Annotated in this window: 59 protein-coding genes (1 of these 59 running past the window's edge); 53 read left to right on the forward strand and 6 right to left on the reverse strand. The window is 42.5% G+C overall.

Annotated elements, in window-relative coordinates; all coding sequences use genetic code 11:
• Positions 1 to 81: 81 nt before the first annotated feature.
• Both bioA and TY87_RS10620 read right to left on the reverse strand, forming a co-directional pair.
• Complete coding sequence (gene bioA, locus TY87_RS10615) at positions 82 to 1,368, reverse strand: adenosylmethionine--8-amino-7-oxononanoate transaminase (RefSeq protein WP_100187068.1); 1,287 nt, start codon at positions 1,366 to 1,368, stop codon at positions 82 to 84.
• A gap of 77 nt (positions 1,369 to 1,445) precedes the next feature.
• A complete protein-coding gene (locus TY87_RS10620) occupies positions 1,446 to 2,192 on the reverse strand; it encodes a ComF family protein (protein ID WP_100187069.1) in 747 nt (248 codons plus the stop codon).
• A gap of 77 nt (positions 2,193 to 2,269) precedes the next feature.
• On the opposite strand from TY87_RS10620, the gene bioB reads away from it, so the two are divergent.
• The 40 genes from bioB (at position 2,270) to TY87_RS10825 (ending at position 42,346) form a co-directional block, all read left to right on the forward strand.
• Positions 2,270 to 3,325, forward strand: a complete 1,056-nt coding sequence (gene bioB, locus TY87_RS10625; RefSeq protein WP_072841337.1) for a biotin synthase BioB — start codon at positions 2,270 to 2,272, stop codon at positions 3,323 to 3,325.
• Complete coding sequence (gene bioF, locus TY87_RS10630) at positions 3,309 to 4,550, forward strand: 8-amino-7-oxononanoate synthase (protein WP_100187070.1); 1,242 nt, start codon at positions 3,309 to 3,311, stop codon at positions 4,548 to 4,550. Before bioB ends, bioF begins: the two co-directional genes overlap by 17 nt.
• 12 nt (positions 4,551 to 4,562) lie before the next feature.
• Positions 4,563 to 5,366, forward strand: a complete 804-nt coding sequence (locus TY87_RS10635) for an alpha/beta fold hydrolase (RefSeq protein ID WP_100187071.1) — start codon at positions 4,563 to 4,565, stop codon at positions 5,364 to 5,366.
• Positions 5,350 to 6,168, forward strand: a complete 819-nt coding sequence (gene bioC / locus TY87_RS10640) for a malonyl-ACP O-methyltransferase BioC (RefSeq protein WP_100187072.1) — start codon at positions 5,350 to 5,352, stop codon at positions 6,166 to 6,168. The genes TY87_RS10635 and bioC overlap by 17 nt, the downstream gene beginning before the upstream one ends.
• Before the next feature lie 3 nt (positions 6,169 to 6,171).
• Positions 6,172 to 6,849, forward strand: coding sequence for a dethiobiotin synthase (bioD, locus tag TY87_RS10645; RefSeq protein WP_100187073.1), 678 nt, complete (start codon positions 6,172 to 6,174; stop codon positions 6,847 to 6,849).
• A 106-nt stretch (positions 6,850 to 6,955) separates the two neighbouring features.
• Positions 6,956 to 7,426, forward strand: a complete 471-nt coding sequence (locus TY87_RS10650) for a helix-turn-helix domain-containing protein (protein WP_012071122.1) — start codon at positions 6,956 to 6,958, stop codon at positions 7,424 to 7,426.
• Positions 7,426 to 8,580, forward strand: coding sequence for a sensor histidine kinase (locus tag TY87_RS10655; RefSeq protein WP_100187074.1), 1,155 nt, complete (start codon positions 7,426 to 7,428; stop codon positions 8,578 to 8,580). The genes TY87_RS10650 and TY87_RS10655 overlap by 1 nt, the downstream gene beginning before the upstream one ends.
• A gap of 1 nt (position 8,581) precedes the next feature.
• Positions 8,582 to 9,928: a sigma-54-dependent transcriptional regulator gene (locus TY87_RS10660; RefSeq protein ID WP_100187075.1), complete on the forward strand. Its 1,347-nt coding sequence runs from the start codon at positions 8,582 to 8,584 to the stop codon at positions 9,926 to 9,928.
• An 88-nt stretch (positions 9,929 to 10,016) separates the two neighbouring features.
• Positions 10,017 to 10,379, forward strand: coding sequence for a flagellar hook-basal body complex protein FliE (gene fliE / locus TY87_RS10665; protein WP_100187076.1), 363 nt, complete (start codon positions 10,017 to 10,019; stop codon positions 10,377 to 10,379).
• Between the two features lie 27 nt (positions 10,380 to 10,406).
• On the forward strand, positions 10,407 to 12,083 hold the full coding sequence (gene fliF / locus TY87_RS10670; RefSeq protein ID WP_100187077.1) for a flagellar basal-body MS-ring/collar protein FliF: 1,677 nt from the start codon (positions 10,407 to 10,409) through the stop codon (positions 12,081 to 12,083).
• The gene (fliG, locus tag TY87_RS10675) at positions 12,080 to 13,093 is read left to right on the forward strand and encodes a flagellar motor switch protein FliG (RefSeq protein ID WP_072841251.1); all 1,014 of its coding nucleotides are present in this window, start codon (positions 12,080 to 12,082) and stop codon (positions 13,091 to 13,093) included. Before fliF ends, fliG begins: the two co-directional genes overlap by 4 nt.
• Before the next feature lie 7 nt (positions 13,094 to 13,100).
• Positions 13,101 to 13,907, forward strand: a complete 807-nt coding sequence (locus TY87_RS10680; protein ID WP_100187078.1) for a FliH/SctL family protein — start codon at positions 13,101 to 13,103, stop codon at positions 13,905 to 13,907.
• 5 nt (positions 13,908 to 13,912) lie between these two features.
• Positions 13,913 to 15,244: a flagellar protein export ATPase FliI gene (gene fliI / locus TY87_RS10685; RefSeq protein WP_072841253.1), complete on the forward strand. Its 1,332-nt coding sequence runs from the start codon at positions 13,913 to 13,915 to the stop codon at positions 15,242 to 15,244.
• Between the two features lie 53 nt (positions 15,245 to 15,297).
• Positions 15,298 to 15,732 carry a flagellar export protein FliJ gene (fliJ, locus tag TY87_RS10690; protein WP_100187079.1) on the forward strand — a complete coding sequence of 145 codons (435 nt, stop codon included), beginning with the start codon at positions 15,298 to 15,300 and terminating at the stop codon, positions 15,730 to 15,732.
• Between the two features lie 51 nt (positions 15,733 to 15,783).
• A complete protein-coding gene (locus TY87_RS10695; RefSeq protein WP_100187080.1) occupies positions 15,784 to 17,661 on the forward strand; it encodes a hypothetical protein in 1,878 nt (625 codons plus the stop codon).
• Positions 17,662 to 17,681: 20 nt separating this feature from the next.
• Positions 17,682 to 19,580: a hypothetical protein gene (locus TY87_RS10700; protein ID WP_100187081.1), complete on the forward strand. Its 1,899-nt coding sequence runs from the start codon at positions 17,682 to 17,684 to the stop codon at positions 19,578 to 19,580.
• Positions 19,581 to 19,610: 30 nt separating this feature from the next.
• Entirely contained in the window at positions 19,611 to 19,913 is a 303-nt protein-coding gene (locus TY87_RS10705) for an STAS domain-containing protein (protein WP_012071111.1), read from the forward strand.
• Positions 19,914 to 19,919: 6 nt separating this feature from the next.
• Positions 19,920 to 21,638 carry a fused response regulator/phosphatase gene (locus tag TY87_RS10710; RefSeq protein WP_072841258.1) on the forward strand — a complete coding sequence of 573 codons (1,719 nt, stop codon included), beginning with the start codon at positions 19,920 to 19,922 and terminating at the stop codon, positions 21,636 to 21,638.
• A 46-nt stretch (positions 21,639 to 21,684) separates the two neighbouring features.
• Positions 21,685 to 23,385: a flagellar hook-length control protein FliK gene (locus TY87_RS10715; RefSeq protein ID WP_100187082.1), complete on the forward strand. Its 1,701-nt coding sequence runs from the start codon at positions 21,685 to 21,687 to the stop codon at positions 23,383 to 23,385.
• 117 nt (positions 23,386 to 23,502) lie between these two features.
• Positions 23,503 to 24,015, forward strand: coding sequence for a flagellar basal body-associated FliL family protein (locus TY87_RS10720; protein WP_072841260.1), 513 nt, complete (start codon positions 23,503 to 23,505; stop codon positions 24,013 to 24,015).
• Between the two features lie 4 nt (positions 24,016 to 24,019).
• Complete coding sequence (gene fliM, locus TY87_RS10725; protein ID WP_072841261.1) at positions 24,020 to 24,994, forward strand: flagellar motor switch protein FliM; 975 nt, start codon at positions 24,020 to 24,022, stop codon at positions 24,992 to 24,994.
• A 1-nt stretch (position 24,995) separates the two neighbouring features.
• On the forward strand, positions 24,996 to 25,457 hold the full coding sequence (fliN, locus tag TY87_RS10730; RefSeq protein WP_072841262.1) for a flagellar motor switch protein FliN: 462 nt from the start codon (positions 24,996 to 24,998) through the stop codon (positions 25,455 to 25,457).
• Positions 25,458 to 25,463: 6 nt separating this feature from the next.
• Positions 25,464 to 25,886 carry a flagellar biosynthetic protein FliO gene (gene fliO, locus TY87_RS10735; RefSeq protein WP_232617107.1) on the forward strand — a complete coding sequence of 141 codons (423 nt, stop codon included), beginning with the start codon at positions 25,464 to 25,466 and terminating at the stop codon, positions 25,884 to 25,886.
• On the forward strand, positions 25,883 to 26,620 hold the full coding sequence (fliP, locus tag TY87_RS10740) for a flagellar type III secretion system pore protein FliP (RefSeq protein WP_072841263.1): 738 nt from the start codon (positions 25,883 to 25,885) through the stop codon (positions 26,618 to 26,620). The genes fliO and fliP overlap by 4 nt, the downstream gene beginning before the upstream one ends.
• 2 nt (positions 26,621 to 26,622) lie before the next feature.
• Positions 26,623 to 26,892 carry a flagellar biosynthesis protein FliQ gene (fliQ, locus tag TY87_RS10745; RefSeq protein WP_012071103.1) on the forward strand — a complete coding sequence of 90 codons (270 nt, stop codon included), beginning with the start codon at positions 26,623 to 26,625 and terminating at the stop codon, positions 26,890 to 26,892.
• Between the two features lie 26 nt (positions 26,893 to 26,918).
• Positions 26,919 to 27,674 carry a flagellar biosynthetic protein FliR gene (gene fliR, locus TY87_RS10750; protein WP_269777510.1) on the forward strand — a complete coding sequence of 252 codons (756 nt, stop codon included), beginning with the start codon at positions 26,919 to 26,921 and terminating at the stop codon, positions 27,672 to 27,674.
• Entirely contained in the window at positions 27,667 to 28,803 is a 1,137-nt protein-coding gene (gene flhB, locus TY87_RS10755; protein ID WP_072841265.1) for a flagellar biosynthesis protein FlhB, read from the forward strand. The genes fliR and flhB overlap by 8 nt, the downstream gene beginning before the upstream one ends.
• Before the next feature lie 37 nt (positions 28,804 to 28,840).
• On the forward strand, positions 28,841 to 30,958 hold the full coding sequence (flhA, locus tag TY87_RS10760; RefSeq protein ID WP_100187083.1) for a flagellar biosynthesis protein FlhA: 2,118 nt from the start codon (positions 28,841 to 28,843) through the stop codon (positions 30,956 to 30,958).
• Between the two features lie 101 nt (positions 30,959 to 31,059).
• Entirely contained in the window at positions 31,060 to 32,343 is a 1,284-nt protein-coding gene (gene flhF, locus TY87_RS10765) for a flagellar biosynthesis GTPase FlhF (RefSeq protein WP_100187084.1), read from the forward strand.
• A gap of 96 nt (positions 32,344 to 32,439) precedes the next feature.
• Entirely contained in the window at positions 32,440 to 33,177 is a 738-nt protein-coding gene (locus TY87_RS10770; RefSeq protein WP_072841268.1) for an RNA polymerase sigma factor FliA, read from the forward strand.
• A 54-nt stretch (positions 33,178 to 33,231) separates the two neighbouring features.
• A complete protein-coding gene (locus TY87_RS10775) occupies positions 33,232 to 33,612 on the forward strand; it encodes a chemotaxis response regulator CheY (RefSeq protein WP_012071097.1) in 381 nt (126 codons plus the stop codon).
• 9 nt (positions 33,613 to 33,621) lie between these two features.
• On the forward strand, positions 33,622 to 34,410 hold the full coding sequence (locus TY87_RS10780; protein WP_100187085.1) for a protein phosphatase CheZ: 789 nt from the start codon (positions 33,622 to 33,624) through the stop codon (positions 34,408 to 34,410).
• Between the two features lie 12 nt (positions 34,411 to 34,422).
• Positions 34,423 to 36,672 carry a chemotaxis protein CheA gene (locus tag TY87_RS10785; RefSeq protein WP_100187086.1) on the forward strand — a complete coding sequence of 750 codons (2,250 nt, stop codon included), beginning with the start codon at positions 34,423 to 34,425 and terminating at the stop codon, positions 36,670 to 36,672.
• A gap of 26 nt (positions 36,673 to 36,698) precedes the next feature.
• Entirely contained in the window at positions 36,699 to 37,763 is a 1,065-nt protein-coding gene (locus TY87_RS10790; RefSeq protein WP_100187087.1) for a protein-glutamate methylesterase/protein-glutamine glutaminase, read from the forward strand.
• Positions 37,763 to 38,500: a flagellar motor protein gene (locus TY87_RS10795; protein ID WP_072841271.1), complete on the forward strand. Its 738-nt coding sequence runs from the start codon at positions 37,763 to 37,765 to the stop codon at positions 38,498 to 38,500. The genes TY87_RS10790 and TY87_RS10795 overlap by 1 nt, the downstream gene beginning before the upstream one ends.
• Positions 38,493 to 39,311, forward strand: a complete 819-nt coding sequence (locus tag TY87_RS10800) for an OmpA family protein (RefSeq protein ID WP_072841272.1) — start codon at positions 38,493 to 38,495, stop codon at positions 39,309 to 39,311. Before TY87_RS10795 ends, TY87_RS10800 begins: the two co-directional genes overlap by 8 nt.
• Positions 39,312 to 39,380: 69 nt before the next feature.
• Positions 39,381 to 40,154: a ParA family protein gene (locus TY87_RS10805; RefSeq protein WP_072841273.1), complete on the forward strand. Its 774-nt coding sequence runs from the start codon at positions 39,381 to 39,383 to the stop codon at positions 40,152 to 40,154.
• A 9-nt stretch (positions 40,155 to 40,163) separates the two neighbouring features.
• A complete protein-coding gene (locus tag TY87_RS22745; protein WP_232617110.1) occupies positions 40,164 to 41,399 on the forward strand; it encodes a chemotaxis protein CheW in 1,236 nt (411 codons plus the stop codon).
• Between the two features lie 36 nt (positions 41,400 to 41,435).
• Positions 41,436 to 41,927 (forward strand): chemotaxis protein CheW, encoded by a 492-nt coding sequence (locus tag TY87_RS10820; protein ID WP_012071089.1) that lies wholly within the window; start codon positions 41,436 to 41,438, stop codon positions 41,925 to 41,927.
• Between the two features lie 14 nt (positions 41,928 to 41,941).
• Positions 41,942 to 42,346: a DUF2802 domain-containing protein gene (locus TY87_RS10825; RefSeq protein WP_072841274.1), complete on the forward strand. Its 405-nt coding sequence runs from the start codon at positions 41,942 to 41,944 to the stop codon at positions 42,344 to 42,346.
• Here TY87_RS10825 and TY87_RS10830 read toward each other — a convergent pair.
• Both TY87_RS10830 and fliK read right to left on the reverse strand, forming a co-directional pair.
• Complete coding sequence (locus TY87_RS10830; protein WP_100187088.1) at positions 42,337 to 42,585, reverse strand: EscU/YscU/HrcU family type III secretion system export apparatus switch protein; 249 nt, start codon at positions 42,583 to 42,585, stop codon at positions 42,337 to 42,339. The genes TY87_RS10825 and TY87_RS10830 overlap by 10 nt on opposite strands.
• Complete coding sequence (gene fliK / locus TY87_RS10835; protein ID WP_100187089.1) at positions 42,585 to 44,243, reverse strand: flagellar hook-length control protein FliK; 1,659 nt, start codon at positions 44,241 to 44,243, stop codon at positions 42,585 to 42,587. Before fliK ends, TY87_RS10830 begins: the two co-directional genes overlap by 1 nt.
• Positions 44,244 to 44,403: 160 nt before the next feature.
• Between fliK and ccmA the strand changes: the two genes are divergently transcribed.
• The 12 genes from ccmA (at position 44,404) to TY87_RS10895 (ending at position 54,567) form a co-directional block, all read left to right on the forward strand.
• A complete protein-coding gene (gene ccmA, locus TY87_RS10840) occupies positions 44,404 to 45,015 on the forward strand; it encodes a cytochrome c biogenesis heme-transporting ATPase CcmA (protein WP_100187090.1) in 612 nt (203 codons plus the stop codon).
• Positions 45,012 to 45,674, forward strand: a complete 663-nt coding sequence (gene ccmB / locus TY87_RS10845) for a heme exporter protein CcmB (RefSeq protein WP_100187091.1) — start codon at positions 45,012 to 45,014, stop codon at positions 45,672 to 45,674. The genes ccmA and ccmB overlap by 4 nt, the downstream gene beginning before the upstream one ends.
• Positions 45,674 to 46,420 carry a heme ABC transporter permease gene (locus TY87_RS10850; protein WP_100187092.1) on the forward strand — a complete coding sequence of 249 codons (747 nt, stop codon included), beginning with the start codon at positions 45,674 to 45,676 and terminating at the stop codon, positions 46,418 to 46,420. Before ccmB ends, TY87_RS10850 begins: the two co-directional genes overlap by 1 nt.
• The gene (gene ccmD, locus TY87_RS10855; RefSeq protein ID WP_100187093.1) at positions 46,410 to 46,586 is read left to right on the forward strand and encodes a heme exporter protein CcmD; all 177 of its coding nucleotides are present in this window, start codon (positions 46,410 to 46,412) and stop codon (positions 46,584 to 46,586) included. Before TY87_RS10850 ends, ccmD begins: the two co-directional genes overlap by 11 nt.
• Positions 46,586 to 47,053 (forward strand): cytochrome c maturation protein CcmE, encoded by a 468-nt coding sequence (gene ccmE / locus TY87_RS10860; RefSeq protein WP_100187094.1) that lies wholly within the window; start codon positions 46,586 to 46,588, stop codon positions 47,051 to 47,053. Before ccmD ends, ccmE begins: the two co-directional genes overlap by 1 nt.
• A 12-nt stretch (positions 47,054 to 47,065) precedes the next feature.
• Entirely contained in the window at positions 47,066 to 49,003 is a 1,938-nt protein-coding gene (locus TY87_RS10865; RefSeq protein ID WP_100187095.1) for a heme lyase CcmF/NrfE family subunit, read from the forward strand.
• 2 nt (positions 49,004 to 49,005) lie between these two features.
• Entirely contained in the window at positions 49,006 to 49,515 is a 510-nt protein-coding gene (locus TY87_RS10870) for a DsbE family thiol:disulfide interchange protein (RefSeq protein WP_100187096.1), read from the forward strand.
• Positions 49,512 to 49,922, forward strand: coding sequence for a cytochrome c-type biogenesis protein (locus TY87_RS10875; RefSeq protein WP_100187097.1), 411 nt, complete (start codon positions 49,512 to 49,514; stop codon positions 49,920 to 49,922). The genes TY87_RS10870 and TY87_RS10875 overlap by 4 nt, the downstream gene beginning before the upstream one ends.
• Positions 49,919 to 51,112 (forward strand): tetratricopeptide repeat protein, encoded by a 1,194-nt coding sequence (locus tag TY87_RS10880; protein ID WP_232617111.1) that lies wholly within the window; start codon positions 49,919 to 49,921, stop codon positions 51,110 to 51,112. Before TY87_RS10875 ends, TY87_RS10880 begins: the two co-directional genes overlap by 4 nt.
• 65 nt (positions 51,113 to 51,177) lie before the next feature.
• The gene (gene zipA, locus TY87_RS10885; protein WP_100187098.1) at positions 51,178 to 52,209 is read left to right on the forward strand and encodes a cell division protein ZipA; all 1,032 of its coding nucleotides are present in this window, start codon (positions 51,178 to 51,180) and stop codon (positions 52,207 to 52,209) included.
• 102 nt (positions 52,210 to 52,311) lie between these two features.
• The gene (gene ligA, locus TY87_RS10890; RefSeq protein ID WP_100187099.1) at positions 52,312 to 54,330 is read left to right on the forward strand and encodes an NAD-dependent DNA ligase LigA; all 2,019 of its coding nucleotides are present in this window, start codon (positions 52,312 to 52,314) and stop codon (positions 54,328 to 54,330) included.
• Positions 54,331 to 54,567, forward strand: coding sequence for a YheU family protein (locus TY87_RS10895; protein WP_100187100.1), 237 nt, complete (start codon positions 54,331 to 54,333; stop codon positions 54,565 to 54,567).
• Positions 54,568 to 54,583: 16 nt separating this feature from the next.
• On the opposite strand, the gene cysE is transcribed toward TY87_RS10895, so the two are convergent.
• The gene (gene cysE, locus TY87_RS10900; protein WP_072841288.1) at positions 54,584 to 55,399 is read right to left on the reverse strand and encodes a serine O-acetyltransferase; all 816 of its coding nucleotides are present in this window, start codon (positions 55,397 to 55,399) and stop codon (positions 54,584 to 54,586) included.
• A 117-nt stretch (positions 55,400 to 55,516) separates the two neighbouring features.
• Here cysE and TY87_RS10905 point away from each other — a divergent pair, with 117 nt between their 5' ends.
• Positions 55,517 to 55,846, forward strand: coding sequence for a hypothetical protein (locus TY87_RS10905; RefSeq protein ID WP_072841289.1), 330 nt, complete (start codon positions 55,517 to 55,519; stop codon positions 55,844 to 55,846).
• A 90-nt stretch (positions 55,847 to 55,936) separates the two neighbouring features.
• Here the strand turns inward: TY87_RS10905 and mnmC are convergent, their stop codons facing one another.
• Positions 55,937 to 57,671, reverse strand: partial view of a bifunctional tRNA (5-methylaminomethyl-2-thiouridine)(34)-methyltransferase MnmC2/FAD-dependent 5-carboxymethylaminomethyl-2-thiouridine(34) oxidoreductase MnmC1 gene (gene mnmC, locus TY87_RS10910; protein ID WP_100187101.1) — the 3' portion only. The gene runs 290 nt beyond the window's last position; 1,735 of the gene's 2,025 nt are visible here — the last part of the coding sequence; its start codon lies beyond the right edge, outside the window; the stop codon is at positions 55,937 to 55,939.

Below are 57,671 nucleotides of genomic sequence, written 5' to 3' on the forward strand. Positions count from 1 at the left end.
GGGTTTTGGTTTGGTTTAACTAGGCTTTTGACGGCCTAAAGACCGACCTACAATTCATGATTAACCTTCTGATCTGGTGGGTTAACAAGGCTCTTCACTTACTACTTGGTAGATGGCTTTAGCCAATGTTTGCACCTGTTGTTGGCTAATAACATAAGGTGGCATTAAGTAAATAAGCTTACCAAAAGGTCTCACCCAAACACCTAGTTCGACGAACTTAGGTTGAATTTCATGTAGGTTAATCGCGTTTTTTAACTCTACAACTCCAATGCCGCCAAGGCAGCGGACTTCTTTTACTTGTTCGAGTTGTTCACATGGCTCCAGCGCTTCCTTCATCCATGTTTCTAGCTGAGATATTTTTTCTGGAATATTGTATTCGCTTAGAATGGATAAGCTGGCGTTGGCAGCGGAGCAGGCGAGAGGATTTCCCATGAAGGTTGGGCCATGCATGAATACGCCACCATTGTCGCTGATACCAAGTGCCACTTTATCATTTGTTAAAGTTGCGGCCAGCGTCATATAGCCGCCTGTTAACGCTTTGCCAACGCACATAATGTCGGGACAGATATTGGTGTGATCTGTGGCGAAAAGCTTGCCTGTACGGCCAAAACCTGTGGCAATTTCATCGAAAATTAACAAGATCTCGAATTCGTCACAAAGTGCTCGAATGTGATTTAAATAATCTGGATTATAAAAGCGCATACCGCCAGCATTTTGTACAACTGGCTCGATAATAAAGCCTGCTATGTGTTGGTGATTCTCTTCAATTGTCTTACGAATTTCGTCTAGATATTCGGCTTTTATTGGTTCGCTGAGGCCAGTTGGTGGTGGCGAGATAAAGAATTGTTGTGTCAGCGCACCAGTGAATAAATTGTGCATACCATTTTCAGGATCGCATACTGACATAGCTGCGAATGTATCACCATGGTAGCCGCTTTTGGGGGTAACAAAAAACTGCTTGTTAGGTTTGTCTTGAGTGTTCCAATATTGAATGGCCATTTTTAATGCCACTTCAACGGAAACAGAACCAGAGTCGGAGAAGAAAACACGTTGCAATTCAGTCGGTGTAATAGCGATTAGTTTTTCTGCGAGCTCGATAGCAGGTTTGTGGGTTAGGCCACCAAACATGACGTGAGAAACCTGTGATAATTGCGCTTGGATTGCGGCATTCATAGTTGGGTGATTGTAGCCGTGAATAACACTCCACCAAGAAGACATGCCATCGATCAGTGTGCGTCCGTCGCTTAAGGTTATTTCGCAGCCCGAAGCTTTTTCGACCAGAAAATGCGGGCTGGGTTTGCTCATTGATGTGTATGGATGCCACAGAAGTTGCTTGTCTAAGTCTAGATATTCTTGATCTGTTTTCATGATGTTCACCATTGCTTTGTTGGGGGCATAGTAAACAAAGGTGTCTTCTGTGGCTAGGCTGATATCTTTGCTTATGATTAGTATTCTTTATCTGGTGTTCGGGCAATGACCCAAATATCAACTCGTTCTGCGCCAGCTTTTAAGAGTAATTTAGTGCAATTTTCTATCGTACTTCCTGTGGTCATTACATCGTCAAATAAGGCGACATGCTTGGCTATAGGTCCATCAAGTTGATAGCTACTTTGAGGGCTTTTTAGTCTCTCTTTTCGGCTTAATGAGTGCTGAGCTTTAGTATTTTTGATTTTTTTGAGTGGGTTATGTTTAGGAAGAGTAGGGCATTTTTCACCCAGAAGCTCTTTGAGGTTTTTCCTTAATTGAGTGGCCATGGCTCTTGTTTGACAAAATCCGCGCTCTTTGATTCGGCTTGGATGGCTTGGTACATAGAGTATTTGTTCTGGCCAGCTCTCCGGTGGATATGATTCGATGAGGTGTTTGCTTAATCGATACATGAGTGGTCGTATGTAATGAGTTCCTTGATTGAATTTGATGCTGTGTATCAGGGTCTTTATGATGCCTTCGAATCGATAAGGAGCAATACATGTTCGATAAGGTGGAGGGTTGGTTTGGCATTGTCCACATGAAATACGGGTTCTATGAGTTGGGCGTTTGCAGTGCTGGCAGTACTTTAGGTTGGCTGGAAATCCTTCATGGCAGGGATGGCAGAGCGAGCTCTGGCATTTTATATTGCAGACATAGCACTGATTTAAAAATAACCTCTTGTAAACCTCTGATATTTTTGTTGTTGACAGTTTTTTCCAGTCCATTAGTATTGCTCCATTAATTTTTCTGGATCGAGGATACTATGTCTTTAAGTATGTCTACAAATACGTCTGTAGCGAATATGTCTATAAACAATATGAGCGCACCGCGTTTTGATTGGACTCATGCGGAAATAAAAGCACTGTTTGATTTACCCTTTATGGATTTGATGTTTCGAGCTCAGATTGTCCATAGAGAAAACTTTGCACCGAATGAAGTTCAAGTTAGTACGCTTTTATCGATTAAAACTGGCGCTTGTCCAGAAGATTGTAAGTACTGTCCGCAAAGTGGTCATTACAATACAGAACTTGAAAAAGAAAAGTTAATGGAAGTGCAAAAGGTGCTTGAAGAAGCAGCTTTGGCAAAAGAAAAAGGTGCAAGCCGTTTCTGTATGGGCGCGGCATGGAAGCATCCTTCCGAGAAAGATTTTCCTTATGTGCTTGAAATGATTAAGGGTGTTAAATCTTTAGGCTTAGAGTCTTGTGTGACGCTAGGTTCTTTAAATGATGATCAGGCGAAGCGCTTATCAGAAGTAGGTTTGGATTATTACAACCACAACCTAGATACCTCTGCTGAATTCTACGACAGCATTATTACCACTCGTACTTATCAAGATCGCTTGGATACGCTGTCTCGTGTTCGTGATTCAGGTATCAAACTTTGCTGTGGCGGCATTATGGGCATGGGTGAAGAGCAAAAAGATCGCGTAGGTCTGTTGCGTCAACTTTCTCAAATGACACCGCATCCGGAAAGTGTGCCAATCAATATGTTGGTTAAAGTTGAAGGGACGCCGCTAGAAAATGTTGATGATCTAGATACGTTTGAATTCATTCGTACGATTGCTGTAGCGCGTATTTTAATGCCTAAGTCGCATGTTCGATTGTCTGCTGGTCGACAAGGTATGAATGAACAAACTCAGGCCTTGTGCTTTATGGCGGGCGCCAACTCTATCTTCTACGGTGAAAAACTGTTAACAACTGGTAACCCCGAAGCCGATAAAGACATGGCGTTGTTTGCTAATCTGGGCATCAATCCAGAGAAGCGCGAAGAGCATTCAGATGCCGCGGTTGCCGAAGCCATTGCAGCGCAAGCAGTAAAACAAGAAGAGTCTAAGTTGTTTTATGAAGCCAGCGTCTAATACGCCGGACTGGGTATTGGCGGCGCTTGAAGAACGCCGCCAACAAGACTTAATGCGTCGTACCATTACGCTAGATAGTCCTCAAATTCCGCATACTCAAATACATTCTCAAGATTACACGGCATTTTGTTCAAACGATTATTTGGGCTTAGCTAATCATCCGAAGTTAATTAAGGCAATGAATAATACTGCTGAAATCTACGGTGTTGGTGGTGGATCTTCTCACTTGGTGTGTGGGCATTTAGCGCCTCATCAAGCGCTTGAAGAGGCCTTGGCGGATTGGCTTGGTTACGAGCGAGTCATGCTATTTAGTACTGGGTATATGGCGAACCTTGGCGTGATATCTGCGCTCGCGGATAAAAATCGCCCAGTGGTGCAAGATAAATTGAATCATGCTTCTTTAATAGATGGAGCCTTGTTGGCGCAAGCGCCTTTACGTCGCTATTTGCATGGTGACGTGGCGAGTGCACAAAAGTTGATTGCTAGATCTGCTCCGGGTGGTTTGTTAATCACCGATGGGGTTTTCAGCATGGATGGTGACATTGCGCCTTTAGCGGAATTATCTCAGTTGGCTAATCAATATGGATGGATGTTAATGGTAGATGATGCTCATGGGGTGGGGTGTCTTGGTGAAAACGGTAGAGGCTGTTTGGCGCTAGAGGGATTGAGCGCAACAAGTTTGCCTATCTTGGTTGGCACTTTTGGTAAGGCGTTTGGAACCGCTGGTGCGTTTGTAGCGACGTCCCATGATTATGCGGATTATCTCACCCAGTTTGCTCGTCCCTATGTTTATACTACAGCCATGTCGCCAGCGATCGCAGGAGCCACTTTGGCTTCGTTGCAACTTATTCAGTCTGCAGAAGGTCAAGAACGACGAGATCGCTTAGCTCGGCATATTGCTTACTTTCGCCAAAGAGTTCAGTCGCTTCCGGTTGAATTGATGCCTTCAAATACCGCTATTCAGCCGATTGTCATTGGCGATAGTAAAGCGGCGATTCAAATTAGTGAGCAATTAAAAACTCTTGGAATCTGGTGTACAGCAATTCGTCCACCGACAGTGCCGATAGGCAGTGCTCGTTTAAGAATTACCTTAAGTGCCGCCCACTCTGATGAAGATTTAGTGTTATTATGCGATTCACTCGAAAAAGTTTTAACAGCGAAACTTTTAAACGCAAAACGTTTAAATCCAAAGCGTTTAAATCCAAAGCGTTTAAATCCAAAGTAATAGAGGGACAGCATGCGAGCACGTATTGAAACAGAAGCTTTTGGAAACTCGTCTAATCAGTCTATTTTTATGGTCTCTGGTTGGGCAATGCCAAAAGAGGTTATGCGTTCTTTTGCTTTGCGTCTGAGTCAGCGTTTTTATGTTGTGGTGGCGAACTTGCCAGGTATTTCACTTGATGAACAATGGATTTCTCGCTCCCGCATTGGTCCTAATTACGATATCGCTGCCTTGTCTGAACAACTAATTGAAGTTGCTCCAAGAGAAGCGTGGTGGATTGGTTGGTCTCTGGGTGGGATGGTATCTGCTTATGTTGCCGCGCGTCGTTCTAGTCGAGTGCTTGGTTTGATTACCCTGTCGTCTTCCCCGAGCTTTATTAAACGAGAAAACTGGGAGGATGCGATGGCTGTCGAGGATTTTGATGCCTTTGCCGCCTTAGTTGAGCAGTCGCCAGAAGAAGGGCTTAAGCGTTTTGTTATGTTGCAGGCTAAAGGTGCGGATAATGAGCGAGCTTTGATTAAGCAATTACAGGCTTTTTTGCCAGTTAAAACGTTGAGTCGCCCCGCTCTGATTGGCGGACTTAGGTTGTTAAAGTCGTTGGATGTGCGTCGCGAATGGTCGCTTTTGGATCTTCCTAATCTACACCTATTGGGTGGCAAGGATGCGTTGGTTTCTAGTAAATCATTAGAGCAACAAGCTGATGTAAATCCTTTGCAGCAATGTGTTGTACTGTCAAATTGTGCACATCAGTCTTTTCTTGAAGATGAAGAGACTTGTGCGCGTCATATAGAAAACTTTATCGATGCTAATAACACCTGATATATCTGCGCTTAGCTACAAACGACAGCTAGCTAAGCGTTTTGATCGCGCTTCTCAATCCTATGATTCTTATGCTGACTTCCAAAAAATTGTACTAGAGCGTCTTTTAGCGATGTTGCCTTTAAATCAGGCTGATGTCGTACTTGATCTTGGTACAGGAACAGGTCAAGCGCTCGGAATCTTGTCTGAACAATTAAATCCTAAGTGCAGCATTGCGCTCGACTTGTCGCCACAGATGTTAGCAGTGGCAAATGAGCGTTTTTCTTCTTTGCACAACACACATTATGTTTGTGCGGATGCTGAACGACTGCCGCTTCAGGATAAGTCGTGTGATTTAGTGTTTTCGAGTCTTGCTATTCAGTGGTGTCTGAGTCCTTTAGATTTGTTTAAAGAGCTTTATCGCGTTACTAAGCCCGGTGGCTATGTGATTTTTTCAACGCTTTCACAAGGCTCTATGCTTGAAATTAGTAAAGCTTGGTTTGGTTTGGATAATAAAGAACATGTTCATCAATATATGGCATCGGATGCACTTTTAGATTGTATTCGCGCCTCTGGGTTGAACCTTTTGTCCTCCCAGTTATCAGATATTTCTATGTGGTTTGATTCACCTGAAAGTGCTATTTATTCATTGAAAAAAGTGGGCGCTAGTCTGATTGCTTCTGATGGGGATCAGTCGGTATCGCCAAGTAAGTGGAAGGCATTTTTGCTTGAGTATGAAAAACAGCGGAACGAATTCGGAATTCCGTTGAGTTATCAAGTTTCGTTTGTGGTGGCTCAACGGCCTATCAATATTCAGGAGTAATGGGTGAAAAAACGTTTTTTTGTAACTGGTATTGATACTGATGCTGGCAAAACTTATGTCACCGTCGGTTTGCTGAAGGCTGCTAAGCGAGCTGGACTGAAAGCGATCGGACTTAAGCCGATTGCGGCAGGCGCAGATCGAGTTGAAGGTAATTTGCGTAATGATGACGCCTTACTTATTCAGCAGGCGAGCAGTGTCAAATTGGCCTATGAACAAGTTAATCCGGTTGTCTTAGAGGAGGCTATTGCACCTCATATTGCGGCAATGAAAGAGGGGCGTTTGGTGACGGCTTCTCGGTTAGAAGGCTTTATAAAAGGCACATTGCTTACGCCCCATGACCTTGCTTTAGTTGAAGGGGCTGGTGGTTGGCGAGTTCCATTGAACGATAGAGAGTTTCTTTCTGGCGTGGCGAAGTCTCTAGGCTTTCCAGTTATTATGGTTGTTAATATGAAGCTGGGGTGTTTGAATCATGCGATATTAACCGCTGAAGCCATTGCTCGCGATGGTTTAGTTCTTGCTGGTTGGGTTGCCAATACAGGCGCAGAGAAAATGCCTTGTTATGAAGAGAATCTAGCGAGTCTTGCAGGAATGATATCCGCGCCATTATTAGGTACTTTGCCTTGGTGTGAAAAAGAGCTTGATTCGGAGCTGGTGTTTGATGATCTGTTGCTTAAGTTGTAGTTTTTACATCATGAAATACAGTGTAAATGCTTGAAAGTAAGCGGTAACAACGCATTATAATAGAGTGACAGTGAAAGTTGCTTATTTTTAAGGTTGAGGTGGTAATGTGAAAGCTTGGTTATGCGGTCTTGATGACGAAGAAATTTCGAGTGTTTCCAGTATCTTGACCTTTATTGGAATTGAGCATGGCACCTCATTGACAGCGTTTCATTTGCCCGACTTTGTTGTGTTGGGTAAGTCTGTGCGGTCTTTTGAGTTGGATGAGATGATTCCTGTTATTTCACTTTGTGAATCAATGGATGTTGTCGGAGATTATAATGTTTGGTTTTGCCCGCTACCTTGGCGTTCTCAAACTCTTTCTTCGGTGCTTAAAGAAATAAAACAATTACATACTTTTCCCCAAGCGTCTGGTGTGAATTTGAATTTACATGTTCGCCATCTAGAAGCGCTTCTTATTCGTCAAGCTTTGGTGTCTACTCAAGGTGTGGTTTCTAAAGCTGCGCAAAATCTACAAATTCAACGTACAACGCTTATCGAAAAAATGCGTCGCTATAATATTGATAAATCGGAGTTTTAGTGACAAAAGATGAAGAAATAGCGGAGCTAAAGACCGCATTTAAAGCGTTTTCCGAATCTTCTGATGTATTGGCAAAATCCTATCTCGATCTTCAGCAAGAAGTCGTTCGATTATACGAGCAGCTGGAAAAGTCTGAGCAAGATAAGCGCCAAGAGCAAGATAAAAACCGTATCTTGGTGTTGCAGTTTCAGCAACTTTTTGAATCCATGCCAGTTGGTGTTTTGTTGCTGAATGAAGAAGGGTTGGTCGTTATGGCCAATCCGGTAGCAGATCGTCTATTCAATTTGCCATTAGTTGGCCAGTCGTGGGGATCTATTGTGCCGCTGAGCTTTCGACCTCAGGAAGACGATGGTCATGATGTGAGTATGGCAAGTGGGCGTCGTGTTCGAGTAGAAACTGCTTCACTCGGCAATGTGCCTGGGCAATTAGTGATTCTCGTAGACTTAACAGAAGCCTATTTGCTACAGAAAAAGCTGAGTCATCACGAGCGATTATCTAATATGGGTAAAATGGTCGCGGCGTTGGCGCATCAAATTAGAACGCCTTTATCTTCTGCTACACTCTACGCTGGTCATTTACAGAAGCCAGACTTAGCACCTGTTATGCGTCAGACATTTGCTAATAAGTTAGTGGATAGATTGGCAAATATTGAAAAACAAATTCGGGATATGTTGATTTTTTCCCGTAGTGAAATAAAGCTGGATGAAACCGTTGGTGTTTCAGCTTTTATCAAAGAGTTAACCAATCATTGCCAAGAGATTTGCGATCAAAAAAATATGCAACTTGAAGTATCTGGAGCCTCTTTTTTGGCGACAGATTGTATTCAATGTAATAAAGAAACATTATTAGGGGCTTTATTGAATCTTTTGAATAATGCGGTGGATGCACAATCAGCAGGTGATGCGGTGCAACTTGATTGGCGCAATAATGACGGCTATGTGACACTGACGTTCAAAGATCGTGGAGTGGGTATGTCGAAAGCGCATTTAGAGCATGTTCAAGAAGGCTTTGTGACAACAAAACAACATGGAACTGGGTTGGGCTTGATGGTTGTTAAAGCCATTGCAAGAGCTCATCATGGGCAATTTGAAATAGACAGTATAGAGGGCGCTGGTACAACCGCCAGTTTGACGCTTCCTCTTGTAAGGGTATGACATGTCTGAAGTTAAGTTATTAATTGTAGAAGACGATAAAGGTCTTGCTGAGGCGTTGGAAGATACGCTGATGTTGGCGAGTTACCAGTGCAAAATAGTGTACAGTTCTGAAGAAGCTGTGGTTGCATTGAAACATAGCTTATTTGATATGGTGATATCAGATGTGAACTTGCCTGGCATGGATGGTTATGGTTTGTTGCATCATGTTATTGATACATACCCAGAATTACCCATGATGTTGATGACAGCTTATGGCGATATTGCTCATGCAGTGGAAGCGATGCGTGATGGTGCTGTTGATTATTTATTGAAGCCTTTTCAAGAAGAAGAGTTGTTGAATGCCATAGCAAAATACACTGTAAAAGAAGCGCCATCTGCAAATCCTCAGCCTATCGCAAAAGACCCATCTAGTATTGCTTTATTAGAATTGGCAAAACGTGTTGCTGTGACCGATTCGACAGTATTGATTTGTGGCGAAAGTGGTACAGGTAAAGAAGTGCTTGCTCACTACATTCATCAGAATTCTAGTCGACCTCATGCACCTTTTGTCGCGATTAACTGCGCGGCGATTCCTGAAAATATGTTAGAGGCGATCCTTTTTGGTTATGAAAAGGGAGCTTATACAGGTGCAGTATCTTCGCAAGCAGGTAAGTTTGAGCAAGCTAATGGTGGTACTTTGCTACTGGATGAAATTACCGAGATGGATGTCGGCTTGCAAGCTAAACTGCTGCGCGTTTTGCAAGAGCAGGAAGTGGAACGTCTTGGGGGTAAAAAATCTATTCCTTTAGATGTTCGAATTATAGCGACGACTAACAGGGATCTAGCTGATTATGTACGTGACGGTGGTTTCAGAGAAGATTTGTATTACCGGTTAAATGTTTTTCCATTGCGTTGGCTGCCTATTCGTGAGCGTAAAGGTGATATTTTGCCAGTTGCTCTGCATTTACTTGCGAAGCATTCCGCTAAGATGCGAATTACGGGCGCAACGTTAAAGCCGTCGGCGCAAAGTAAGCTAGAGGCTCACCCTTGGCCGGGTAATGTTCGTGAGCTTGACAACGTTATTCAACGTGCTTTGATTTTAAGCCCAAATGCGCAAATTAATGAAGACCATATTGCGTTTGATATGATGAGCTTAGCTCCTGTAGTTGCTGAATCCATAGTGGCAGAAGACAGTGCGGCTTCAATTCTAGGTAAGGGGGTTCAGCAACATGAATTTCGTATCATTGCGCAAGCATTGGTGGATGCAAATGGCAAACGTAAACTTGTTGCAGATAAATTGGGGATTAGCCCTAGAACTTTACGCTATAAAATCGCTAAAATGCGTGAAAGTGGCATAGACGTTGATTGATTTTTGTATCTTGTTTTAATTAGCTTTATGCTAAGCTGTGTATTAACGATATGTTAAGTCGTATAAATGTGATTTTTAGGTGAATAACATGATTTCTGGTCGACCAGACATTAATCAGGTGTTGTCCCAAATGAGGGATATGCGGTCGCAGGTTCAGGCGCCGAGTCCCCCTGTGTCTAATGTTGCCAAGGTAGGCGGTGAGAGCGAAGGGAACCAGACTGTAGAGCGTGCAGATTTCGCAGAAATGCTGAAAAATGCAGTTAATAATGTAAATGCTTTGCAAAAGGAATCTACACAATTAGCCCAATCTTATGAACGTGGTGACGAAGGGGTTGATTTGCCTCAAGTTATGATTGGTCTGCAAAAATCTAGTGTGTCATTTGAAGCAATGACTCAGGTGCGTAATAAACTTGTAGACGCGTATGAAAAAATCATGAATATGCCGATTTAGGCATAATAAACCGCTTGGCGCTTTTTAATGGATAATGTCCCTGCAGAACAATCGGAGCAAAAGCTCTATTTAGAGTTAGTTACTGGCTTTAATAAGCTGACGGTGATTCGTCAGCTTGCATTAATGGTCGGTTTGGCCGCATCCATAGCAATTGGTTTGGCGGCGGTTTTATGGAGCAACGGTCCAGATTACAAGCCTGTATTAAGTAGTATTACCGATTACAATGCCGACCAAATCGTAGAAATCCTCAGTGTAAATAATATTCCTTTTAAATTAGATCAAAATACAGGCGCTTTGCTTGTTGAATCTGATTTTTACCATCAAGCTCGTCTTAAATTAGCTGGCTCCGGCATTGTTTCCGACAATATTGTTGGCATGGAAATAATGGATCAGGAGCAAGGTCTTGGTACCTCTCAATTCGTTGAAACAACGCGTTATAGACGAGGTCTTGAAGGTGAGTTAAGCCGAACCATTTCCAGCCTACAAAGCATTAAAAGTGCTAGAGTGCATTTGGCAATACCAAAGGAGTCGGTTTTTGTGCGTGATACACGAAAGCCGTCTGCTTCTGTGTTTTTGGAGCTTTATCCCGGAAGGCGTTTGGATAAGAGTCAAGTAGAAGCTATTGTGAATTTGGTGGCTTCTAGTATTTCTCAGCTGAGCGATAAGGATGTCACTGTTGTTGATCAGCGCGGTACTTTGTTGACAGAAAAAGATTCTGACTCTGAATTATCTGTTGCTGGTAAACAGTTTGATTACGCTCGTAAAGTTGAAGAGGTGTTGCTGCAGCGAGTGAATAATATTCTCGGACCTGTTATCGGTCAGGGGCGTTTTAAAGCAGAAGTGTCTGCTGATGTCGATTTCACTGCTGTTGAAAAAACTAATGAGCAATATAATCCTGATTTATTAGCTTTGCGTAGTGAGCAGACCTTAAGAGAAAATAGAAGCGCAGGCACGAATGCAAGTGGTATTCCGGGAGCCTTGACTAATCAGCCTCCTGGTGCAGTGACTATTCCAGAAGCTGTAGATGAAAACGGTGCTCCAATAGGTGGGAATTCAGCAGCTAAAAACGGTCAATCTCGTGAAGAAACAACACGTAACTTTGAGTTAGATCGAAGTATTAGTTATACCAAACGCCAACAAGGTATGGTGAGACGCTTGTCTGTTGCTGTTGTTGTTGATGATTTAATGAGTTTGAATCCAGATACCGCAGCCATTGTAAGAACGCCTTGGAATGATGATGAGTTGGGGCGCTTAACCTTATTGGTTCGCGATGCCGTGGGGTATGATCCATCACGTGGTGATAGTGTAAGTGTGATTAATTCACCTTTTGCTTTACCTGATCCTGAAGAACCTGTTGTTGAGTTGCCATTCTACCAACAGGCATGGTTCCTAGGGTTAATACAACCTACATTGGTTGGTATATTTGTTCTTATCTTGTTGCTAGTGGTTGTTCGCCCAATTTTGAAAACCCTTAGTGAGCAGAATAAAATTGCGGTTACTGAAGACACTGAGGCTGCTATATTCTCTGATGAAACGGATGAAATATCAGACGATCAAGTGTCTCTTGTTAGTGCAGAAGATATATTGGTGCCTGGTTCTCCTGAAAAAATTGATCGCCAATTAAATGCAATTCGCGGTTTGATAGCGGAAGAACCAGAGCGTGTTGCTCAAGTCGTTAAACAATGGGTAATGGAAAGCAAATGAGTGATACAAACCAAGGTACAGAATTAAGTTCGGTTCAAAAAGCAGCAGTGCTTTTGATGTCGCTTGGTGAATCTGATGCTGCGCAAATACTTAAGCATATGGGGCCGAAAGAGGTTCAGCGAATTGGTCAGACGATGGCACAACTGTCTAATATTCAACGCCATCAAGTGGAAAAAGTACTAGATGATTTCTTAGTATTGGTCGGTGATCAAACCGGTTTGGGTCTTGGTGCCGATGGTTATATTCGTAACATGCTCAGAGAGGCGCTTGGTGAAGAAAAAGCTGGCAGCTTGATTGATCGAATTCTGCTGGGCGGAAATACAACGGGCCTTGATACGCTTAAATGGATGGAATCACGTGCCGTTGCTGACGTTATTCGTTATGAGCACCCGCAAATTCAAGCAATTGTTATTTCGTATTTAGACCCAGATCAGGCAGCTGACATCTTAGCAAACTTTGATGAGCGAGTGCGTTTGGATATCGTGTTACGCGTGGCGGCATTAGAAACGGTTCAGCCTGCGGCCTTACAAGAATTGAATAACATTCTTGAGCGTCAGTTCTCTGGTAATAATTCAACACAGTCAACGACCATTGGTGGTATTCGTACCGCAGCCAATATCATGAACTTTATTGATAGTTCAGTAGAATCTGAGTTGATGGAGTCTATTCGTGATGTTGATGAGGACTTGGCAAATACTATTCAAGATTTGATGTTTGTTTTTGACAACTTATTAGACGTTGATGACCGTGGTATTCAGATCATTCTTCGTGAAGTGGAATCTGAGACCTTAATCCTTGCGTTGAAAGGTGCGGATCCAGATATGCAAGATAAAGTCTTCAAGAATATGTCGTCTCGTGCCGCGGATATGCTGAAAGATGATCTAGAAGCGAAAGGTCCAGTGCGGGTAAGTGAAGTAGAAGTAGCTCAAAAAGAAATACTGGCTGTTGCCAGACGCCTTGCTGATAACGGAGAAATTGTTCTCGGTGGCGGCGGTGAGCAGATGGTTTAGTTAGAATATGTCTGATCAAAAACAGGATAAAGGCGAGCGTAAGCTGACTGCTTATGAACGCTGGGAACTTCCTCACCTTGAGAATAATAAGCCAAATACTAGTTCTGGTCCTGCGCTTCTTATTCAGAAAAATACATCTTTTACTACTGAAGAAGTGGATGAAGACTCTTTGATTTACGAGCCTTTGACAGCTTCACAGTTAGAAGAAATTCGTTCTGCCGCCTACGATGAAGGTTTTATTCAAGGCGAAGAAGAAGGACATAAAAAGGGTCATTCTGATGGCTTCGCCAAAGGTGAAGTGGATGGTTTTGAAAAAGGCCATGAAGAGGGGCGGTCAATAGGTATTGATGAAGGCTTGGCTCAGGCAAGAGCGGAAGCTCAGATCAAGTTGGAGGCGCTTGAAGCACTATTGGCGAATGTTGTTAAAGAAATAACATTGCCTCTAGAAGAAAGCCGTGCCGCTGCAGAAAATATCTTGTACCAATCGATGGCAAGAATTATTGAGAACGTCTGCCTTTCTAAAATGACTGAAGATGGTCACCAAGTTTTAAGAGAGCAGCTTACTAGAGTATTTGATGAAATAGGTGAATACGAAGGACGAGTCCGATTACGCCTTCATCCTGCAGATGTCACTATTTTGGATGAGCTTGGAATCAAAGATCGTTTAACCATTCAGCTAGAAACAGATGACTCACTTATTAATGGCGGTTTCGTTATTGATTCCAAATCCTTCCATATCGATGGGCGAGTTGAGCAGCGGTTAGAAGCTGTATGCGATGAGCTTCGTCATCTTTCCCTAACAGAGCAGGACTAACGCTCGTGTCCACCCTCGAAGAACGTTTAAATAAGCTCAGCCATGTCTCTTCTGTTTCCTTGCCACCTCAAATTGAGGGTAAGGTCACTCGTATGGTTGGTTTGACCATGGAGGCTGTGGGTTGTGTTGTAGCTCTTGGTGATCGTTGCTCGGTGCAAGTTCGTAAGGATCGCTGGGTTGAATCTGAAGTGGTGGGTTTTACCGGCGATTTAACTTATCTCATGCCAACGGAGGCCATTGAGGGGATTTCCCCTGGGGCGAGAGTACGTCCGTTACTAGGTGATAGTAAAATGCCGGTTGGTGATGAGTTGCTTGGTCGAGTAGTAAATGGGTTGGGTAAACCCTTGGATGGTAAGGGGCCGATTAAAACCAAAGATTCAGTGACTCTGCATGGTAATGTGATTAATCCATTACAGCGAAAGCCTATTTGCGAGCCTTTGGATGTTGGTATAAAAGCTATTAATAGTTTGCTAACCGTTGGTAAAGGTCAGCGTTTGGGGCTTTTTGCGGGTAGCGGTGTCGGTAAGAGTATGTTGCTCGGCATGATGACGAAATTTACCGAAGCGGACATTACAGTTGTTGGTTTGATCGGTGAGCGTGGACGAGAAGTAAAAGAGTTTATTGATCAAATACTGGGTGAGGAAGGGCTTTCTCGTTCGGTTGTTGTCGCGTCTCCTGCCGATGATTCTGCATTAATGCGATTGCGTGCTGCTATGCTGGCAACTCGGATTGCTGAGTATTATCGGGATCAGGGTAAAAACGTATTGTTGCTAATGGATTCTTTGACGCGATATGCGCAAGCCCAGCGAGAAATTGCTCTGTCTGTTGGTGAGCCGCCCGCAACAAAAGGCTATCCGCCTTCAGTATTTTCTAAACTTCCTCAACTGGTAGAGCGTGCTGGTAATGGTTGTGAAGGTAGTGGTTCTGTCACCGCTTTTTATACCGTGTTGACTGAAGGTGATGATCAGCAAGATCCTATTGCGGATGCGTCGCGTGCGATTCTTGATGGACATATTGTATTGTCTCGTCGTTTGGCGGAAGAAGGTCATTATCCCGCTATTGATATTGAAGCCTCAATCTCTCGAGCTATGCCGCACATTGTCAGTGAAGATCACTTATATGGTGCTATGCGAGTGAAGCAGTTGTATTCTAAATTTCAGCAGAATCAAGATCTTATTTCGGTTGGTGCTTACGCAAGGGGCAGTGACCCTGACTTGGACCAGGCGATCATACAGATGCCTGAAATCCGAAGTTTTCTACAGCAGTCACTTACTGAAAGTTTTACGATTGACCAGAGTTTGCAGGCCCTTGTTACAGCAATGACTAAAGGGCAGTAGACGATTGCAGGTAAAAACGTCTACTATTTAGCTAGTTTCTGAATGGGTCATGCATGAAAAAATCACATCGAATGCAGATATTAGTTGATCTTGCTAAACGCAAAGAAGATTCGGCTGCGCAGCAGTTGGCTCGCGATAAAGCGAAAGTGCAGTATGATGAACAAAAGTTAAATGAGTTGCGGGAGTATGCTGGTCAATATGAATCTGAGCGTAATTTACTTGGTTTGAGTGCTTATTTAACGACGAATTATCAGCATTTTGTGGACCGTGTTCAGCAAGCGATTGTGCAGCAAGAAGCGGCGGTAGGTCGATCCGAACAGCAAGCGGATATGAGTATGCGTCGATGGTTGCAAGCTCGTTCTAAAACTAAAAGTATGGATTGGCTAAAAGAAAAAAACCACAAAGCGGAATTGGTTGTTGAAGCAAAACAGGAGCAACGTCAAAGCGATGAGTTCGCCATGCGCCGTTTTTTGGACAATATGCGATAGCGTTTTAAGTGCTATTTTGTACAGCAACTTGGCTTATTGTTAGGATTAAATATGGCGCGATTGGATAATGGACTAATTGATTTGTCTTTGCCTATTTCTAACATAGAAATAGCTTTGCATGATTATGTCTATCACCCTCGGCGCGGCTTAGAAAAACTTCAGTCTGCTCTACTTTCCTTACAAGAAATCTGTCAATCAAGCGTAGTTCATGCTCTCTATAATCGGCGTCTGAGCTCTTTCTTAGCCGCAGTCGATGAGCTCTTAATATCTGGTTCTCCTTATTTTAGTCACTACCATTCCGCGTTTTTATCTGCTACCGATGCGCTTTTGCAAGTGGCTATGGCTGGTCAATTTGCAGCTGATCGCTCACAACAGTTAGACGGCCTTTTGTCTACTGATCGTTCTTGTTGGGCTTTGGTAATGTCTATCGCGGATGAAAAAGATGTTTCGTTAATATATCGGAATTACGAAGCGCGATTAGATCCTACTCAACTTAATGTGATGAGTGTGGATGCTTATTTAGAGGCGTTCTCTAGTGCTGGACGTGTATCGTTTCAGCTTGATTCAGTGAAAGGTTCTCGCTTAAGAGGTCGTTTTTTATTGATAAGTGTGCAGACATTAGTTTGGCTTAAAAGGAGATTTCCTTCACTTCAATGGCAAGTCCTGTCTATTAATGAAAAAGAACCATTACGAGACTTGTGTGAATTGAGTTTTTTGCCACTGTTTCAAAATGGCACTATGTCTCGTGATACCCGCTACCGTCTTTTGGCTTTATTTGAAGATAGGTTCAAAGCGCTATTTTATCAGGTGTTTAGTTCTCTTTTTTCATTGGGCCTTACTCATGTGGATCAAGCTGGTCGTCTAGTTCCTAGTGTGAATAATGTAACGACTTTCGAGCAGGACGAACATTTCGCGTATTTCCCTATGCGTCATGGTGGATGTGTTTATATTGCTAGTCGCACTTTAGGGAATGTTGATCTTAAATACTCCTATGTGAAATGTTTAGGGCATGATTATTTATCCTATTTTTTGTATGAGATCGATACTTCCTTTGGACGATTTGCTTTTGATCAGCAAGAATGTTTTGGTCGTTATGATGTCAATGAAGGTGATTTCTTTTTAGACGGAGAGTCTTTTTGGTTTAGTCCAGAAGAGGGGGTTAGGGCCGAGTTGCTTTTAAATATGCCTTTGATGTTTTCTTATTGTACGGCTTTTTGTCAGTTGCCAGATGCTATCACTCAGGTGTTAATTGTTAAGCAAGGTGAGTTTTATTTTGCATTACCTTACTCCTTTCTTCGAGAGGTAGAAGCTGTTTGTTCTAAGATGTCAGCACCTCGTTCTTGGGTAAAAAATATTTGGTTAAGTCAGGCTGATACTCCGTTATTAGAGCCGTGGTTATTGAGTAAAAAGGTGTTGCCTCTGTCCTATGCTTGGTCAGAAAAAAATAAATCAACATATCCTTCTAAGAATGGTTATTATTTTGGAAAGGCCTATGGCAGGATGTTTTGGGTAGAGGCAGATTTGATACTGGCGTTATTGCCTTATAAGGCATCTTCTTCAGTGGCTTGTTTTGAGAATGATGAACTTTGTTTGGCATCATTTTTTATTCATGATGGGCGAAGTTTTGACAAGGTAATTTCAGCTTTTCCTTTTTCTGGAGGGGCTGGTTTTTCGGTTGAGAAGGTGGCTTTTTCAGTCATTCTTGAGTGGATGACTGAGTCAGTTGTCTTACCTTTCTCTTCTTTTGAGTGGTCTGCCACATTCACTGATAGTAACTGCATTCGTGAGTTTTCTTTGTCTTCTAAAGGCGTGGTTGATGGTTGTGAAGATAAAGTAAGTCGTCTTGCGTCTTTGCAAGATGATTGTTTTGTTATTGATAAGAAAAATTATTTATCCTTTGTTGCTGGCTTTTGCCATCTTCATCATTAGCTTGAAAGTGATTATTGACTATGAATACACTACATTCACCGTTTGGTGCTCCAAGAAAAGAGCTGATTAGTGGCCTACAAAAAGGCGTTTTTGCCTTGTTATTTGTATTGCTACTCGCGTTCGCTGGTATGTATATGTTGATGAGCATTAATTTGGAAAAACAGAATGCTCAACAAGAAAAGTTGAGCGAGCTTTTGGGACTAGTTCATAGTGCAGAGGAACACTGGTTACAATGGTTGTTGGTTGGCGACCGTTTGATTTATAACAATGATAATAGTGCTAAAGCCCCTTCTTCTAGTCATTTGCATCAGATGTTAGTGAATGAATATCGCTTGATGAATAGCCATATTAGTGATTTTGAATTGACAGCTGGAGTCGATATTTCCGATTCATTGACCTTACTAGACTCTCTTTCATTGAAAGAGTTGGATGTATCGCCATTAACAGATTCGGAAAGGGATGCCGCTTATTCATCTTTTGAGCGCTTAGAGGCGATAGATGATGAGCTTTTGCAGATTAGCGTTAGTTTGGATTATGAGCGTCAAATTTTTGTCGATAGGTTGATTTGGGTTCCTGTTGCTATCTTTTTAATTTTAGCTTCTATTGTGATTATGTTAGCTGCTCAATTTGGTCGCCAATTACGCTCTGGTTTTTTGAGTTTGCACCATGTTATAGATCATCGTAAACATGGTCATGCGCTTGTGCTGCCTCCCCGTAAGATGATTGATGAGTTCACCGACTTGAGTCATTTGGTTGATAATGAATTAGCATCACGAGATTTTGATATTGATCAACAACGCGAAAACCTTAATTTGATTGAGAAAGCATTGTCTCAAGTAGATGACCCCTTTTTTGTTACAAATTATCAAGGTGACATTGCATGGCTGAGTGCTGGTGCTGAGAGGCTTTGGTTTAGGAATACACCATTATTTGAATCTCTATTTGGTATAGATTCAGGGCTAGATGACCCAATTGGTGAGCGTATTGCTGACTCTATTCTGTTTTCTGATCAAGATTTAAAGCTGAATTTGTCAGATGGGGTTTACTGGTTGAGTGTTCAGCATTTTATCTCTGACTTAGATGAAGATTTAAGTAGTTTGCAGAGACTTGTCTCTATACGAACTAAAGTGGATATAGCTGAGTTTGATATTTTGCACCACAGTTTGGCGTTATTGGAGAGAGATGTCTGGAATACCCCTATTCGACTATCAAGGCAGGATTCGCCCTATGCTGGCTTTGCTAAGTCTTTGGAAGCTCTTCGTAGAAAAGTAGTCATGCTTTTTGATAGTCTGAATGCATCCTCTGTGCAAACACATTCCCTTGAAAAAATTACTAAACTACAACAAATAGCATCCCTAATTGACGAAAAAACAGATCACAATGAGTCATCTGTAAACGATGTCGTAGTGATGAATGAAGCTCCACTTGAAGAGTTTCAAGTGGAATTAAATGACATGGCTTGGCTTTCTGAGCAAGTTCGAGATTCACTAATATTGGGTTATGAGTTAGTTTTGCAGCGCTTAGCTTTAGTCGAAAAGGACTTATCTTCTGATGTGTTCTTGTTGGGCGATGTTGATCGTTGTCTCAACGAAGTGAGGGCTGGAGTGTTAGCGAGTCTTGCTGCAACCGAAGGTGAAAGTGAGAAGGTTCGTCGTCGTTTTGCTATTGATATAGAACACGATATTAGTAAGGTTCAGGATCAGATTGAAGGTATGAAGTCTATGGCGGCTTCTACTCTTTCATTACTTGAGTCAGATCGAAGTGTTGGTGTGGCGCGTTTGGATAGAGCAAGAGAATCTGTTAATGAAATGATAGAGCGGATTCATGGTTTGATGTCTAAAACGTCAGTAAATATTTCGGAAAATAAAAGTGATGATGTATTTATAAAAAAATCTAGTAATGAGTGGGACGAGACTTAAAGCCTACCGCTCATATTTGAGGAGTAGGCTGTGGTTGAGAGCTTTTTTGATAAAAAAACAGAATGTCTAACGATCCATGTGAAAGGGCGTTTTGATTACAGTTGTCATAAGGCATTTAAAGAAGCTTTTACTGCGGTTAGCAAGGTAAAGTCTTATGAAGTCAATCTAGCGGATGTGTCTTATCTTGATAGTTCAGCTCTTGGCATGTTGTTGTTGCTTAGAGATCATGCAGGTGAAGAAAAAGCGCAGATTCGTTTGGTTCATGTGAATGATGCCGTTATTGATATTCTTAAGATTGCTAATTTTCATCGGCTTTTTGATATTACTGAGTAGTTTTGTATGGAACAAGTTTTAACCATATTGATTGCGGATGACAACCCTTCGGATCGTATTTTATTGAAAGCGATTTTAAGTCAATTTGGCCACAACGTTATTTCAGCTGTTGATGGGCAAGATGCTATTGATAAGTTTGATCCCCATACAATTCAGCTGGTGTGCTTAGATATAAAAATGCCTCACAAAGATGGCTGGGAAGCGGCACTCGAAATCCAGCGTATCGCGGGTGATGTTTTTGTTCCTATTGTTTTCCTTTCTGGTGTAACTGATCCTATTGCTTTGTCAAACTGCTTGCGGATTGGTGGCATTGATTTTATTTCAAAACCATATAGTCCTGCCCTTATTACTGCGAAGCTAAATGCCATAGTCAGGCTTTTGGTTATGCAAAAAACGCTTGAAGAGCAGCGTGATGCAATGAGCTTGTATAATGAGCAATTGCTCAACGAGCAAGAAGTTGCGAAAGTTGTTTATGAAAATATAACCAACTCAAATTGTTTGAAGGATCCTGCGCTTTCTACCATTCATTATGGAACCCATATCTTTAATGGTGATGTGATTTTAGCTGCTTACAAGCCAAACGGCGGTATGCATATATTGTTAGGTGATTTCACAGGTCATGGCCTTTCTGCTGCAATTGGTGCGTTACCGCTTGCTGATATTTTCTTTGATTGGACGAAAAAAGGCTTTCTGATGCGTCAAATTATCCCTGAGATAAACGCGCGTCTAAAAGGAATTTTGCCATCGAATATGTTTTGTAGTGCAGCGTTCATTGATATAAAAGTGAATAATAAGAGTATTGAAGTTTGGAATGGCGGATTGCCTGATTTATTGTTCTTCCCTCAAAATGCAGACAGACCGGTCAAACTTACCTCTAAAAACTTACCTTTGGGGGTTCTTTCTCCTGATACGTTTGAGTGCCAAATTGATCCTATGTCTTTTGTTCCTGGTGATAGGTTGATGGCATTTTCTGATGGTGTTTATGAGGCGTTGGATTTATCTGGGCAGATGTTTTGTCATTCTGTACTTAATCCGCTCTATCAAGGTGAAATTGATGCTGATCAGTCAGTTGATTGGCTTATTCAACAGTTAGAGCGAGAAGGGGTTTTAGCGAATCCACATGATGATATTTCATGCCTAAGTGTTCGTCTGGATACTAATATAGGAATTGATTCATCTGAGCATAAAGTATCAAGAGGGCATGATGAGGCGCCTGCTGACTTTTCGTTTGAGTACGTATTGAATGCAGATTCGCTGCGTAATACAGATCCTTTACCTTATGTATTACAAATATTAACAACTGTTCCGGGGCTAAGTAGCTTTTCTAGTCAAATATTCATGATTCTTTCTGAGCTCTATTCAAATGCACTTGAACACGGTGTCTTGAAGTTAAGCTCTGATAAAAAAAGCTCTAGTGATGGCTTCTCTCTTTATTATGAGGAGCGTGAGCGTAACCTTGCTAATTTACAAGATGGCTATGTTAAAATTTCAGTTAAAGTAACGTCTGATAATAACAACAGAGCGCTAATTTTGTATGTTGAGGACAGTGGTTCAGGGTTTGATTTTCAGGATGTCAATTATGATATATCCAATACTGAGTTACTCTACAACCGAGGCTTGGCTCTGTTGGATCAGCTCTGCTCAAAGCTAGAATTCTCTAAAGGTGGAAGTGCTGTAACGGCACATTATCATTGGCAGGTTGGTCTAGATGGCAGGGCTATATAGTGTTGGCCTCGCTATTGCATAGTCTTCTCTATCGTTGGAGGAAATTATGCGCACAGATTCAAATACGGTATTGTCTTTACCTTCAGGTGTTCCACCTAAAAAGTCTGCCTTGACTAAGGCTTCCACTAATAACGGGGCAGCTTTTGAAAATGATTTTAATAGAGCAAAAGAAACTATTCGTCCCCAAAAACCATCAGCTACTGATGCTCCAGCGGCTTCTAGCTCTTCAGTATCTTCATCTGCTACTGATGCTCCAGCAGCTTCTAGCTCTTCAGTGTCCTCATCTGCTAATTCATCGTCCACAATGACTAAAACGCTTGATAAGAATGCGACGCCTATTAGTGGCAATGATAAAGTCTCTACATCTTCGACTGGTTCTTCTGGTGTTGTAGCTGTTACTAAGCTAGCTGTTGCTGCGCCAGCTGTATCTCAAGATAGCGGCAAGGCCTTGCAGCAAGATGGCCAGGTATCTCCTGCTGATGGCTTACTTATAGCTGTTTCCGCAGAAAATTCAAAACTTCTTGCGACCGCGGTTCCGTCTGATTTGCAATATACGGAAATTGATTCTTCATTATTGTCTGATTTTGATGGGGCGCAACAAGAAGAAGCGGGGGCGCAAAACCTACTGGCTGACAATGCGGTTGTTGGTGATGTGGGCCCAGTTGCAGTAGCGCCGATCGCGACAGAAAACGCGTCTAAAGATGCTGTTGTTACAGGGCTTAGTTCAGGTGCTGGTGTTGTCGGTTTAGATACTATAAGACGGACCGTAGTCAGTGATGTAAAAAACATTGATTCAGCATTAAATGAAACGACTGCTTCAGAAGATGTTATAGAACCATCCGTTGGTGATGATAAAAGCGAGTTATCTTGGGTCTTGTCTCAAATGGAAGCGTCAGGTGTGAAAGCGCCACCTGCAAGTTCAATTGGCGAAACAGTACTTAATACAACTAAAGTTGCGTCATCCGTTGCTGCTGGTGTTATTGCCGCAGGAGCAATGGGTAAAGGAAGCCGTACTGAGCCTGTACCAGCTTCTCTGCTAAACGAGGGGGATTTATCAGGAGAGTCTAATTTAAATGTTGCAGATGCTCTTTTGGATGAAGATGGCGTCTTAATTAATGAGCCTATTGAGTTGCGTAAAAAAGAACAGGAGGCCCTGCTTGGTCGAATGTCTGCACAGATTGATGGTAAGCAGAATGATGATGCTTCACCGGGAGGCTTAAATAGTTCGCTTCATAATAATGCTAGTCGCCCTGCAGTTGCCGCTGCGGCCCTTAATGCTTCTATGTCTAATCCTCAGGCCAACAACTTGGCAATGAGTTTGCCGCCAGGTCATCCCGGCTGGGCAAATGAGATGAGTCAGAAGGTTGCTTGGATTGCACGTGATGGCGGTCATACCGCACATATTAGGTTAGACCCACCCGAATTAGGTAGTTTGACGGTTAAAGTTTCGGTCGACAGTGACTCTAATACACAAATAAGCTTTATTGCTGCGACACCACAAGCACGGGACTTGTTGGAAGGGCAAATGGGGCGCTTGAGAGAAATGTTGGCTCAGCAAGGAATGGACTTGAGCCGAGCAGATGTTGATGTTTCGCAACAAGATACTTCTGGTGCGCAAGATAGGGCTAATAATCGTAATAATGGCTCGCCTCAAGGTAGTGTTGCTAGTAATGATGAAGTCGATGAAGAGCTGATTGCGAAAAACTTATCATATGTTTCTGCGTCCGGTATTGATTACTATGCTTAAACTTATGAGAAATTGATGGTGCTATGTTTGATTCTTTGTAGAATAGAGGATTGTTAGTGCACAAGAGCGTGGTAAGCGTTCTTAATAAAGAAATTGATACACCTAAGGTTTATGAATATGGCAGAAGAAGACGGTTTGGATATTGGTGCAGAAGAGGGAAAGTCTGGTGGTAAGAAAAAGCTTATTATCATTATTCTTCTAGTTTTGGTTCTGGTTGGAGGTGGTGCAGCGGCTTACTTCTTGTTTTTTAGTGGCTCTTCTGATGAGGGTGGCGATTCAGCGGAATCTGCCGAGGCTGCCTTGGCTAATGAACCTTCTACGTATTTGGCATTAGATCCAGCTTTTACTGTCGATTTTATGGTTGATGGTAAGCAACGCTATGTGCAGCTTAATATGTCTGTTAAGTCAAAAAATATGGAGCAAATTAATGCGGTTACGCTTCATATGCCTTTAATTCGTAATAGTTTGGTTTTGTTATTTTCCAGCCAATCGTTTGTTGATTTACAGACAGCCGATGGTAAAGAGGCGTTAAAAAAAGCGTCGCTTGACGCAATCAATGGAATTCTTGAGCAGGAAACTGGTCAAGGAGGTATTGATGCTGTGTTATTCACTAACTTTGTGATGCAATAGAATTATGTCAGCTCAAGATCTGTTATCTCAGGACGAAATTGATGCCCTCTTACATGGTGCAGATGAAAAGCCTGTAGAAGAGGATAATCGGGATGCTAATGGTGTGGCATCCTATGACATTACGAGTCAAGAACGTATTGTGCGTGGGCGTATGCCTACGCTGGAAATGATAAACGAACGTTTCGCGCGTTACACACGTATTAGTTTGTTTAACATGCTTCGTCGTACTGCAGATGTTTCATCTGGTGGTCTACAGGTAATGAAGTTTGGTGAATACGTTCATACGCTTTATGTGCCTACCAGTTTGAATTTGGTGAAATTCCGCCCACTAAGAAGCACTGCGTTGTTTATACTTGATGCCAAATTGGTGTTTAAGCTAGTAGACAATTTTTTTGGTGGTGATGGGCGACATGCTAAGATTGAGGGGCGAGAATTTACCCCAACTGAAATTCGTATTGTGCAGTTGATGCTTGAACAAGTTTTCAAGGATTTAACAGAAGCTTGGGCGCCAGTATTAAAATTAGAGCTGGAATATATTAGTTCTGAAGTAAACCCTGCAATGGCGAATATTGTGAGCCCTAGCGAGGTTGTTGTTGTTTCCACTTTTCATATCGAGTTGGATGGAGGTGGTGGTGAGCTGCATATTACTCTGCCTTACTCTATGATTGAGCCTGTGCGTGAATTGCTTGATGCGGGTGTTCAGAGTGACGTGGATGAAAAGGATGACCGCTGGGGCAAGTCCTTAGAACAAGACGTGAAAGAGATTGATGTTAGGCTATCTGTCAATGTTGCGAATCGAAAAATCTCACTTGGTGAGGTATTAAAGTTCAAAGCTGGAGATATCATTCCGATAGAGATGCCTGAGTTTGTAACAGTTCGAGCGAATGGTGTGCCAACCTTTAAAGGCAAATTGGGCGTCAGTAATGAACGCTATTCAGTACAAATGCAAGAAAGTTTCAAAGCGAAGGTGACGAAATAACATGGCAGAAGAACAAAACCCAGATGCAGCAGGCATGGACGAAGATTTAGCCGACGAATGGGCTGCAGCAATGTCTGAAGCGGGGGAGACAGAAGATGGTGAAGGGATTGAAGACGAATGGGCTGCGGCAATGTCTGAGCAAAAAGTCGAGCCTGTTAAGCTAGAAACGCTGACTAATCCTTCTGTACCTAGTGGTGGAGTTGGTTCTGATCTCGATTTGATTATGGATATTCCGGTAGTTCTTTCTATGGAATTGGGGAATACGGAAATAGCAATTCGAAACTTAATGCAGTTGACACAAGGGTCTGTTGTTGAGCTTGATCGTTTTGCTGGAGAGCCTTTGGATGTACTTGTAAATGGTACATTGATTGCTCATGGTGAAGTGGTTGTAGTTAATGATAAGTATGGCATTCGTTTAACGGATGTTGTGAGCCCTAGTGAGCGTATTAGACGACTGAAGTAGTGTAAATTGATTTTTTCTTTATTTAATCGTTATGTCTTCACGGCCATGCTTTGCATGGCCGTTCCCTATTTGCATGCTGTAGGTGTGCAAGAAATGTCTGCTACTTCCTCTATTTGGAAGGTGGTTATTTCTTTAATCTTTGTTATTGCTTTTATACCTGCTTGTCTTTGGTTAATGAAACGCTTTCAATTTGCTCAAATGAAGTTGGGGCAGTCAGATATTAAAATAGTGAATGTCCAGTCTTTGGGAGCAAAAGAGAAGCTGATGCTTGTTGAAGTGGAAGGGGAGCGTTTACTAATTGGTGTCACTGCGCATTCTATTAGTAATCTGCGAAGTTTTCCGTCTAAGGCTGCATCGTTTGCTTCTATGATGGAGGAAGTTGATAGGGAAAACTCTACTGACAATAAGAGCAATGGGGATATCTTGTGATTCGTTTTGTTCTGCTTTTGTCGTTAGTGTTTCCTGCTTTCTCATGGGCTGAAGTGGGGTTGCCTGCGGTAAAAGTCGTAACGAATGCCGATGGTAGTCAAGACTACACTGTTTCGTTGCAAATTCTTTTTATCATGACCGCATTGACGCTTTTACCGGCGGCTTTGATGATGATGACAGCATTCACTCGAATTATTGTTGTGTTGGCTATTTTGCGTCAAGCCATCGGTTTGCAGCAAACGCCCTCTAACCAGATTATGATTGGGATGGCGTTATTTTTAACCTTGTTCATCATGACGCCGACGCTGGATAGGGTGAATGAAGTGGCTTTGCAGCCATATTTAAAAGAAGAAATGACGTCGATTCAGGCTGTTGAAGCTGCATCTGTTCCTGTGCGAGATTTTATGTTGGCGCAAACAAGAGAGGACGATATTGCTCTTTTTGTTAAATTGGCAGGCAAGGAAGGTACTATTCAGTCAATGGACACGCTCCCATTTACCATACTGATGCCAGCATTTGTGACAAGTGAGCTTAAAACCGCCTTTCAGATCGGTTTTATGATTTTTATTCCATTTTTGATTGTTGATATGGTGGTGGCGAGTGTTTTGATGGCAATGGGTATGATGATGTTGTCACCTATCATTATATCGTTACCTTTTAAAATCATGCTTTTTGTCATGGTTGATGGTTGGTCTATGATTATGGGTACTTTGGCGGCGAGTTTCGGGATTTAATTATGAATCCTCAAGTGGTGTTAGATTTATATGGACAAGGCTTTTACTTAATTGTTTTGATCGTTGGCGTTGTGATGGTGCCCAGTCTTATCGTCGGTTTGATTGTAAGTGTGTTTCAAGCTGCAACACAGATTAACGAGCAAACCTTGTCTTTTTTGCCGAGGTTGATTGTTACTATTTTAGTCATCATGCAATTGGGACCGTGGATCTTGATGAAGTTAATGGATTTCACGACTAATTTATTTATTAATATTCCTATGATAATAGGCTGATGTTAGAGCTTCATCCAGATCAACTGATGAGCTTGACGATCAGTTTTCTTTTGCCTTTTTTTCGCATAGGCGCTTTTTTTATGGCGCTGCCTTTATTTGGTAGTCGTCTAGTTAGTCCGCGAGTGCGTATTGCGTTTTCCTTTCTTGTTGCCATTATTATCACTCCTGTTATTGATGTCCCTAATTATGATCCTATTTCTCCTGCTTATATTGTGTTGATTGCAGAGCAATTAGTGATTGGTTTTGTGTTGGGTTTTGTTGTCACTATTTTGTTTCAGTTGTTTTCACTGGCTGGACAGTTGGCGGCAATGAAGGCTGGCTTGGGTTTTGCTATGTCTAATGATCCTGCTAATGGTATTTCGGTTGCGACGCTTGGTCAGTATTATTTATCGATGGTGGCGTTGGCCTTCCTTGGGACGAATGGCCATTTGGTTATGATAGAGTATTTGGCTGAAAGTTTTAATTATTGGCCTATTGGCAGTGGTTTTGACAGTCAGCGTTATTGGCAGCTAGTGTTGCTGGGTGGGTGGATGTTTGAAAAAGCATTACTCATCGTGTTGCCTTTAGCTGTTGCTGTATTAGTAATTAACTTGTCTTTTGGTGTGGTTGCTAAGGCATCGCCACAATTGAACGTTTTTGCGTTGGGTTTTCCAATCATAATGCTATTTTCTTTGTTCTTTTTCTGGATTATGTTGGATGATTTCTTAAACATCTATTTGTTGTTTTTCGCAGAAATGATTGATTGGATGAAGGATACGTGGGGGATTCGTTTAAATGGCTGAGAATGAAGACGGTAGCGAAAAGACGGAGAGTGCCAGTAGTAAGAAGCTTCAGGATGCTCGAAATAAAGGTAATCTCCCTCGTTCTAAAGATTTAAGTTCTGCCCTTTTGCTAATAGTGGCTGCGGCAACTATTTACGGAACGGGGACTCTACTAGTTCGTGATCTCGCTGTGTTATTTGATTTTAATTTTTTGGTCGAGCGGGCGGATGTTTTTGATTTAAGTCGTATGGTTTTTCATCTATACGAGTCTGTTGTGGCTATGATGGACTCTATGGTTCTGCTGATGGCTGTTTTAGCTGTTGCTGGTATTGTTGGCAGTATTGCTTTGGGAGGGTTGAATTTTTCTTGGGAGCCTTTGACTCCAAAGCTTAGTAAAATGAGCCCAATAGCAGGTTTGAAGCGAATGTTTTCGGTGCAATCTTTGGTGGAGCTTTTTAAGTCTATTGCCAAAGTGACGTTGGTCGGTTTTGTTGCCGTGGTAGTATTAAATTACTTTTTACCAGAAATGCTCGGGTTAACCTTTCAATCGATGCAGCTGGCTATTACTCATGGTATTGATATCGTTATTTGGTCTTTTGTTTTTGTTACGCTTGCTTTAGCGCTGATCGCTGCGATTGATGTGCCTTTTCAAGTTTGGTCACATAAAGAAAAACTAAAAATGACCAAGCAGGAAGTAAAAGATGAATACAAGCAGCAAGAGGGTGATCCTTTGGTGCGAGGTCGAATTCGTCAGATGCAGCGTCAAGCGGCAATGAATCGAATGATGTCTGATGTCCCAAGTGCCGATGTTATTATTACTAACCCCACGCATTTCTCTGTGGCCCTGAAGTATGATCAAACGGGTGGTGCTGCTCCAGTGCTGCTCGCAAAAGGTGGCGATTTTATTGCATTGAAAATTCGTGAAGTCGGCAATCACTATGATATCCCTGTGATACAATCGCCCGCATTAGCAAGGGCGATATATCATCACACTAAGATTGGTGATGAGATACCTCAAGGTTTATTTAAAGTGGTTGCTCAGTTATTGGCTTATGTATATCAGCTGCGTAACGCTCGTATGGGAGCGCCGCGCCCAGAAACGATGCCAAACTTAGATGTGCCTGATGAATTTCAGTGGGACGGTAGTTAATCATGTTTTGTAGTAATTCTTCCAATAAGGATGTCGTGTGAATTTTGACCGCGGTCGGCTTACTGGGCAGGTTCAGAGTATTTTTAGTGGGAATTTAGGTATTCCTATCTTGTTGTTGTCGCTTTTAGCGATGATGATCTTACCCATCCCCGCTTTTTTATTAGACGTTCTTTTTACCTTTAATATTGCTTTGGCCATTGTTGTTTTACTGGTTGCTATTTATTCAATGCGGCCTTTAGATTTTGCTGTGTTCCCCACTGTTTTGTTGGTGTCTACGTTAATGAGGTTGGCTCTTAACGTGGCGTCTACTCGTGTGGTTTTGTTGAATGGTCATGAAGGTGGTGATGCTGCTGGTAAGGTGATTCAGGCTTTCGGCGAAGTGGTTATCGGTGGTAACTACGTTGTTGGTTTTGTTGTGTTTGCTATTTTGATGATCATAAACTTTGCCGTAGTGACAAAGGGTGCTGGTCGTATCTCGGAAGTAAGTGCGCGTTTTACCTTGGATGCGATGCCGGGTAAGCAGATGGCTATTGATGCTGATTTAAATGCGGGCATGATCGATGCTGATCAGGCTAAGCAGCGTCGTACAGAAATTGCATCCGAAGCTGAGTTCTATGGTTCTATGGATGGTGCCTCAAAATTCGTAAAAGGGGATGCTGTCGCTGGTTTGCTTATTCTCGGTATCAATATAATTGGAGGTTTATCCATTGGTATGGCGCAGCATGATCTTTCGTTCTCGGAAGCCATTGAGCGTTATTCGTTATTGACTATTGGTGACGGTTTGGTTGCTCAGCTTCCATCTTTAATGCTGTCGACTGCTGCAGCAATTATGGTGACCCGTGTTAATGAAACGGGCGATATGGGTTCCCAGATTGTTCGTCAGATGTTTGGGTCATCAAAGGCTTTATATGTTGCTGCTGGTGTGATGACTATTATGGGAATAGTCCCAGGTATGCCGCATTTTTCTTTCTTATCGTTGGCGGCTTGTTTGGGTGGTCTTGCTTATTTTCTTGAGTACAGAAAGAAACAGAAGCCTAAACCAGGTCCAAAAAGTACCGGTAAGACTTCCTCTGATAATCCTGCGCCAGCAGAAGTGAAAGATCTTAGTTGGGATGATGTTGCGCCGGTTGATATGCTTGGTTTAGAGGTGGGTTATCGTTTGATACCTTTGGTGGATAAGACCCAGGGTGGTGAGTTGTTAGCTAGAATCAAAGGTGTGCGTCGAAAGCTATCGCAGGATTTGGGTTTTTTAGTACCAAGTGTACATATTCGAGATAACTTAGACTTGATGCCGAATGCCTATCGGGTAACTCTTATGGGAGTGAGTTTGGCTGAAGCGGAAGTTCATCCAGATAAAGATTTGGCAATCGATCCTGGGCAGGTATTTGGCTCGATTGATGGTATCGCGGGTAAAGATCCATCGTTTGGTTTGGATGCGGTCTGGATTGATCCTAAGAAAAGGGATCAGGCGCAAACTTATGGCTATACTGTTGTCGATGTAAGTACTGTGGTTGCGACTCATATTAACCAGATTATGCATAAGCATGCCTATGAATTGATTGGTCATGATGAGGTTCAACAGTTGCTGAGTTTGTTGAAGCAATATAATCCTAAATTGGCTGAAGAATTGGTGCCAAATACTATACCGTTGAGTGTTCTTCTGAAGGTGTTGCAGAACTTATTGATAGAAGGTGTTCCTTTAAGAGATATGCGAACTATTGCGGAGTCGATTATGGGAGTGCAGCCGAAAACTCAAGATCCAATGATATTGACTGCGGCGGTGCGGACGTCATTATCTCGCTTGATTATTCAGACATTGGCGGATGGCGTTGAAGAGATTCCTGTGTTAACGCTAGAACCTAAATTGGAAAAAATGCTTATGCAGACTGTTCAGCAAAGTCAGCAGTCTGGTATTAAAAATGAAGAAGCACTGATTTTAGAGCCGCAAATGGCCGAACAGTTGCAGGCTTCGTTGCGGCAGTCGGCAGAGCAGCAAGAAGCAATGGGAAATACTCCTATCTTAATTGTGTCAGCGCCTATACGTCCTATGTTGGCGCGTTTTATGCGTTATGGTATGGTGAATATGTCAGTGCTTTCATATCAAGAAGTGCCAGATCATAAACGCATTACTGTGGTGGGTGTTATAGGTCAATAAGATCTACCTATTAACGTGATGGATTGTATCTATATTTATTGTAATCTTTCGGGTAAGCTATGGATTTGTAAGAAAAATAAACTGGAAGGATTAAGTTATTCATGCAAATTAGGCGGTTTAGAGCACCTGACATGCGGCAAGCGATACGGAAGGTTCGTGATGCTGTAGGCCCTGATGCGGTCATTTTGTCAAATCAACGTCTGCCTACCGGTGAGATAGAAATAGTTGCTGCTCTAGATTATGATGGATCCTTGCCTTCTAGTATGACTTCTAAACGGTCATCTGCGCCTCGTTCTGAACAATATGTTGACCCAAGTGCTGACTATTTAGAGCGCATAGAAAGAGCGAAGCAGCAGACGCCGCCTCAGGTTTCCTCACCTTCATATTCTGAAAAACGTCCTACAGCACAGTTTGAAATGCCACCCTTGTCAAGTGACAGAGAAGATCCTGCAGTTGAGGAAGCTTTGTCTATTCGCAATAGTGATAGTGCTAAGCAATTACGAGACATGGAACTTGAGTTGAAAAATGTTCGAGCTATGCTCGAGCAGCGTCAGCAAAATGAAAGCCGATCCGAAGCAAAAGAAAATGCAGTTGAGCTACGTGCCCGCGAAAAATTAAAAGGTTTAGGCTTATCAGATTTTGTTGTTTCTAGGTTGATTGACGATATTGATTTAAAAGGCCGTGAAGATGACTGGAACCGGTTGTTGGCTCATTTGGCAGATTATATTCCTATTCGCTCTAGCTCTTCAGAACTTAGAGGCTGCATAGCATTCATGGGGCCTACCGGAGTAGGGAAGACAACAACGATTGGTAAGATTGCTGCTCAGCATGTTTTAAAACATGGTTCTGAGGGTGTTGTTTTAATTACTACTGATACCTATCGTATTGCAGCGCATGAGCAATTACGAACTTTTGGCCGTATTCTAAATGTGCCAGTTGAAGTGGTTAATGAATATTCAGATCTAAATGAAGTATTAGCAAAATACGCTAATTATTCTTTAGTGCTTGTTGATACTGCAGGCATGAACCCAAGAGATTCAAATCTTGAGCGACAGCTTTTAATGATGAAGCGTGCGCGAGCAAGTCTTAAAAAATTACTAGTATTACCATGTACAAGCCAAAGACAAGTATTAAAAACAGTTGTAGATGTTTATTCTCAAGTTCAATTAGATGGCTGTGTTTTAAGTAAACTTGATGAATCTGCTTCACTTGGTGAGGCTATTAGTGTAGTTATTGAGGAAGGTCTTCCTGTTGTATATATAGCAGATGGACAAAGAATTCCTGATGATATCGAGCCAGCTAGGGCGCATAACTTGATTAGTAGGGCTGTATATACTGCAGAACATTACAGTCAGCTTTATGGGTCACTAAAGTATGGTAGTTAGTAAAATTTTGTTATTACTGAAAGCGTTGCGCCAAACTATGTAGTACAGTTAGTTAGCGCAACTAACTTAAATGGTAAAGGTTGCTTAGACTATTTTATGCAGACCAAAAATGGATATAACACTTACTCTAAAAAAGCGACGCTTTCGATTGATGCGATTGTTGAGCAGTATGGGTATTTGGTAAAGAAAATTGCTTATCATCTATTAGCGCGTTTGCCTGATAGCGTGGATGTCGATGATTTAATTCAAGCTGGCATGATGGGGTTGATTGAGGCGTATAAACGGTTTGAGTCGACTAAAGGTGCTAGCTTTGAAACTTACGCAGGTATTCGAATTCGCGGCTCCATCATGGATGAAGTGCGAAAAACTGATTGGGCACCTCGTTCTGTTCGACGTAATGGAAGAGCTGTTGCTAATGCGATTAAAGAATTAGAGGCCAAGTTAGGTCGAGAGGTGTCTGATATGGAAGTGGCATCTCATATGAATATAAGTATGGATGAATATCATGAAATGATTCATTCATCCATGTCGACCCAGTTGTTTAGCTATGAAGAAATGCTAGACTCTGATACAAATAATTTAGACAGTATTGAATCTGAGGTAGAAAATGCACCTTATTCGCTAGTAGAGGAGGGTGGTTTTCAAAATCAATTAGCAAAAGAAATTGATGATTTACCTGAAAGAGAAAAGTTGGTTTTGTCTCTTTATTATAATGAAGAACTCAACTTGAAAGAAATTGGTGCTGTATTAGGCGTCAGTGAATCAAGAGTCAGTCAAATTCATAGTCAAGCGGCTATGCGATTACGAGCTCGATTAAGCGATTGGCGAGATTAATTATGAGTTGTGGAATATTACCTTTGGGGTGTGGAGGTTGCATTGGATAAAAACATGAAGATCCTGATTGTTGATGATTTCTCGACAATGAGACGAATCATTAAAAACTTATTACGGGATTTAGGGTTTACCAATACAGTTGAAGCTGATGATGGAACAACTGCGTTGCCTATACTTCAAGCTGGAACAATTGATTTTCTTGTTACTGATTGGAATATGCCTGGCATGACTGGTATTGAGCTGCTTCGTGCAGTTCGTGCTGATGAAAAGTTGAAAAGCATTCCAGTTCTTATGGTAACGGCAGAAGCAAAGCGTGACCAAATTATTGCTGCAGCTCAGGCTGGAGTGAACGGTTACGTAGTTAAGCCTTTTACTGCGGTGGCTCTCAAAGAAAAAATTGAGAAAATATTCGAACGAATAGACGCTGCCAAATAGGGAAATTAGATGTCAAATGTATTGGGATCTGGACTAGTGGAATTTGAAAACCTAGTAAAAGATGGTGCTGTAGAGCTTTTAAATCACATTGAAGTCGGTGATTTCAGTGGTGCTATTAAAATCATCCAAGAGTTAAGTGAAGCTCGTCATAAAAGTTTTTATAACGAAGTGGGGTTTTTAACTCGAAGTCTGCATGATGCTATTCGTGATTTTCAGATTGACTCAATTGACTTAGTTGTCGGCGAAGGCGGAAAAGATTCTGCTACTAAAATAACTGATGCTTCTGATCGACTGAACTATGTTATTGAAACGACTAGTGCGGCTGCCAATAAAACGATGGACATGGTGGACAGTAGTGTTCCTGTGGCTAGTGAACTACAGAGTCAGGCAAGGGAACTGCGAAAAGACTGGAGTCGCTTAATTCAGCGAGACTTAACACCTCAAGAATTTAGAGACTTGTATAAGCGTATTGATGTCTTTTTGTCTTATGCTGATGACAGTGCCACTACCTTGCATTCAAACCTCAACACAATTCTTCTAGAGCAAGGTTATCAAGACCTAACGGGTCAAGTAATCGCTAGAGTGAATGATTTAATTCGAGATGTAGAAGAAAAACTTGTGCATCTCGTTGCTGTTGCTGGACGCGTTGATAGTATCTCGGGGATTGAACACCAAGAGAAAGAGTCTGAACACGATGACACTCGTGGACATGGCCCAGCTATTAATAAACAAAACAACCCTGAAGTACTGAATAGTCAAGACGAAGTAGACGACTTGCTATCAAGTCTTGGTTTCTAGAAGGAGCTGAGGATGAGTTTCGAGGTCGATGAAGAGATTCTACAAGATTTTTTGGTAGAAGCTGGTGAAATTCTAGAACAGCTTTCCGAACAACTGGTAGATTTAGAGCAAAATCCAGACGATAAGCAGCTGCTTAACGCGATTTTTCGTGGTTTCCACACTGTAAAAGGTGGTGCTGGATTTTTACAATTAACTGCTTTGGTTGATTGTTGCCATTATGCTGAAAACGTTTTTGATATTTTAAGAAACGGTCAGCGTAAAATAGATTCTGATTTGATGGATATTGTTTTACAGGCTCTTGATGCTGTAAATGAAATGTTCGATGCAGTACGTGCTGGCGGTGAGCCTGAACGTGCTTCACCAGAGTTAATTGCAGCACTTAGTGTGTATGCGAAGCCTCCAACTGCAGAAGAACTTGCAGGTGCTGCTGATGAAGAGTTAGATGAAGTTGAAGATGTTGCCGAAGAGCAAGATGATACTGATGTTGAAGAAACTGAAGACGTAGTTTCTGTAGCAGATGAATCTGTCGATATTTCTGACGATGAATTTGAATCTTTACTAGATGCCTTGGGTGATACTTCATCTGACGATAGTACTGAAAAAAGTGGCGTATCAACTGCTCCAAGAACGGACGACGAAATTACAGAAGATGAATTTGATGCATTGCTGAATCAACTTCATGGTAGTGGGGCGCCTGGAATTAATGATGGTCCAGAAGATAGTACTAATTCAAGCGCTATTTCTTCTGACGAAATTACTGAAGACGAGTTTGAAGAGCTACTTGATAAGCTTCATGGCGAAACTCCAGCTTCTGGTAAAAAAGAAGACAAATCTAAAGCTGATACTAATGCTGCGGCATCTAGTGCAGGTGCAGAATCTGATTTAATTACTGAAGATGAATTTGAGTCTCTTTTAGATAGCTTACAAAGTAAAGGTGGAGCAGAAAAAGCAGAGGCTCCTACTGCAAAGCCTGAGCCTAAAGCAGCATCTGCTAAGCCAAAACCAGCACCTAAACCTGTTCCGAAGCCTGCTCCTAAGGCTCCAGAGCCTGAAGCTGATAGCGTTAAAGAGAAAACGGCTAACGCACCTGTTACCCAAGAGGCAACGGTTCGCGTAGATACTAAACGTCTAGATGACATAATGAACATGGTGGGTGAGCTAGTATTAGTTCGAAACCGCCTTGTTCGATTGGGGCTTCAAAGTGAAGACGAGTCGATGGGGAAAGCAGTTGCTAACTTAGATGTTGTGACTGGTGATCTGCAAAACGCGGTAATGAAAACGCGTATGCAGCCTATCAAAAAAGTATTTGGACGTTTTCCACGAGTTGTTCGAGATCTTGCTCGTAATATGAAGAAAGAGGTTAACCTTGTTCTTCGTGGTGAAGAGACCGATCTAGATAAGAACTTAGTTGAGGCATTGGCTGATCCTTTAGTTCACTTGGTGCGTAATTCTGTAGATCATGGTGTAGAAGCGCCCGATGTTCGCGAAGCGAGCGGCAAGCCTCGAATGGGGACGGTAATTCTGTCTGCTGAACAGGAAGGTGATCATATCTTGCTATCCATCGAAGATGATGGTGCTGGTATGGATCCTAATCTGCTTAGAAGAAAAGCTGTTGAAAAAGGGGTAATGGATGCAGATGCAGCGGATAGATTGTCTGATGAAGAAGCGTTTAACTTAATCTTTGCTCCAGGCTTTTCTACTAAAGTAGAAATTACTGATGTATCTGGTCGTGGTGTAGGGATGGACGTTGTTAAGACGAAAATCTCGCAACTAAATGGCACATTGCAGATTAAGTCAGTTCTTGGGCAGGGGTCTCGCTTTATCATAAAAGTGCCATTAACGCTGGCAATTATGCCAACTCTAATGGTGACTTTATCTGATCAGGCATTTGCTTTTCCTTTAGTAAGTGTTAACGAGATTTTTCATCTCAACTTGAAGAAAACTAACGTGGTTGATGGCCAGCAAGTTGTTGTTATTCGAGGTAAAACCTTACCAATATTTCATCTGAAAAATTGGTTAATTAAGGGGAATAGCCGAGACAATTTACCTACTGAAGCTCATGTTGTTGTTGTTCAAGTGGGCATGAGTGAAGTCGGTTTTGTTGTTGATCAATTGGTTGGTCAAGAAGAAGTGGTTATAAAACCATTAGGTAAAATGTTGCAAGGTACCGCTGGTATGGCAGGTGCAACAATTACAGGTGATGGTCGTATTGCATTGATTCTGGATGTTCCTAGTATGCTTAAGTGTTACGCATCTAGGTAATAAGTTTTTCATTTAGGGGATGTGATATGCCTGTTAAGGTGCTGGTTGTTGATGATTCAGGTTTCTTTAGACGCCGTCTTGTCGAAATATTTGAAGCCGATCCTAGACTAACCGTTGTTGGTACTGCAAATAATGGAAGGGAGGCGATAGATAAGGTTCAATCCTTATCGCCTGATGTTGTTACTATGGATTATGAGATGCCTGTGTTAGATGGTATCGCTGCTGTAGTCAATATTATGAAGCTTAAGCCAACGCCTGTGCTTATGTTTTCCTCATTAACTCATGAGGGAGCAAAGGTTACTCTAGATGCTCTAGAGGCCGGTGCAGTTGATTTTATGCCGAAGAACTTTGAGGATATCTCTCGTGATTCGGCTGTAGTTAAGCGTGCATTGGTTGATCGGGTACTGGCTGTTGCTAGAACTCGATTTGCAGGTGATAGAAGACCTGTTGCTGCGCTTGCTCCACGTGAGGCTCCCAAGCCTATCGTAACTGACCGTGGTGTTATTATTCCGCGTGTGAGAAAGCGAGTGAGCCTTGTTGCCATAGGCACATCTACTGGTGGTCCTATGGCTTTGCAAGCGGTATTAAGCAAATTGCCTAAAGACTTTGCGGCGCCTCTCGTGTTGGTTCAGCATATGCCAGCTGCATTTACTGGAGCTTTTGCTGAGCGGTTAAACAATATCTGCCAGATTACAGTAAAAGAAGCGCAAGACGGTGATCGTTTGCAAGCTGGTGTTGCTTTATTAGCTCCGGGTGGAAAGCAAATGATGATTGACCCTCGAAATGGCGGCTGTGTCCGTATTCTTGATGGGGATGAGCGTCTAAACTACAAACCTTCTGTAGATGTTACTTTTGGTTCGGCGTCAAAATGTTATCCGGGAAAAGTACTGTCTGTTGTCATGACTGGTATGGGTGTTGATGGTCGCGAAGGTGCTCGTATGCTAAAGAATTCAGGTTCGAGAGTCTGGATTCAAAGTGAAGAGTCTTGTGTGATCTACGGTATGCCAATGGCAGTAGAAAAAGCTAATTTAGCGGATGATATTATTGACTTAGAGCATATTGGTGAGCGCATTGCACGTGAGGTTGGCTAGTGGATTTTGTTACCTTAGCAGGACTATTAATTGCTTTCAGCTCCGTATTTCTAGCTAACTGGTTAGGAGGAGGCGAGATAATCCTTCTTCTTAACCTGCCTTCCGCTATCATCGTTATTGTTGGTAGTATTGGCGCTACACTTATTCAAAGTAGTATTCAGGAGGCAGCTCGTGCTCTTGTTTTGATTAAGTGGAGCCTTTTCCCTCCTGTTTATGATTTCAACTCCGCCCGCGCATTGATAAACAACCTTGCCCATAAAGCTAGAAGGCTCTCCTTGCTTGCTTTAGAGTCTGATATTGAGGCGTTGAATAACCGTTTTTCGAGTCGAGCCTTGCAAATGGCTATTGATGGTACTGATCCTGATTTATTGGCTGATAGACTTCATGATGATGCTGTTCGTATTTATGATAAACGAATGAAGAGTGTGTCATTTATTGAATCAATAGGAGGGTATGCGCCCACATTAGGGATTATGGGCTCGGTACTAGGTCTGATTCAAGCTATGGCGAATTTAGATAGTCCAGAAGCATTAGGGCATGGTATTGCTGTCGCTTTCGTTTCTACGCTTTACGGCCAAGGCTTTGCCAACTTAGTCATTTTTCCCATTACTAAGAAGTTAACTGGTTATGTTGATAAAGAGCTTCTGTTCCATCAACTACTTATTGATGGTATTTGTGGTATTGCCACAGGTAAGCATCCATACAGATTAGAGTTAGAGCTTAATACTTATGAGTGATACTCCACCTCGGGTATCGAGGCGTCGTCGTGTGGTGACTAAGTCACCACCATCTGGTGCACAAGGCCGAGACCGTTGGATACTTTCTTATGCTGATTTCATTACTCTGTTATTCGCTTTTTTTGTGGCGCTATATTCCCTTTCATTAAAGAACTCAGGTGATGAACAACGCCTTAAAGAAACCCTTCATGGTGTTTTCGATGCTGTTCAAAAGTCGATTAAGCCTATTAATATTGGCGAACCTATTGTTGGGGAGCCAAAAGATATTGAAGTGGTTGAAACGAAACCTATTCCTGCTGCGCCTCCAACGATAGAGGAGAGTAACTCCTCTGCTGTTTACGCATTATTAAGTCAAGTCGTAGAAAATCAATTTTCAGGACTACATGCATCAGGTCAAATATCTGTCACTGAATCAGCAGATTGGGTAAGTTTGGAGTTGAAGTCTGGTTTATTGTTTGGTCAAGGGGAGTACGATTTAACGAATGAAGCTGTCGCCTTATTAATCCTAGTTGCAAACATTCTAAAGGTGCATCCTTCAGTGATATTGGTTGAGGGCAATACGGATGACTTGCCAGTTAATTCAAGACGTTTAATTTCGAATTGGCACTTGTCTAGTTTGCGCTCTTCCTCTGTTGTGGATGAGCTGGTTTATAGAGGGGTGGACCCAAAAATGATCGCGCCAATCGGTTTTTCTAGCGAACATCCTAAAGTAAGAAACACAAATGATTATGCTCGTCAGCAAAATCGCCGTGTAATCTTGCGAATTAGTAAGCGTGAGGCTGATAATCTCTATGATTACTTGTTTCAATAGCGTGTTACTGTATATGATTGCAAGGAATTCGTAAGCAAAATAACAGCATAGGGTATCAGGGGAGTCAGAGTGCACATTTGGGCAGTGGCGAATCAGAAAGGCGGCGTTGGTAAAACGACCACAGTAGTTTCTTTAGCAGGGTTGTTGGCTGACGCTGGTCATCGGGTATTAATGATAGATCTTGACCCGCATGGCTCACTGACGAGTTATTTTCGTTTTGATCCTGATTCTATAGAAAAGAGTGCTTACAACCTTTTTCAGGCGACTGGAAAAATTCCAGAAGAGTTACCTGCATCGTTAATATTAGAAACAGGCCATCCCAATTTATCTTTAATGCCAGCATCTACAGCATTGGCAACGTTAGAGCGTCATGCCCAAGCTCAAGGTGGTATGGGGTTGGTTATTTCTAAAACACTGGCAATTTTATGGGATGACTACGATTATGTGTTGATCGATAGCCCTCCTGTACTTGGTGTGTTGATGATTAATGCATTGGCGGCTTGTCAGCAACTAGTGATACCTGTACAAACTGAGTTCTTAGCGATAAAAGGTTTAGAAAGAATGGTCAGAACATTGACCATGATAAACAGGGCAAGAAAACGTCCAGTGCCATTTTTGATTGTGCCAACTCTTTTTGATCGCCGTACTCAGGCTTCCAATAAAAGCTTACGTAGCTTGAAAGATACCTATGAAGAGTTGGTATGGCATTCGGTGATTCCAGTGGACACGAAGTTAAGAGATGCCAGTACAGCAGGTATTGCTCCTTCGGCACTGGATCCTAATGCTCGAGGAATTAAGGCTTACGCAAGTCTGATGGATTCTTTGCTGAACCCAGCGGGATAGTAACAGTTTATGAAAGACACAAAGAGTAAAGAAGCAGTTTTAGTTGGGCCTCAATTAGCTGTCCAGCGTTATCTTGATGATTTATTACAAGAGGCGACATCTGAGCCGTCTGTAGAAGAGTTAGATGAGGCCGAATCTGTTGAACCTGAACCTGTTGATTCTGATTTAGTTGAATCTGAACTGGTTGATTCAGAAGCTGGACTGAGTGAAGAAGAACTTTCAGCTTTAGATGCATCATTTAAGGATTTTGAAGAAGCAATATCGGCTCAAGTTGATGGCTTGTCATTAGATTCTGAAGACGCCAATATTATTCAGCCAGAGCCAGAGCCAGAGCCAGAGCCAGAGCCAGAGCCAGAGCCAGAGCCAGAGCCAGAGCCAGAGCCAGAGCCAGAGCCAGAGCCAGAGCCAGAGCCAGAGCCAGAGCCAGAGCCAGAGCCAGAGCCAGAGCCAGAGCCAGAGCCAGAGCCAGAGCCAGAGCCAGAGCCAGAGCCAGAGCCAGAGCCAGAGCCAGAGCCAGAGCCAGAGCCAGAGCCAGAGCCAGAGCCAGAGCCAGAGCCAGAGCCAGAGCCAGAGCCAGAGCCAGAGCCAGAGCCAGAGCCAGAGCCAGAGCCAGAGCCAGAGCCAGAGCCAGAGCCAGAGCCAGAGCCAGAGCCAGAGCCAGAGCCAGAGCCAGAGCCAGAGCCAGAGCCAGAGCCAGAGCCAGAGCCAGAGCCAGAGCCAGAGCCAGAGCCAGAGCCAGAGCCAGAGCCAGTTAAGAGAATTTCGAGAACAGATCCTTTGCCATGGGCGACAGGTAGATTTGAGTGTTTGCTTTTTTATGTCGGTGGTTTGAAACTTGCGGTACCTTTGGTTGAGTTGGGTGGGATTTTTCAAAGTGGAAGAGATAAGTTAACGTCAATATTTGGACAGCCAGATTGGTTCATGGGCGTTGCGAATGTTGGAGAGTTTAACCTTCGTACTGTTGATACTGCGCGCTGGATAATGCCTAATCATTATGAAGGCGAAATGAAAGACAATTTTAAATTCGTAATACAGCTTGACCGTACTGATTGGGGTGTTGCTTGTGAACGCGTGGCAGAGGCTATTACCTTAGAGCCATCGCAAGTGAAGTGGCGCAGTGATCGAAGTAAGAGACCTTGGTTAGCTGGTACGGTAATTGATCATATGTGTGCCATACTTGATGTGCAGGGGTTTATAGAATTGTTAGACGACCCCCAAAATGGATTTAAAAACACGCAAAAATAATTGTAATGATCATTTTTTGATCTTTGGAGATGAATAATGGCAACTACTAGCATAGCGTTAAAAAATGCAAATCAGTCAGAAGATCCGATGTTGCAATGGGTGACATTTCGCTTAGAGAATGAAATCTACGGTGTAAATGTTATGCAGGTAAAAGAAGTTCTGCGCTATTCTGAGATAGCCCCAGTTCCTGGAGCTCCTAGTTATGTTTTGGGTATTATTCACTTGCGTGGAACGGTTGTAACCGTTATTGATACTTGTCAGCGATTTGGCTTGCCATCAGGCGAGCTTACAGATTCTACGCGTATCATGATTCTTGAAGTGGAAGGTCATGTTATTGGTATTCTGGTAGATGCAGTATCTGAAGTGGTTTACCTCCGTCAGTCTGAGATTGAGCCATCGCCAAATGTTGGTAATGATGAGTCATCTAAGTTCATCCAAGGTGTTTGTCATAAAAATGATATTTTATTAATTCTTGTCGATCTAGATAAACTGTTATCAGAAGATGAATGGTCTGAAGTAAGTAATTAAGGTAGTTGTACTAAATGGAATCTCAATGGTTATTTAACCTTCTCTTGATACTTCAATTTGTGATCTTGATTGCGGTTGTCGTTTGGGCTTTTAGATTATCGAAACGGCTAGAGCGCATGAAGCAGCATCACGCAGAAGCAGAATTGAATCAAAAAAAGCAAGTGCAAGTACTTGCCTCAGGATCAATAGGGATGGGGCGACGCTTGGTAGCTATTGAGAAAAAATTGAATCTCGCTGTAGAAAAGCAATCTGAAATTTTATCGAAAGAGGGTGGGGTCTCATACAATCGCGCTATGGAGCTTTTGGAAATGGGCGCAACTATTGATGATTTGGTTTCTAAATGCGGTCTTATACGAGCTGAAGCAGAATTGATCAGCTTATTAAAGCAAGAGTCACGTAGGAACTCTGATTACCACTGATGATCTTTGATTTTATGTGCAAAAGCGATCACCTCTGCGACGGCTAGATACAATGATTCCGGTATTTCTTCTCCTAATTCCAAAGTGCTGAGCATTTCTACAAGCTCAGGGCTTTGGTGAAGTAGAACGCCATTCTCCTTCGCAACTGTCAAGATTTTTTCAGCAAGTAAACCATTTCCTTTTGCGACGACTGTTGGTGCTGCGCTAAAGTCATATTTTAAAGCGACTGCTTTTTGCATTATGTTCTCACATCTATTAACGATTGAGTCTTAACAATATTAGTTTTTTCTTTATCGAGTTTAGCTTGAAAAGCGTCTAATCTTTCGATCTCAATGTCTTTGTCTTTTAATTGTTGTTTCAATGTAGACAGATTCTTTTGTAATTTTTGTACCGTTTCTGGGTCTTCTGCGGCAAAGAGTATTCCAACTTTATTTGCTTGGATACTGGCTCTCGCATCGAATCTTCCTGTTTCTTCAAAATCAAACTTTAGTTTTACCAGCCAGCGCCTATCTTGTTTCTCTTGCTCTTCTGAACTTGCGTCTTTATCTATCTCTATTTGTACAAAACTTGGTGATTGACCATGTTTAATTGGTAGTTCTATATGCAAGGGATAGGTTGGAGTGTTGAACTGATTAGGTTCTGAAAAATGCCGTAACTGGCTGGTGGTAATGCGTTCGATTGCATTTGCAATTTGTTCTGTTGGAATACTGCCAAGACGCATAGGGCCAATGCTTTCCTGGGCGTCTTTTAACTTTGTCAGATTGAGTTTTAGGTCGGCGGGTATTTGCGTTTTACTGTCATTAGCCAGTAATGATTCAGAGAATAACCCGCTTGTTTGAATGGCCTGTTTCATAGCTTCTGGCGAGGTTGTTAGGGCTCCCAACGTTGGCATATTTTGCATCAGCTGTTTAAGCGCTTGTTGCGTTTGCGGTAGCAAGTTCGCATTCGACGTCTCGTTTAGGCTGTGTAATTGTTTGACGAGCTGAGACATATCCCCAAGAGACAACTGCTTCGGTAGGCTTTGTTTAAGTGCTTCTGTTTGAACAGTAGGCGCTGTCGCACTAGTTTTTGCTGGCAACACCTGCATATTGTTATTGGCGTCGACCATGACTCGTACGACATCGCCTTTTTTCAATGGCGTTTGACTAAGAATAGGAAACTCTGTTTTACCATCAGAAACCCTTGCTAGTTGTGGGTTTGATTGGGTGACTGTTGCTGTAGTCGTTTGAATGCTCGTAGCTAGTTGCGGCGTATTCACTGTCAACGGTTGATTGGTTGTCTTGGCCTGAATGTTTGTCGCGGCGAGTTGAGGGGGTACTGTTTGAGGACTCGTTGTCTGAGCACTAGAGGTTTGAGCACTGGAAGTCTGAACGCCAGAAGTCTGGGGCGTTACGGTTGTTGGTTGAGAATTTGCTGTTGTAGAAAGTGGAGCATTACCAGTATTGTTTGTCGCAGGTGTTACTGAGGTAACCGTTAAGTTTACGACACGAGATGCCAGCATAAGATTATCAGCTTGCCTAACTTGAGGTGCATTTTGATTGACGCCCGTTTTGCTGGTTTGATTCTCTACAGGAAGAGTCAGGGAGGCTTGCAGAGAATTGGTTTTATTTAATTTGGCATTTTGGATATCACTAATGTCGATGGGCGCGCCAGTATTAACAAGAGTAAATGGCTGTTGTGCACTGGTTGCATGCAACAGTTGGGCTGGTTTGCCTTGAAAATTAAGAGACTCGCTGCCCTGAAATTTAATCAGGCTGAGATTTTCGATTAGTTTTATTTCACTGCTTAATTTCGCAATTGTTCCTGTGTTGCCTAATATATTATTGCTACTGCTGTTAGTCGCATTGCTCTGCTTGCCTGATGATGCATTAAGCATAGATTGGATGTCAGAGATCATGTAGCCTGCCTGTTGATTAAATAGCCGATTGATTTGTGCTTTTAGAAACGCTTCTCATATAATGTTTGGGCTGTTCGGTATGGTTAAGCCGTACAGTTAAAATAGTGTAGCCAAACAATGTTAACCTTGACCCTTATATCGGCCGAATTGGATAAATCTTTTGCAATCTTCTGCTTTTTTAACAATATCAGACCTTTGGATCGAGCGTGGGGAAAGAGACCTATGTAAAGGGCTTTCTTTTAGTGTTCAGTCTGGTGATGTAGTGCGTATTCTAGGAGAAAATGGGGCTGGTAAGAGTTCTTTGTTAAAAGTCATCGCTGGTGTGCTTTCGCCTCTAGAGGGGCAAATATTGTATTCGGGCGAGGATGTCACCTTAGACAGAAATTCTTTACAGCAAGATGCAATCTATCTAGGTCATTCTATTGGTGTTAAAAGCCTGCTTACTGTTGCTGAAAATCTTCGTTGGTATTGTCCTGACGTTTCTACAAGCATGTTGTATTCGGTGTTAACTCAGTTAGGCCTTATAGATCAGGTCGATGTGCTGGTGAAAAAATTATCTGCAGGCCAAGCTCGACGAGTCGCTTTGGCGCGGTTATGGTTAAATAAAAAAACACTTTGGCTGTTGGACGAACCCTTTGCTTCTTTAGATGTCAGAGGAGTTGCCCTGCTAGAGGAGCGTATTCAACAGCATGTGTTGTTAGGCGGCTTGGTGATATTAACCACCCACCAGGACTTGCTGTCCATTGCTCCTCGTGACGTAACGTTGTTATGACGTATTCTTCTTTTTTAGCGTCTGAATTTTTGGTGTTGTGGCGTCGTAAACAAGACGTTTTTAATGCGCTGTTGTTTTTCATTATTGTGGTTGCTTTGTTTCCGATAGGAATTAATTCTTCGCCTGATTTTCTGGCGCCAGCGGCGGCAGGTATCGTCTGGTGTGCTGCAGTATTGGCTATTTTGATGGCTGTAGAAAGTATGTTCAAAGAAGATTATCGAGATGGTTCTTTGGAGCAGCTGGTTGTTAGTGGATTGTCACTGCCTTTATTAATCTTGCTAAAAGTCGTCGCGCAATGGCTGGCTGTTGTATTACCTTTGCTTGTTATGATGCCTTTATTAAGTGAAATGTTATATCTGCCAAGATCAGGTTTTAGGGTATTGATCATGACATTACTCATAGGCACACCTAGCTTGTTTTTTATTGGTGTGATTGGTGCAGCTTTAACGGTATCGATAAAACAAGGTGCCATGCTGGTGATGTTACTGATATTGCCGTTTTATTTGCCAGTGATTATTTTTTCGACGTTAGCGGTTAAAGCTGCACAAGCAGGTTTGCCTTATTTAGGGTTATTGGCAATGTTGTTAGCTATGTCTTTATTGTCTTTAGTGATATCACCTTTCATGACGGCGATTGCAGTCAAAGCGAGTGTAAACTGATGAGTTGGGCATGGTTTCATAAATTAGGTTCACCTAAGTGGTTTTTTTCTTGGTCTAAATCTTGGCCGTTGCCTGTGTTTTGTTTTGGCTGCTTTTGCCTTGTTATCGGCCTAGTGTGGGGGCTTGCTTTTGCTCCCGCAGATTACCAGCAAGGTAACAGTTTTCGCATTATTTATATTCATGTGCCCGTCGCTATGTTGGCGCAATCTTGTTACTTAGCATTGGGCGTATCAGGTTTTGTGTTTCTTGTCTGGCAGATGAAAATGGCGCCTATTTTTATTAAGGCAATGGCGCCAATTGGCGCGATTATGGCGTTGATCGCTTTGGTTTCGGGTGCCATTTGGGGCAAACCCACCTGGGGAACTTGGTGGGTTTGGGATGCAAGACTTACTTCTGTTCTAGTGTTGTTTTTTCTTTATATGGGCATTATCGCCTTGCAAAACTCTTTAGAGGATCAGGTTCTCGCGAATAAAGCCGCTGCTGTTATTAGTGTCGTAGGGCTGATTAACTTACCCATTATTAAGTATTCGGTGGTGCTGCTGGAAACCTTACACCAAGGGCCGACGTTTACGCTCACTAAAAAGCCTGAAATGCCTGCAGAAATGTGGTTGCCCTTACTCTTTTCAGTGATTGGTTTGTACTGTTTCGTGGCTGGTGTGGTTCTTTGGCGTATGCAGTCTGAGATATTAATTCGCGAACATAGATCGAGCTGGGTGAAACAAGAGGTAATGGAACATGGCCTTTAATAGTTTGTCAGAGTTTTTGATGATGGGAACACACGGCGTTTATGTTTGGTCAGCTTATGGTTTTAGTGCTTTGGCTTTAGTTTGGTTGGTTTGGAATACGCTAGCAACACGCCGCAAAACCCGAGACACGTTACGTAAACGCTTTTTGAGGAATCAAACCCGCTAATGCATTCAGTAAGAAAAAAACGTCTGTTAGTCATAACCGCCATTGTGTTGATATTGAGCGTAGCGGTTGCCTTGGTAATGTATGCCTTGCAGCAGAATATTAATTTATTCTTTTCTCCTTCCCAAATTGCTATGGGTGAAGCGCCACGAAATACCAATATTCGCGCGGGTGGAATGGTAGTGAAAGGCAGTGTTAAACGTAACCCTGACACTTTGGTGGTCGCTTTTGATGTGACTGATTTTCAGCACAAAGTCACCATTAAGTATCGTGGGATTTTACCTGATCTATTTCGAGAAGGTCAGGGCATTGTGGCTCAGGGTAAGCTAAATAATGACGGCGTGTTTGAAGCGACCGAAGTATTGGCTAAACATGATGAAAAATACATGCCGCCAGAAATCACTGAAGCATTGAAAAATACCCAACGTTCGACGGGCGAGAGCGCAGAGTCCGCGCAATCTACTTATTAATTTAGGCTGTTTATGTTTCCTGAAATTGGTCAATTTTCACTGATATTGTCGTTATTTTTTGCCTTGTCGCTGGCCTCGGTGCCTTTGATTGGTTATTGGAAAGGCAATCGACTGTTGTTGGAAAGCGCTCTGCCACTGACTTTTATTATGTCGGCCTTGGTGTTGGTAAGTTTTGTCACTTTGAGCTTGTCGTTTCTAACGGATGACTTTTCTGTGTTGTATGTCAGCCAGAACTCCAATAGCCAGTTGCCTGTTTGGTACAAATTTAGTGCTTTGTGGGGCGGGCATGAAGGGTCATTATTATTGTGGGTACTTATCTTGTCTGGCTGGTGTTCCGCCGTTGCGTTAAAGATAAGAACCTTACCGGAAGATATCGGGCCCGTGGTTTTATCTGTGTTAGGTATGGTCTGTGTTGGCTTTTTATCCTTCTTACTTTTTACCTCTTCGCCGTTTGCTCGTTTATTACCGGATGTGCCTGCGGATGGCGGTGACCTGAATCCACTTTTACAGGATTTTGGTTTGATTGTTCACCCTCCTGTTTTGTATATGGGCTATGTTGGCTTCTCCGTAGCATTTGCCTTTGCTGTTGCCGCTTTGATTACAGGCAACTTAAATTCTTCTTGGGCGCGTTGGGCAAGACCTTGGACAGCAGCGTCGTGGGCGTTTCTGACTTTAGGCATCACACTGGGAAGTTGGTGGGCGTATTACGAACTAGGGTGGGGCGGCTGGTGGTTTTGGGACCCAGTAGAAAACGCGTCTTTTATGCCCTGGTTAGCGGGAACGGCTTTGTTGCATTCTCTTGCTGTCACCGAGAAGCGTGGTGTGTTTAAAAGCTGGACTGTCTTATTAGCGATTTTTACATTTAGTCTTTCCTTACTAGGAGCATTTTTGGTTCGCTCTGGCGTACTAACTTCGGTGCATTCTTTTGCCGCTGATCCTACTCGCGGTATTTTTATTCTTGCTTTGCTCTTGGTGCTCGTTGGAGGCAGTTTGTTGTTGTATGCCATTCGAGCGGCTGAGGTGCGTTCTACCGTGTCTTTTGGTGTAACAGGACGAGAAGCTTGGTTGCTGCTCAATAACATCCTATTAACGGTTCTGACGTTAACGGTATTATTAGGTACCTTGTACCCTTTAATATTTGATGCGTTAGGGCTGGGTAAAATCTCTGTTGGCGCACCATATTTCAATAGCGTTTTCACACCAATCGCTCTCTTGCTGATGGTGTTTATGGCGGTTGGCCCTTTATCAAAATGGCACCATACGAAATTTAGTGTGTTTTTTAAGGTTTGTTCTATCTCAGCGTGTATCGCTACCTTATCGGCGGGCTTGGTTGTTTATTGTTATGGGTTTGGTTTTATCGCTTGGCTGAGTTTGGCGGTGGCATTTTGGGTGGTGTTCTTATCCTTCTCTGATTGGTTTGGAAAAGTCTCTGCTGGTACAAAAGGGATTATTCCTCGCGCTCGTCAATTACCAAGAAATTACTACGGTATGTTATTGGCGCACCTTGGTATGGTCGTTACCTTGGTGGGGATTGTATTGGTTAGCGTCAATAGCCATGAATCTATGTTGCGATTATCTCCCGGGGATCGAGCAACTATCGCAGGCTATGAATTTCAGTTTGATCAAATGGAACAAGTGAAAGGACCAAATTACGTGGCAAGCAAAGGGCAATTTACCGTCTATAAAGCTGGTAAAGCTGTTGCTGTTCTACATCCAGAAAAGCGTTTTTTTTCAACTCGTCAGCAAGTCATGACGGAAGCAGCATTAGATGCTGGTTTTACTCGCGACTTGTATGTTTCCTTGGGGGAACGACTGGATGATTCCGCATGGAGCGTACGAATTTACGTGAAATCTTTTGTGCGTTGGATTTGGCTTGGCGGTTTGATGATGATGGCTGGTGGTTTGTTGGCTGCGCTAGATAAACGCTATCGAAAACGAGCAGGAGTTTAACTATGCGGAAGTTGCTGTTTTTTATGCCGTTGGCAGTTTTTCTGATACTTAGCGTAGTGTTTTATTTGCAGCTCGGCAAAGATGCTCAGTATATGCCTTCAGCCTTGGTGGGAAAAAAAGTACCCGAGTTCACCTTGGTGTCGTTGCAAGACGATCAGGTTTATACGCACAAAGATTTACCGAATACGTCTTATTTGATTAATTTCTGGGGAACTTGGTGTCCTGCATGTCATGTTGAACACCCTTTTTTAATGGAGCTGGCAAATTCTGGTGTGCCTATTGTTGGCATCGATTACAAAGATGAGAAAGTGCTTGCGGAGCAATGGTTAGAGCAAAAGGGTAATCCTTATCAAGACATATTAATGGATGAGATCGGCAACTTTGGCGTGGATATGGGTGTCACAGGCGCACCTGAAACCTTTGTTGTTGATCGTTCTGGTGTAGTGGTTTATCGGCATCAAGGTGTGATTAATGCCGAAAATTGGCCTGAAATAAAAGGCTATATGAAATGATACTTATTAGAGATGTTTTCTTATCTATTGCTGTGCTTCTTTCCTTATCAGTTTTTGCACAGGAGCAAATGACCTTTAGCTCAGAATTGAACAAAACACGTTATCAAAGTTTGGTTGAAGAATTACGTTGCCCAAAATGTCAGAATCAAAACTTGGCAGACTCTGGCTCTGGCATTGCTGTTGACCTTCGTGAGCTTGTCCATCAGATGATAGAGCAAGGTAAAACGGATCAGGAAATTGTTGATTACATGGTGGCGCGATATGGCTCTTTTGTTTTGTATCGTCCACAGCATTCAACTGCAACATTTTTACTTTGGTATGGTCCGTTTATTCTGCTTGGAATAGGGCTTTTGGCTTTTGTTGTAGTGGTGATGGCGAACCGTAAACGACGAGGACGAGATTTATGATGATCGCATATTTGCTGATGGCCACCATGATGGTGATGAGTATTGTCTATCTTTTCGGCTCTATTACTCATCGTTTGGGTAAGTATTCAATTAATAAAGACGATCAAAATATACAAGCGTTTTCTATGGTACGCCGAAAAGAAATCGCGGAAGAAGAGGATGCGGGTCGATTGACTCCGAGCGAATCTTTGCAGTTGTTATCTGATGTAGATTATGAGGAGAATTCTATTGATGGCCGACAAAAACGCTTTTTTCATAATGATATTCTCTTTGCTCGTTGGGTCATGCTTTGTGTAGTAGTTGTTGCCGTTTTGGGTAGTGTGAGTCTGTATCAACAAATTGGTTATTCGAAAGATGTGGCTTTTACACAAGATTTGCAAACGCAGCAACTGACTCCGCAGAAAGTGAGCGATTTTTTAAAATATCGCAGTGCGCGTTATGACAGAGTTGAGGATTGGTATTATTTAGCGACAGATTATGTCGGTGCTGAAAAGTATCAAGAAGCGGTAGTTGCGTTTGAGATGGCATTAGAAAAACTACCGCGCAATGCCGAAAACCGTGTGAACTTATTGGTTGAATACGCTCAAGCTATTTTTTATGCGAATGGGGGCCAAAGTTCCGATAAAATGCTAAAAATTGTTGATGCTATTCTGCAAGTGGCACCAACCCAAGCCACGGCTCTGGATTTGAAAGGTGTGGCTAATTTTGCACAACAAAACTATTTAGGCGCCGTATTAGCTTGGCAAGAGGCGATTCGTTATAGCGTACATTCAACGGAACGCTTGGCGTTATTGTCGGCGATTAGTAAAGCACGAGAATTAGGCCGAATTGATTATCAGCAAGTTGCGCCCATTATTACCGATCAGTTAGTGGTGAAAATTGAATGGGATGCCAGTAAGTTGACATGGAAAAGAGACGATATTTTGCTAGTTTATGCTGTGGTTAAGGGGCAAAAAATGCCAATCGCCATACAAAGAGTATTTCCTGAGGATTTGGGGCAGCCTATTTTGTTAACAAATCTTGACTCCTTAATGCCAACTGTAACCTTGGCGGAAGTTAATAGAGTCGATTTAGTGGTTAAATTGGCGAATATTAATGACAATGATCTTACAAAAGGTCGAATTATCGGTACAAAGCATGGTTTACTTACAAATCGTAAAGAGATTTTCGTAATCAACGTAGCCTTGTAATTGAATCCTAAGCCGCTTCGTTTGATAATACGATCAACATTAATTGATGCAATTCGGAATGAGTAATGGAATTTAGCTTGCGTGAGTGGCTAATCTTGATTGGGGTCGTCATTATTGTCGTTATCCTCATAGATGGATTTCGTCGGTATAAAAAAGGGCAGGAATATGCCCAGGCAGATAATGACTTCTCTGATATAGATGAATCAGATGATGATGCACTAGTGCGTCAAGGCTCTGCCGTTGGGTATAGTAAAGTCTCTTCAAGTGAACGAGTAAAATCGTCACAAGATCCTATCGTTAATGCTTTTGAGAATGCTAGGAAAACGGCAAAATCGCCGTTAGCCGATGTCCCTCATAAAGTTGATTCTGGTCCAGAGCTGGATAGAGGTGAAGAAATGCACCTTGATGAGTTGGCTTCTTTGGTGCCTGAGCGAGATTTTGGCGATTCTGCAGTATCTGAGCAAAACTATTCTGATGATGGCTTTTATGAGCAAGATGATCTTGATTTGGATTTTGCTATAGAGACTAATAATAGCTATGACGGTCATGTTGATGAGGACTATGAACGCAGTTATTCAGAAATTGATATCGATCAAGTGACACCGAATAGTGTGATTGATGGTATTAACGAAGGTGATCAAGAAGACAACAGTATTGCTGAAATAGAAGAAGTCATCGTGATTAATATTTTTGCCCCTGAAGAGCAAAACTTCTCTGGTATGGAGCTGCTTCAGCTTATCTTAAATTGCGGTATGCGCTACGGTGAAATGGATATTTTCCATCGTCATGAAGATGGTTTCGATCGTGGTCGAGTGCAGTTCAGTATGGCAAATGCTATCGAGCCGGGCACTTTTGATTTAGAAACTATGGGAGAAAGCGATTGCCCAGGTGTTAGCTTCTTCATGGGCTTGCCAGGTCCAAAAAATAGCATGAAAGCGTTCGACTTTATGCTTGAAACAGCTCAGACCTTAGTACGTAACCTAGGTGGGGAGCTGCGTGATGAGCGCCGAACTCCGATGAGTGATCAAACGATTGCTCATTGTCGTCAGCGAATTCGCGATTTTGAGCGCCGCCGATTAATGCGCAACAAACAGTAATAATATCAAGGCCCTAAGGGGCCTTGATTGTTTTGATGTTTATTTTTAATACAAGCCTGCAGAAAATTTCGAGTTTATTTATATATGACCCAAGAGACAGACATGACGCATCAGCAGATGCTGGACTTGATTCAGCAACTTAACGATTACAGCTATGCATATCATGTAAAAGACGAACCAATTGTTCCTGATGCAGTATACGACCGTGATTATTGTCAGCTTCAATCTATAGAGGCCGAGCACCCAGAGTGGATTCAAGAGGATTCTCCAACCCAGCGAGTTGGCGAAAAGCCAGACAGCGGTTTTGCTAATGTCGCTCATACTGTTCCTATGTTGTCTTTAGACAATGCCTTTGACAATGAGTCTTTGTCTGATTTTGATCAGCGCATTCGCAAATTACTTAATACCGATCATGTGACGTATTGTTGCGAACCGAAATTAGATGGCTTGGCTATTAGTTTGCGTTATGAAAACGGACGTTTGGTACGAGGCGTGACGCGCGGTGATGGATTATCTGGTGAAGACATTACGTCGAATATCAAAACGATCTATTCTGTACCTCTGAAACTGCGCACTCAAACGCCGCCAGCAGTATTAGAAGTTCGCGGCGAAATCTATATGCCAAAAGAAGGCTTCGAAAAACTGAATGCCTTAGCGGTTGAACAAGGTGAAAAGACTTTTGTTAACCCTCGTAATGCGGCAGCAGGCAGCTTACGCCAACTTGATCCTAAGATTACTGCCACTCGTCCCTTGGTGATGTGTGCGTATTCAATTGGTTATGTAGAAGGTTGGGATCAGCCGAAAAGTCACTACGAAGGCCTGCTGAAATTAAGCGAGTGGGGTTTTCGTACCAATGATCTAATGGCAACAGCTGAAGGCGCACAAGGTTGTATTGATTATTACGAAATGCTCAACGAAAAGCGTGCAAACTTGTCTTATGATATCGATGGTATTGTTTATAAAGTTGATCAAATTACCTTACAGAATCAACTTGGTTTTATTGCGCGTGCGCCACGTTGGGCCATCGCCAGAAAATTCCCCGCTCAGGAAGAAATGACTCGAGTGTTAGGTGTTGATTTCCAGGTGGGTCGTACTGGCGCTATTACACCTGTTGCGCGATTAGAACCAGTATTTGTTGGCGGTGTGACGGTTTCTAATGCAACCTTGCACAACAAAGACGAGATCGCTCGATTAGGTGTAAAAGTGAATGACTTTGTGATTGTTCATCGCGCAGGTGACGTGATTCCTAAAGTCGTTCAGGTAGTTTTAGATAAGCGCCCTGATGATGTGACGGATGTTATTTTTCCAGAAGCTTGTCCTGTTTGTGGCTCGGACTTGGAACAAGTTGAAGGTGAAGCCATCATTCGCTGTACTGGCGGTTTGGTGTGTGGTGCGCAGCTAAAAGAGTCTCTAAAGCATTTTGTTTCTCGTAAAGCGATGGATGTTGACGGCCTTGGCGATAAGCTGATTGAGCAGCTGGTGGATCAGGAACTTGTTAAAACGCCGGTGGATATTTTTACCCTAGTCGAGAAAAAGGACACCTTGTTATCCATGGAGCGTATGGGGCAAAAGTCAGTCGAAAAGCTTCTTGCTTCAATCGAGACGGCAAAGAATACGCAATTTAACCGCTTTATCTACTCCTTGGGTATTCGAGAAGTGGGTGAAGCAACGGCTCGTGCCTTGACCAGCTATTTTACTGAGCTAGATGATTTGATGGCGGCAGATCAAGAAACCTTGGTAGAGGTGGAAGATGTCGGCCCCATTGTAGCTCAACACGTGCGTTTGTTTTTTGATCAGGAATTAAATCGAGATACCATTAAAGGCTTGTTAGCTGCTGGTGTTGTTTGGGAGAAGAAGCAGCAAGTTTCAGCTGATGAGTTACCCTTGTCTGGTAAAACCTATGTTGTAACGGGTTCATTAAGCCAATTTAGTCGCGATCAAGTAAAAGACAAGTTGCAATCATTAGGTGCTAAGGTGAGTGGTTCAGTCTCAGCGAAAACAGATTGCTTAGTTGCTGGTGAAAAAGCCGGTTCGAAACTCACCAAAGCGCAGTCTCTTAATGTGCCAGTTATTGATGAAGCTGGCGTGATTGCTTTGCTTAATCAACATGGGGCGATCTAATTGGATACTTTAATACCTTATGATTCATTAGCCCCAGACACGTTAGAAACAATTTTGGATGATATTGTGTCGCGTGATGGCACGGATTATGGTGACTATGATTTGTCGGCAGCGCAAAAGCGCGAGCAGGCGCTCAGGTCGTTACGAAACGGGGAAGCTGTGCTGTTGTTTGATACAGAAAGCGAAACCATCAAAATGATTCCGAAAGGTGACTTAAGTAATTACGACCTCATGTGAGGTCGTAATTTTTTTGTTATTCCACACAATCTCGAACACAATGGTTAATATTGTGATCCATTACTCTCGATGGCTCTTCACCAGTGTTGCGACCTACGATTTTTGCAGGAACACCAGCAACGGTTGTGTGGTGTTCAACAGGTTCTAATACTACGCTCCCCGCACCAATTTTCGCGCCTTCACCGATTTCAATATTGCCAAGAATTTTAGCACCGGCACCAATTAATACACCTGAACGTATCTTAGGATGACGATCGCCGTGCTCTTTACCTGTGCCGCCTAGAGTGACCGATTGCAAAATAGATACGTTGTCTTCAATAACACAGGTTTCACCCACCACAAGGCCTGTGGCGTGGTCTAGCATGACTCCACAGCCTATTGTTGCTGCTGGATGGATGTCGACACTAAATACCATCGACATTTGTCCTTGTAGATACAGGGCTAAGCTCTTGCGATTGTTTTTCCATAACCAGTTTGCTACACGATACGTTTGTAAGGCGTGGAAGCCTTTAAAAAACAGCAGTGGCGTAGTAAATGTATCGCAAGCAGCGTCCCTTTCTTTTATCGCTAAAATATCTTGCTCGATGCATCTGACAATGCCAGAGTTAGTATCTGCCATGGCTTCTTCGAATACTTCTCGTAATACCATAGCGGGAATTGATATGCTGTCTAGCTTGCTGGCGAGTAAAAAACTTAAAGCAGAACACAATGATTCATGGCGTAAGATAGTAGTATTGAAATAGCTGGCCAAAATAGGCTCATCTTGTGCAAGCTTTTTTGCTTCCGCTTGTAAAGATGGCCATAGATTGTCAGAAGTCACGGCATGATGCATTGTTGTACTCAAGGGGTATTCACCTATATCGATTCACGTTTAGAATGTAGGTTATAAGGTTAGGGTTAAACAATACAAGTGGCAATATGAAGATTGCTCAATAAAGATGGAGATAACATGTCTAAAAAAAATGTTGCTGATGCATTGCATATCTTTTATGAATTAAATTCCGCGTTTTCCGATGCCTATTGGGAAACCAACGATATTAATCAGAAAGATCGCTTTTTTGCGATGAAAGGCATATTGCAAGATGAACTTGATGAATTGCATAAATTGAGCCTACAGGACCACGTTTATCCTTATGAGCCAATTAATCCAAGTTTGTTGCAACTGAGCGATAAGCTAAGGGCTTTGTTGCCAGAACTTAATCATTATGTATTCCGTCCTCAAACCTCTAGTCGATTTGTTGAGCTTATTCCAAGTGCTTGTGAGTTGTTTGAATCATAAGAGAATGATGGCGTAAATATCACTGCATTGAGTTTTTTCAGAATTTACTCAATGCAGTGAGTTAAAGAACAATAGGTTTAAGTTCTTGCATTAAAGGTTTTGGCTGCGTTTTAGGTCGCGAATGATAAAGCGGCTTGGGTGCAGTTTATGGCTTACCTGTTGCTCTAAAGGAGAAGGAGTGCCAGTGATTAAGCTGGCAATATAACTTCCACTTAATGGCGTAGAAATAAGTCCTCTCGAACCGTGCCCGATATTGATGTAGAGCTGTTTTATAGGCTCTGCAACCTCATTACTTTGCCACTTCGCATTCTTAGTTAAAGTTGAGTAGGCTTGCTGATAAACGTCCTCTGATTGAACCGGTCCAACAATCGGCGTGTAATCTGGCACGGCACATCTGAACGATACTCGTCCACCACAATCCTCACTGTTAAATGTTTCTTTTGGCAATAAAAGCAGGCTTTCTAAAATGGCTAAATTGCGTTTATGCCCTTCTTCTCTTACTTGATCATCTAGGTCTTTTAGATCGTATGTCGAGCCAAAGTGCAGCAAGTTGTTTATCGAAGGGGAAACATAGCCAAACTCACAAAGAACCTTATCGAAGTCTATTTTATCGGTAGACTCACCGATGGCTTGGCAAGCGACTTTGGCTTTTTCAATATCAATAAACGAGACTTGTCCACGAATCGGATAGTCTGGAGTGTTAGGTGTTACTCCTAAAGCTTTTGTATCATTTGCCGTGCATAGCACAACATGCGAAAAGCGTGTTTGTTGGTCGTTAAGTGGAGCTTCTTGATACTTGGGGCGTGCTTGCCAGCCAACGGTTTGGCCACCTGCTTCAACAGCTGAGAGGCTTTCAAGCTTTGTATTTAAACAAACATGAATGTTTTCGTGAGACAAAAGTGTCTCGCAAAGTTTTGTCAGCACAACCCAGCCAGATAGAGGCAAGAGCAAACTGTCTTCTCTGTCTTTGGATGCTTGTAATATGGCTTCTGGATAGAGCTTTTCATCGAGTAGTTTTTGAAAGCGTCCGGCTTCTTTGTCGTGTTTCGGTATTTGTATTAATCCGCAGGCGTCCCAGAATTGTTTGTTTTTATCTAAGCTGGAATATAAACGAGTTGCGTGTAAATAAGCTGATAAATAAAAGCGATTCACTGGCGTATCTTGAGAGGCTAGCTTAGGATAAAGCATGCCTTGTGGATTACCTGACGCACCGCCAGCAATGCAATTACCTTGTTCCCATACTTCTACTTTAATGCCTTGTTTAGCGAGCGCATAAGCGGTATTGGCACCTGCCAATCCAGCACCGACGACCAATACTGTGGTGACTTCTGATGTATTATCTTTACGAAGATTGAACCAAGATTGACCTTGGGACATGCGTTCAGATAACGGCGCAGTTGAGCTATTCAGTTCACCGACCGTCATTTCTCTTTTTTGACCAAAACCTTTTACTTTACGAACATCAAAGCCAACGTTTTTTAAGCCTCTGCGCACAATCCCAGCAGCGGTGAAGGTGGAGAAGGTTGTGCCTTGATGGCTAAGGCGGTGGATATGCTTAAACAGATTGTCTGACCACATTTCTGGGTTTTTGCTGGGAGCAAAGCCATCTAAAAACCAAGCATCAACGTCGGCATCTAACGCAGCGAAGCCATCTTCTGCTTCACCAAACCACAGTGTTAATTGGATTCGGCCTTGCTCTAGCTCCACGCGGTGCAACCCGTGGCAAACTTCAGGGTAAACGTCGATTAGTTGCTGACTTAAATGGCTTATAGACGGCCACATCTTTAGCGCGTCAGTCAGCATGCTCTTGGTCATTGGGTATTTT

This window comes from Marinomonas sp. BSi20584 (assembly GCF_002792415.1).
Classification (GTDB): Bacteria; Pseudomonadota; Gammaproteobacteria; order Pseudomonadales; family Marinomonadaceae; genus Marinomonas; species Marinomonas polaris.

Bases quoted from the DNA above. Each gene is read 5' to 3' on its own strand.
- fliR (WP_269777510.1), top strand. From the start codon at position 26,919: ATGAGCTTGACGATCAGTTTTCTTTTGCCTTTTTTTCGCATAGGCGCT.
- TY87_RS10720 (WP_072841260.1), top strand. From the start codon at position 23,503: ATGGCAGAAGAAGACGGTTTGGATATTGGTGCAGAAGAGGGAAAGTCT.
- TY87_RS22745 (WP_232617110.1), top strand. From the start codon at position 40,164: ATGAAAGACACAAAGAGTAAAGAAGCAGTTTTAGTTGGGCCTCAATTA.
- bioB (WP_072841337.1), top strand. From the start codon at position 2,270: ATGTCTATAAACAATATGAGCGCACCGCGTTTTGATTGGACTCATGCG.
- ccmD (WP_100187093.1), top strand. From the start codon at position 46,410: ATGGCCTTTAATAGTTTGTCAGAGTTTTTGATGATGGGAACACACGGC.
- ccmB (WP_100187091.1), top strand. From the start codon at position 45,012: ATGACGTATTCTTCTTTTTTAGCGTCTGAATTTTTGGTGTTGTGGCGT.
- TY87_RS10875 (WP_100187097.1), top strand. From the start codon at position 49,512: ATGATACTTATTAGAGATGTTTTCTTATCTATTGCTGTGCTTCTTTCC.
- TY87_RS10905 (WP_072841289.1), top strand. From the start codon at position 55,517: ATGTCTAAAAAAAATGTTGCTGATGCATTGCATATCTTTTATGAATTA.
- fliE (WP_100187076.1), top strand. From the start codon at position 10,017: ATGATTTCTGGTCGACCAGACATTAATCAGGTGTTGTCCCAAATGAGG.
- TY87_RS10850 (WP_100187092.1), top strand. From the start codon at position 45,674: ATGAGTTGGGCATGGTTTCATAAATTAGGTTCACCTAAGTGGTTTTTT.
- TY87_RS10880 (WP_232617111.1), top strand. From the start codon at position 49,919: ATGATGATCGCATATTTGCTGATGGCCACCATGATGGTGATGAGTATT.
- TY87_RS10865 (WP_100187095.1), top strand. From the start codon at position 47,066: ATGTTTCCTGAAATTGGTCAATTTTCACTGATATTGTCGTTATTTTTT.
- TY87_RS10660 (WP_100187075.1), top strand. From the start codon at position 8,582: ATGTCTGAAGTTAAGTTATTAATTGTAGAAGACGATAAAGGTCTTGCT.
- ccmE (WP_100187094.1), top strand. From the start codon at position 46,586: ATGCATTCAGTAAGAAAAAAACGTCTGTTAGTCATAACCGCCATTGTG.
- fliN (WP_072841262.1), top strand. From the start codon at position 24,996: ATGGCAGAAGAACAAAACCCAGATGCAGCAGGCATGGACGAAGATTTA.
- TY87_RS10775 (WP_012071097.1), top strand. From the start codon at position 33,232: ATGAAGATCCTGATTGTTGATGATTTCTCGACAATGAGACGAATCATT.
- flhF (WP_100187084.1), top strand. From the start codon at position 31,060: ATGCAAATTAGGCGGTTTAGAGCACCTGACATGCGGCAAGCGATACGG.
- TY87_RS10620 (WP_100187069.1), bottom strand. From the start codon at position 2,192: ATGGACTGGAAAAAACTGTCAACAACAAAAATATCAGAGGTTTACAAG.
- TY87_RS10695 (WP_100187080.1), top strand. From the start codon at position 15,784: ATGGCGCGATTGGATAATGGACTAATTGATTTGTCTTTGCCTATTTCT.
- TY87_RS10825 (WP_072841274.1), top strand. From the start codon at position 41,942: ATGGAATCTCAATGGTTATTTAACCTTCTCTTGATACTTCAATTTGTG.
- TY87_RS10635 (WP_100187071.1), top strand. From the start codon at position 4,563: ATGCGAGCACGTATTGAAACAGAAGCTTTTGGAAACTCGTCTAATCAG.
- TY87_RS10770 (WP_072841268.1), top strand. From the start codon at position 32,440: ATGCAGACCAAAAATGGATATAACACTTACTCTAAAAAAGCGACGCTT.
- TY87_RS10715 (WP_100187082.1), top strand. From the start codon at position 21,685: ATGCGCACAGATTCAAATACGGTATTGTCTTTACCTTCAGGTGTTCCA.
- fliJ (WP_100187079.1), top strand. From the start codon at position 15,298: ATGAAAAAATCACATCGAATGCAGATATTAGTTGATCTTGCTAAACGC.
- fliG (WP_072841251.1), top strand. From the start codon at position 12,080: ATGAGTGATACAAACCAAGGTACAGAATTAAGTTCGGTTCAAAAAGCA.
- bioF (WP_100187070.1), top strand. From the start codon at position 3,309: ATGAAGCCAGCGTCTAATACGCCGGACTGGGTATTGGCGGCGCTTGAA.
- TY87_RS10820 (WP_012071089.1), top strand. From the start codon at position 41,436: ATGGCAACTACTAGCATAGCGTTAAAAAATGCAAATCAGTCAGAAGAT.
- zipA (WP_100187098.1), top strand. From the start codon at position 51,178: ATGGAATTTAGCTTGCGTGAGTGGCTAATCTTGATTGGGGTCGTCATT.
- cysE (WP_072841288.1), bottom strand. From the start codon at position 55,399: ATGCATCATGCCGTGACTTCTGACAATCTATGGCCATCTTTACAAGCG.
- TY87_RS10700 (WP_100187081.1), top strand. From the start codon at position 17,682: ATGAATACACTACATTCACCGTTTGGTGCTCCAAGAAAAGAGCTGATT.
- fliM (WP_072841261.1), top strand. From the start codon at position 24,020: ATGTCAGCTCAAGATCTGTTATCTCAGGACGAAATTGATGCCCTCTTA.
- TY87_RS10780 (WP_100187085.1), top strand. From the start codon at position 33,622: ATGTCAAATGTATTGGGATCTGGACTAGTGGAATTTGAAAACCTAGTA.
- bioA (WP_100187068.1), bottom strand. From the start codon at position 1,368: ATGAAAACAGATCAAGAATATCTAGACTTAGACAAGCAACTTCTGTGG.
- fliF (WP_100187077.1), top strand. From the start codon at position 10,407: ATGGATAATGTCCCTGCAGAACAATCGGAGCAAAAGCTCTATTTAGAG.
- TY87_RS10680 (WP_100187078.1), top strand. From the start codon at position 13,101: ATGTCTGATCAAAAACAGGATAAAGGCGAGCGTAAGCTGACTGCTTAT.
- ligA (WP_100187099.1), top strand. From the start codon at position 52,312: ATGACGCATCAGCAGATGCTGGACTTGATTCAGCAACTTAACGATTAC.
- fliK (WP_100187089.1), bottom strand. From the start codon at position 44,243: ATGATCTCTGACATCCAATCTATGCTTAATGCATCATCAGGCAAGCAG.
- bioC (WP_100187072.1), top strand. From the start codon at position 5,350: ATGCTAATAACACCTGATATATCTGCGCTTAGCTACAAACGACAGCTA.
- TY87_RS10710 (WP_072841258.1), top strand. From the start codon at position 19,920: ATGGAACAAGTTTTAACCATATTGATTGCGGATGACAACCCTTCGGAT.
- TY87_RS10870 (WP_100187096.1), top strand. From the start codon at position 49,006: ATGCGGAAGTTGCTGTTTTTTATGCCGTTGGCAGTTTTTCTGATACTT.
- TY87_RS10790 (WP_100187087.1), top strand. From the start codon at position 36,699: ATGCCTGTTAAGGTGCTGGTTGTTGATGATTCAGGTTTCTTTAGACGC.
- TY87_RS10785 (WP_100187086.1), top strand. From the start codon at position 34,423: ATGAGTTTCGAGGTCGATGAAGAGATTCTACAAGATTTTTTGGTAGAA.
- fliQ (WP_012071103.1), top strand. From the start codon at position 26,623: ATGAATCCTCAAGTGGTGTTAGATTTATATGGACAAGGCTTTTACTTA.
- flhB (WP_072841265.1), top strand. From the start codon at position 27,667: ATGGCTGAGAATGAAGACGGTAGCGAAAAGACGGAGAGTGCCAGTAGT.
- TY87_RS10800 (WP_072841272.1), top strand. From the start codon at position 38,493: ATGAGTGATACTCCACCTCGGGTATCGAGGCGTCGTCGTGTGGTGACT.
- TY87_RS10830 (WP_100187088.1), bottom strand. From the start codon at position 42,585: ATGCAAAAAGCAGTCGCTTTAAAATATGACTTTAGCGCAGCACCAACA.